A 45,361-nucleotide genomic window follows, 5' to 3' on the forward strand; every position below is an offset into this window, starting at 1 on the left:
GGTCATTAGACCAGCTCACTTCGGCTTCAGCGGGTCCGGGTGAATGGTCGGGGTCGCCGACAGCAACGCCTGGGTGTAGGGATGCAGAGGGCGGTTGTAGATTTCCTCTTTCGGGCCCATTTCCGCAGGCCGTCCCAGATACATCACCAATACCGTATCGGCCACATGGCGAACCACCGACAGGTTGTGGGAGATGAACACGTAGGCCGTGTTGAACTCCTGCTGCAGGTCCATGAACAGGTTCAGCACCTGAGCCTGAATCGACACATCCAGTGCCGAGGTCGGTTCATCGGCCACCAGCACCTTGGGTTGTAGCATCATGGCGCGGGCCAGGGCGATACGCTGCCGCTGACCACCGGAGAACATGTGCGGATAGCGATGGTAGTGTTCCGGACGCAGGCCTACCTGGCTCATCATCGCCTGAACCTTTTCCCGGCGCTCGGCACGGCTGAGGTCGGTGTTGATCAGCAGCGGCTCGCCCAACTGGTCACCGATTTTCTGCCGTGGGTTGAGCGAGGCATACGGGCTCTGGAACACCATCTGCACGTCCTTGCGCAACTGCTTGCGCTCGGCCTTGCTGGCTCCGGCAACTTCCTGGCCGGCGATTTTCAGCGAGCCGGAAGAGGGCTCTTCGATCAGGGTCAGAGCGCGGGCCAGGGTGGATTTGCCACAGCCTGATTCACCGACCACAGCCAGGGTCTTGCCTGCTTCCAGCTCGAAGGACACGCCATTGAGGGCGCGAACCAGAGCATGGCCCTTGAACAGGCCGCGCGAGACTTCGTAGTGACGGGTAAGGTCGCGGGCGGTAAGTACGACGCTCATCACGCCACCTCCTGATTCAAGGGATAGAAGCAGCGGGCCTGGCTGTGGGCCTTAGGGTCCAGGGCCGGGCGCTGGATGCGGCAGTTTGCCTGCGCATACGGGCAGCGTGGCGACAGCAGGCAGCCCAGTGGCCGGTCATAACGGCCTGGGACCATGCCGGGCAAGGTCGCCAGACGCTCTGCGCCCATGCTGTGTTCCGGGATTGCCGCCAGCAATGCTTCGCTGTAAGGGTGGGCCGGAACCTCGAACAGGCCGGGCACCTGGCCAACCTCTACTGCCTGACCGGCATACATCACACAGACGCGCTGTGCGGTTTCGGCGACCACGGCCAGATCGTGGGTAATCAGCACCAGGGCCATGTCCTGATCCTTTTGCAGGCTCAGCAGCAGCTCCATGATCTGCGCCTGGATGGTCACATCCAGTGCGGTGGTCGGCTCGTCGGCAATCAGCAACTTGGGTTCGCCGGCAATCGCCATGGCAATCGCCACCCGCTGGCTCATGCCACCGGACAACTGATGCGGATAGGCATTGAGGCGTGACGCCGCGCCGGGGATTTCCACTTTTTCGAGCAGTTCCAGCGCCCGCTGGCGTGCGGCCTTGCCGGACAGTTTCAAGTGCTGGCGCAGTACTTCTTCAATCTGAAAGCCCACGGTGTAGCTGGGATTGAGGGCGGTCATAGGATCCTGGAAGACCATCGCCAGGTCCTTGCCGATGATGCGTCGGCGCTGGCGGGCGTTGAGTTTGAGCAGGTCATTGCCGTCGAAATTCAGCGCGTCGGCGGTGATGATGCCCGGAGCGTCGATCAGCCCCATCAGCGCCATCATGGTCACGGACTTGCCGGACCCCGACTCGCCAACGATGGCCAGGACTTCGCCTTTCTCGACATTCAGCGACAGGCCGTCCACGACGGGGACGGCTTTGGCGTCGCCGAAGCGGACGTTGAGATTCTGGATTTGCAGAAGTGACATACGAATCTCCTCAGGCGGCATTCTTGAGTTTCGGGTCCAGCGCATCGCGCAGGCCGTCGCCCATCAGGTTGATTGCCAGCACGCTGAGCAAAATGGTCAGACCGGGCAGGCTCACGACCCACCAGGCGCGTTCGATGTAGTCGCGGGCCGAAGCGAGCATGGTGCCCCACTCAGGCGTCGGCGGTTGTACGCCAAGTCCCAGGAAGCCCAGTGCTGCGGCATCGAGGATGGCCGAGGAGAAGCTCAGGGTCGCCTGTACGATCAGTGGTGCCATGCAGTTGGGCAGTACGGTGATGAACATCAGGCGCGGCAGGGTCGCGCCGGCCAGACGGGCAGCGGTCACGTAGTCGCGGTTCAGTTCGCCCATTACCGCAGCACGGGTCAGGCGCACGTAGGACGGCAGCGAGACGATGGCGATGGCGATCACGGTGTTGATCAGGCCAGGGCCGAGGATCGCGACAATCGCCACTGCCAGCAGCAGCGAGGGCAGGGCGAGCATGATGTCCATCAGGCGCATGACCGAAGGGCCGAGGAAGCGCGGGAAGAACCCGGCCAGCAGGCCCAGCAGAATGCCGGGGATCAGCGACATCACCACGGACGACAGGCCGATCAGCAGCGACAGCCGCGAGCCCTGGATCAACCGGGACAGCAGGTCGCGGCCCAGTTCGTCGGTGCCGAGCAGGAATTGCCATTGACCGCCTTCAAGCCAGACCGGAGGCGTCAGCAGGAAGTCGCGATATTGCTCGCTTGGATCATGGGGCGCGACCCAGGGGGCGAACAGTGCGCAGAACACGATCAGGGTCATGAACATCAGGCCGGCAACGGCGCCTTTGTTCCTGGAGAACGCTTGCCAGAATTCTTTGTAGGGCGATGGGTAAAGCAGGCTTTGATCGACTGCTACCTCAGGAGTAGTTGTGCTCATTGGTCAGGATCTCAGCGCTGGTGACGGATGCGTGGGTTGGCAAAGCCGTAGAGGATGTCCACCACGAAGTTGACCAGGATCACCAGACAGGCGATCAACAGGATGCCGTTCTGCACCACCGGATAATCCCGTGCGCCGATGGCTTCGATCAGCCACTTGCCGATGCCCGGCCAGGAGAAGATCGTTTCGGTCAGGACGGCACCGGCCAGCAATGTGCCGATCTGCAGGCCGAACACGGTCAGTACCGGAATCAGCGCATTGCGCAGGCCGTGGATGAACACCACGCGAGCGGGCGACAGGCCTTTGGCCCGTGCGGTGCGCACGTAGTCTTCACGCAAGACTTCAAGCATCGAGGAGCGGGTCATCCGGGCGATCACCGCCAGCGGAATGGTACCCAGCACGATGGCCGGCAGAATCAGGTGATGCAGGGCATCGAGGAAGGCGCCTTCCTCATCGCTGAGCAGGGTGTCGATCAGCATGAAGCCGGTCACCGGCTGGATGTCGTAGAGCAGGTCGATGCGTCCGGATACCGGGGTCCAACCCAGCGATACCGAGAAGAACATGATGAGGATCAGGCCCCACCAGAAGATCGGCATCGAGTAGCCGGCCAGGGAAATTCCCATCACGCCATGATCGAACAGCGAGCCGCGCTTGAGTGCGGCAATCACCCCGGCCAGAAGCCCGAGGATACCGGCGAAGATCAGCGCTGCGATCGACAGTTCAAGCGTGGCGGGAAACAGCGAGGTGAACTCGGTCCAGACGCTTTCGCGGGTGCGCAGCGACTCGCCGAGATCGCCCTGGGCGAGCTTGCTGACGTAATCGATGTATTGCGCGTAAAGCGGCTTGTTCAGACCAAGGCGCTCCATGGCCTGGGCGTGCATTTCCGGGTCGACCCGGCGCTCGCCCATCATGACTTCGACCGGGTCACCGGGGATCAGGCGAATCAGGGCAAACGTCAGCAGGGTGATGCCGAAGAAGGTAGGGATCAATAACCCCACCCGGCGGGCAATAAAACTAAACATCTCGTGGTGTACCTCATCAGCCGGTCAGGCATGCCGCCTTTGCCTTGTGGGCGCCGGCGGCTGTTTTTCTCTACTTCACCTGTGCAGTGGTGAAGTTGTTATTGGTCAGCGGGCTGATATGAAAGCCTTCGACATTCTTGCGCATTGCAACGAACAGTTTTGGATAGGCCAGGCTTATCCATGGTTGCTCCTGGTTGAATACTTGCTGGGCCTGCTTATAGAGCGCGGCACGTTCGGCGGGTTCGGTTTTTTCCCTGGCCTGGGTGATCGCGTCTTCAAAGACCTTGTTGCACCAGCGAGCATAGTTTTCGCCATTTTTCGCGGCTTCGCAGCCGAGGTTCGGGGTCAGGAAGTTATCCGGATCGCCGTTGTCGCCTGCCCAGCCCGCAAAAACCATGTCATGTTCGCCGTTCTTGGCGCGTTTCAGCATTTCGCCCCATTCCATGACGCGCATGTCCAGCTTGATTCCCACCTTGGCCAGATCCGCCTGCAGCATCTGGGCACCGACCAACGGGTTGGGGTTGGTCACGGCGCCACCATTGCGAGCGAACAGGGTAAACACCTGTCCCTCTGGAACACCGGCCTCTTTGAGTAAGGTACGGGCCTTGGCCGGATCGTACGGCGGGCTCTGGCTATCGTTGTCGTAGCCGATCATGGTCGGGGGGTAGGGACCGACGCCCTCGGTGGCCTTGCCTTCGCCAAACAGCGCCCGGATATAGGACTGCTTGTCGAACGCCAGGTTGATCGCCTGCCGCACCCGCACATCGCTCAGGTATTTGTGCGAGGTATTGATGGCGACATAGCTGGTCATCATGGCTTCCATCTCGTCGATTCTGAGATTCGGGTCAGCCTTGATGTTGGCAATATCGTCAGGTTTTGGATAAAGCGCAACCTGACATTCATTTGCCTTGAGTTTTTGCAGGCGCGTGTTGTTGTCCAGAGTGATCGCAAAGATCAACGCTTCACTGGGGACTTTCAGCTTCCAGTAGTCCGGGTTGGCTTTATAGCGGACCTGAGCATCCTTGGCATAGCGTGTCAGGATGAACGGGCCGGTGCCAATCGGCTTGCTGTTGAGTTCGGCGGTCTTGTCACTCTTGAGCAACTGATCGGCGTATTCGGCCGAGTAGATCGAGGTGAACGGCATCGCCAGGTTGCGCAGGAAAGGTGACTCCGCTCGCGACAGGGTGAACTTTACGGTGTAGTCGTCGAGCTTTTCGATGTTCTTGAGCAGGTCCTTGAAACCCATGCTCTCGAAATACGGATAGCCGACCAGCGAACGTGCATGCCACGGATGCCTTGCATCCATCTGTCGCTGGAAGCTCCACAGCACATCGTCGGCGTTCATTTCGCGGGTGGGCTTGAAATAGTCGGTGGTCTGGAACTTGACCCCGTGTCTCAGCTTGAAGGTGTAAGTCAGGCCGTCCGGGCTGATCTCCCAGCTTTCGGCCAGGCCTGGAATGGTATCGGTGGTACCGGGCTTGAACGCCACGAGTCGTTCAAGAATGGTTTCCGCCGAGGCGTCTGCGGTGACCGCCGTGGTGTATTGCACGATGTCGAAGCCTTCCGGGCTGGCTTCGGTACAGACCACCAGCGGTTTGGCGCAGACACCCGCGGCGACGCTGAACACCCCGATGGCAATCGAGGCGCGTAGTGTGAGCTGTTTCAATAAAAACTCCTTTTATCCGTGCGAAGGCAACAGCCCCGGCTTGCGTAATGACGACACGCAAGTCGGGGCGGGATGACCGTTTACAGAATCTTGAATGGGATTGTGGTCACAAGACGGAATTCGTTGATGTCACCATCGGTCTGCGCCCCGGTGGAGCGATGGGTGGTGTAAGTGGCGCGTACGGTTGTGGCCTTGAGCGGTCCTGACTGCACGGCGTAGGTGGTGCCGATGCCGTACTCGTAGTGGCTTTCGCCACGCAGCTCTGTGACATCAGAGTAGCCGGTGCCCCGGTAATGAGTACCGTCGATACCCCAGCCGCGTGCCTGATAGGCATTGAATTTCAGGCCTGGCACGCCGTAGTCGGCCATGTTGATGACATAGCTGAGCTGCACGGATTTTTCGTTAGGGCCGTTGAAGTCCGAGAGCAGGGAGTTGGCCAGGAAGATGGCGTTGGTTTCCTTGGCATAGTCGAAGTATTCGTTGCCCATGACTTCCTGGTACGCGATACCGAAACTGTGCGCTTCGTGAGTCGCGGTGAACGACAGGCTGTAGGTGTCGTTATCGATAGCGCCGAGCTTGCTCTGGCCCGAATCCTTGGTCTTGTAGTAGTTCAGGTTGCTACTTAACGCCACCGCCTTGCTGTCGCCAATCTCGTGGGTGAAGCCGAAGTAGTACTGCTTCCAGAAGTCTTCCAGATCCGAGGCGTACAGGCTGGCGGTCACGTTGTTGAAAGGCTTGTAGTCGGCACCCACCATGCTCATGCGGTCTGAGGTGGCATTGATGTTGGCATAGGTGGAGCGGAACTTCGTCAGGCTCTGTTCGCTACGGGGTGAAATCCGGTCAAAGGTCGCGGCCTGGATAGACAGGTTGTTCAGTTCGTCGCTCTGCAGGGCAAAACCCTGGAAGCTGGAAGGCAAGGCACGGTTGCCGAGGAAGGCGACGACCGGCGTATTGATCGACTGGCGACCAGCGGTCAGGGTTGTGTTGGAGATGCGCGCCTTGACGTTGCCCAGCCCGAGCTTGCTCCATTGGCCGACCGCATCGCCGTCGTTTTCGGCCTGTGTACGGTTGCCGCCGCCGGCGATGTGCTTGCGATCCCTATCCAGAGCGATGGCGTTGTACAGCGCCACTTCGGTACTGAAACCGACAGTGCCCTGAGTGAACCCCGAGCTGTAGTTGACGATGGTGCCTTGCATCCAGTTGATACGGCGCGGGGTTGAGGTTGGCACACCGTTCTTCTGATAGCTGAAGCGTCTGCTTCCACGTTGTAGCTCATTGGAGTACCAGTTACGGGTCGTGCCCGTCAGGTGCTGGTCTTCAAGGAAGCCTTTGGCATCGTCCTGGGCATTGCTGGTGCTCAGTTGGGTAGGGATGAATGTATGGCTGCTTTCCTCTGCCTGGGCTATCGCGCCGAAGGAGGTCAGAGATAAGGCAAGCAATGCCGTGCTGGTCGTTTTCAAATGTACTGCTCCTTTGTATTGCTTTTATAAACACCAGGTTTTTCTGTCTGGCTTTTGGTGATGTCAGGTTTTTGGCCTGACTTTGTTTTTATTTGCCCGGCACCCGGCCGCATCACTGGCTGCTGGCAGCTAGCGATGTAACCGGATGCTTTGCGGATCAATCCTTGAGGCTGACGCCCGAGAAACTGTTGCGGCCGAACGGGCTGACCTGGAAGCCCTGGACTTCAGCGCGCAATGGCTGGCTGACCGTGGAGTGCGCAACAGGCGTGATGGGCACCTGCTCCTTGAGATAACGCTGCGCCTGTTTGTACAGGTCGATGCGCTGGGTTCGGTCGGTGGTGGCAATGGCGGACTTGATCAGCGCGTCGTATTTCTCGTCGCACCACATCGAGTAGTTGTTGCCGCCAATCGCTGCGCAGCTGTAAAGCGTGCCAAGCCAGTTGTCCGGGTCACCGTTGTCGCCGGTCCAGCCAATCAGCGAGATATCGTGTTCGCCGTTCTTGGTGCGCTTGAGGTATTCGCCCCACTCGTAGCTGACGATTTTGACCTTGATCCCGACCTTGGCCCAGTCCGACTGCAGCATTTCAGCCATCAGCTTGGCATTGGGGTTATAGGGCCGCTGAACCGGCATGGCCCACAGGGTCAGTTCGGTGCCTTCCTTGACGCCAGCGGCGCGTAGCAGCTCCTTCGCTTTTTCCGGATTGAAAGGCGCGTCCTTGATGCTGTCGTCATAGGACCATTGGGTCGGCGGCATGGAGTTGACGGCCAGTTGTCCGGAGCCCTGATAAACGGCGTTGATGATCGCCTGCTTGTTGACCGCCATGTCCAGCGCCTGGCGCACCTGCAGATTGCCCAGCGGCTCATGCCGCACGTTGTAGGAGATGTAACCCAGGTTGAAGCCAGGACGTTCCACAACCTGCAACTGCTTGTCGGCTTTCAGGGCTTCAAGATCGGCGGGGCGCGGGTTGAGGGTGACCTGGCACTCGTTCTTGCGCAGCTTCTGCATGCGCACCGAAGCGTCGGTGTTGATGGCGAAAATCAGTTGATCGATCTTGACGCGACTCGGGTCCCAGTATTCCTTGTTGGCCTTGTAGCGAATCTGCGAATCCTTCTGGTAGCGCTGGAACACGAACGGGCCGGTGCCGATGGGCTGCTGGTTGATATCCCGTGGATCGCCCTTGGCCATGAGTTGTTCGGCGTATTCGGCGGACAGGATCGCAGCGAAGCTCATCGCGATGTTCTGGATAAACGCGGCGTCGACGGTATTGAGCGTGAACACGACGGTCATTGGTCCGGACTTTTCGACCGACTTGATCTTCTTGTTCAGGCCCATGCCGTTGAAATAGGGAAACTCGGTCGGGTAGGCCACACGAAACGGGTGGTCGGTCTTGAGCATGCGGTTGAAGGTGAACAGCACATCGTCGGCATTGAAGTCGCGGCTGGGCTTGAATTCCTTGTTGCTATGAAACTTGACGCCTTCGCGCAGGTGGAAGGTGTAGACCAGGCCATCGGGCGAGATATCCCAACTGGTCGCCAGGGCGGGAACGGCAGTGGTTTCGCCCGGCTTGAATTCGGTCAGGCGGTTGTAGATCGGCTCTGCGGCATCGTTGTCCGTGGCAGCGGTGTATTGCGCGGTATCGAAGCCGGCCGGACTGGCTTCGGAACAGAACACCAGACTGCTGGCAGCCTGTGTTGCGGTCGCCGTATTGAGTAACCCAAGTCCAACTAATGAGGTTATCGCAATTGTTTTACGCATAAGGATTCCTGTCCTCCAATGGACGAGTTACCGCACTCATAGGTAATGGCACGTCTGAAAACAATATCTGAAGTAAGTGAAACTGCCACGACGGTATGTCGGCGCGAGCGTGTGGTAAATAGGTTCGCAGGCTCTAGTTGTCGTAGGAAAAAAACTTTAACCAAGTAGGTAATTGCTTTTGGCGGCAATTACGCAACTTGGCGATCCTGTTTTGCCACTCAGATATTCAACAACCTGCGCTATGAAAATAGCGCAGGCTAATTGCCATTACTTCACGCCGACACCATAAAAGGAGTTCAAGCCAAACGGGCTGATCTTGAAGTCCACGACGGTATTGCGCATCGGCTGATAGACGGTCGAGTGCGCGATAGGCGTCATGGGGACGGCATCCTTGAGAAGGTGTTGCGCCTGTTTGTACAACTCGGTGCGCTTGGCCTGGTCAGGAGTGGCCTTGGCCTGCTTGATGACTGCGTCGTAAGGCTTGTCGCACCACTTGGAGAAGTTGTTGCCATTGATGGCATCGCAACCGAACAGGGTACCCAGCCAGTTGTCCGGGTCACCGTTGTCACCGCTCCAGCCAATCAGCATGGCGCCGTTTTCGCCGGATTTGGAACGCTTGATGTACTCGCCCCATTCATAGCTGACGATCTTGGCGTTGATACCGATCTTCTTCCAGTCGGACTGCAGCATCTCGGCCATCAACTTGGCGTTGGGGTTGTAAGGCCGTTGCACCGGCATTGCCCACAGCGTGATTTCGGTACCTTCCTTGATGCCGGCTTCCTTGAGCAGGGCCTTGGCCTTCTCCGGGTCGTACTTCGTATCCTTGATGGTGTCGTCATAAGACCACTGGGTCGGCGGCATGGCATTGACGGCCAACTGGCCGGCGCCCTGGTAAACCGAGTCGATGATCTGCTGCTTGTTGACGGCCATGTCCAGAGCCTGACGGACTTTCAATTGCGCCATCGGGTTGGGGACATCGCTGCCTTTGATCTTGTCCATCACGTTGTAGGCGATGTAACCCAGGTTGAAGCCTGCCTGGTGCGGCATGTTCAGGTTCTTGTCGGCCTTGAGCGGTTCAAGGTCGGCAGGGCGCGGGTAAGCGGTGATCTGGCATTCATTCTTCTTGAGCTTCTGCATGCGCACCGACGGGTCGGTGGTGATGGCGAAGATCAGGTTGTCGACCTTGACGTCTTCAGGCTTCCAGTAATCCTTGTTGCCGGTGAAACGGATATTGGAATCCTTCTGGTAGCTCTTGAACACGAACGGGCCAGTGCCGACCGGCTTCTGGTTGATGTCCGCCGCCTTGCCTTCCTTGAGCAACTGGTTGGCGTATTCGGCAGACTGGATCGAAGCAAAGGACATGGCGAGGTTCTGGATGAACGCGGCATCGACCGTGTTGAGGACGAACTTCACGGTGTAGTCGTCGACTTTTTCAACCTTGGCGATGTTGGCGTCCATTCCCATGTCGGTGAAGTACGGGAATTCGGTCGGAGCCGCTTTGCGGAACGGCTGGTCCTTGTCGATCATGCGGGTGAAGGTGAACACCACGTCATCGGCATTGAATTCGCGGCTTGGCTTGAAGTACGGCGTAGTGTGGAACTTGACGCCCTTGCGCAGATGGAAGGTGTAGGTCAACACGTCGTCGGAAACATCCCAACTGGTCGCCAGACCGGGCTCGACAGCGGTACCCCCACGCTCGAACTGGGCCAACCGGTTGAACATGGTTTCGGCCGAAGCGTCGAAATCCGTGCCAGTGGTGTATTGCGCCGGGTCGAAGCCCGCCGGGCTGCCTTCTGAGCAGAACACAAGGTTGGATGCCGCCTGGGCAAAGGGTGCGCTGGCGAGCAGGCTTGCGCCGACGATGAACGGAATGACTGCGTGTTTGAGCATGGAGGCCTCAGTTATTGTCATTGGGAGGGAACGACCTCGTGAGCCGATCCATCCGATACTTATGCAGGGGTCGTACCCGAAGCAAGGTGCTGCCGACAAAGAGGCGCTAAAAAGTGGAACGAGCGTACAAGAATGTCGCGTAGGTGTAATTTCTCCGCAGTTGATCGTTTGCGCGAAGAGAATCGACGATTTTTCGCACCATAAATGCGCAACCGGGCGTGTTGAATGCACCCGGTTGGCGTGGGAGTTGTTACCTGAAGGGATTTACTTGCCGAGGCTGACGCCATAGAACGGGGTCAGGCCGAACGGGCTGATCCTGAAGTCCTGGACTTCCTTGCGCATCGGCTGGAACACCTTGGAATTGGCGATCGGCGTGATGGGCACCTGAGTCTTGAGCACCTGCTGCGCCTGTTGATAGAGCTTGATGCGCTCGTCGCGGTTGGTGGTCAGCTTGGCCTGTTGCACCAGCTTGTCGTAGGCCGGATCGCACCACTTGGCGAAGTTGCTGCCCTTGACCGCCGCGCAGCTGTACAGCACGCCCAGCCAGTTGTCCGGATCACCGTTGTCGCCGGTCCAGCCGTAGATCATCACATCGTGTTCGCCTGCCCGGCTGCGCTTCATGTACTCGCCCCATTCATAGGTGACGATGTTGGCCTTGATGCCGATCTTGTCCCAGTCGGACTGGATCATCTGTGCCGACATTCGCGCATTGGGGTTGGAAGCGCGCTGCACCGTCATGGCCCACAGGTTGATTTGCGTGCCCGGTGCGATGCCGGCTTCCTTGAGCAACTGCCGGGCCTTGGCCGGGTCGTACGGTGCATCCTTGATGTTCGGGTCATAGCCCCACTGGGCGGGCGGCAATGCGTTCTGGGCCAGTTGCCCGGCGCTCTGGTAGACCGCCTTGATGATGGCCGGCTTGTCGATGGCCATGTCCAGCGCCTGACGAACCTTGAGCTGGTCCAGCGGTGGATGGGTAACGTTATAGGCCAGGAAGCCCAGGTTGAAACCCGGCTGGCTCATGACCTTGATGTTCGGATCCTTCTGGAACTCCTCGATGTCCTGCGGGCGAGGGTAGCCGCTGACCTGGCATTCGCCGGCCTTGAGCTTTTGCAGGCGTACGGCCGCATCGCTGTTGATCGAGAAGATCAGGTTGTCGATCTTCACGTCTTCGGGCTTCCAGTATTCCTTGTTGCCCGTATAGCGGATCTGCGAATCCTTCTGATAGCGCTTGAAGACGAAAGGACCGGTGCCGACAGGCTTCTGGTTCAGTTGGTCTGCCTTGCCTTCCTTGAGCAACTGCGCGGCATATTCGGCGGACTGGATCGACGCGAAGCTCATCGCCAGGTTCTGCACGAACGCGGCATCGATATTGTTCAGGTTGAACCTGACCGTGTGGGCATCGACTTTCTCGACATTCTTTATCGTGGTGTTCATGCCCATGTCGGTGAAGTAGGGCGATTCGGAAGGGTAGGCCTTGCGAAATGGCTGCCCGGGATCGAGCAGGCGATTGAAGGTAAACAGCACGTCGTCGGCATCGAAGGGGCGGCTGGGCTTGAAGTAATCGGTGGTGTGGAACTTGACCCCTTCACGCAGATGAAAGGTGTAGCTCAGTCCATCGTCAGAAACTTCCCAGCGAGTCGCCAGCCCTGGCTCCACTTCTGTGCCACCGCGCTTGAACTGAGTCAGGCGGTTGAAGACCGTTTCGGCTGATGCATCGAAATCGGTACCACTGGTGTACTGGCTCGGATCGAAACCGGCCGGGCTGGCTTCGGAGCAATACACCAGCGTGCTGGCGGCCTGGGCCAACGGGGCGCAGGCCAGCAGCGCGGTGGTCAGAAGCAGTGGTTTGAAGATCGTATGTCCCATGAAACCCCTCGCAAAGTGCGGCAATAACCGTTCTGAATATCAACAGGCGAATAGACAACGGATAGTGCCGCATTTGTCCGGACTCGAACAATGCTCTTACTTGCCGGTGATTTTATTCCACAGGTCTGACAGCGAAGTGCTTTCAAAGAAGGTCTGCAGGAAACTGGAGCTTTCCTTGTTGAACAGCTGCAAGCCTGCTTCTGCGCTGTTTCGCAGGCGTTCATGGGTGTGGTCCAGTTCGCTTTTGAGCGTTGCATGCTTCACCAGCCCCGGGTTCCTGTTGGCCCAGTCGCGCACCAGTTCGTCCTGCCAGTCGCAGTCCATGGGATGACTGAAGAACTTTGCCGCCACCTGTGCCGGGTGCCCGGCTCCCTCCTTGTGGTGCCATTGACTCAATATTGCCTGCCCGACCTGCATCACGGCCTTTTCTGCCAGCAGGGCTGCGAGGGCGTGCAACGGGTGTTCGGCGTGGTCCTTGGCAAGCTGCGAGTGCGATGGATCGGTAGAGCCGCTGCTGTTCGGATCATCACCCAGGGCGGTCTGTACGTCGTCGATACTGTTGCCGATCCAGGTGGTCAGGCCTTGCATGGCGGTGCCGACTGCATTGCCGAGGATTTTGCCCGGCGTGCCGATGAACGCATAGAACCTTTCGACCTGTTCGGAGAACGGCAGGCTGGCCCATTGGTCGCGGGTGCTCAGAAAGGTTTCATAGGCCTGCAGCAGTTGCTCGTTGGGATGTTCGCCCAGCAGGATCAGGATGATCTGGTCGCGCTCGTAGCGGGCCCCGGCCTTTATCGCTTCAAACGGTTGGTCATCGGTCGAGAACAGGATCTTGCCGAGCGGCGCCGCAAGGCTGGCAATGATGTCGCTGCCGCCAAACATGCCGGTTACCAACGGTAGTCGATGCTTGCAATCTGCTGCGGATGTCCATGGCAGCACGGCGCTGTGACCAAGCTTGATCAGGCTCAGTTCGACAAAGTTGGAGTGGGCGAAGAAGTCTTCAAGGATGTGCAGCCCCGCGCCAAATGCGCGCAGCCCATCGGTGGATTCCGGGCCTGCCTGGGTCGCGGTGTCGAGTTCGCGGCTCATGATTTCCACAGAGTGCTGGATATAGCGCTTCATGGACGTCTGTGCATCGACCTGCAAGGCCGGATCGCCGGGCTTCACCCAGTCCTCGAAGTCCGGGTCGCGCTCCCTGGGGTTGGCAGGTTTCGGGTTGATGGCCTTTGGGTTGTCGATATGCTCGCCTGGGCGATAAACACCGAGCCTTTGCGGGGTTACGGTAAAGCGCGAACGGTCGATCTTCATAAGGTCTGTGAATTCCCGCACCGCCAGTACATCCACGATGCTGGTCAGGGCTTCGCGCGACAGCAGGTCCGGAAAACTCTTGGGCATGCTGGCGGCGCGGACGATCTTCGGATCGAGCAGTTGCGAGTAATCGCGCAGCCAGTTGCCGAAATAGATGGCTCGTATTTCATCCTTCCGGAAACCAGCGGTTTCAAGGACCGCCTCGATCGAGCCGTGAGTCGCCTTGTCCTTGTTGCCCTGGCCTGCTTCAAAGCGGGCCGCCATGGGGAGAGGTTCCAGAACCTCGATGGGAGTATTCATCCGTGATTTCTTCATCGATTTGAATGGTGGGGTTTGTTGAGATTGCAGGAGATTTTACGGGGTGTGCGGGGAGGGGAAATCAGGCGGGGCGTTGAGCGTTGTAGGGCGAGGGAACATGGGTTGTCGGGATGACGCTTTCGCGGATGAAGCCGTTCCTGCCATGCAGGAGCGGCTTCATTCGTTAACGGGACTCAGGGAGTCTGTACCTCGATCACACCATCGGCCGAAACACTGACCTGGCTGGTGCCGGCCTCGACATCCGGTGTCGGGGCCGCATCGGCGCGTTCGGCTTTCATCATCATGACCGGTGCGCGCAGGTAAGGCTGTGGATAACCCGATGTGTTGAGGTTCAGGTTGACCAGTTTATAGCCGGTGCCGCCCAGTGCCTCGGTGACCAGTTGGGCGCGGGCCTTGAATGCTGCCACGGCATCCTTGAGCAAGGCGTCTTCGCTGGCCTTGCGGGTTGGTGTGGAAATGGAGAAGTCCATGCCGCCCATTTTCAGGTCGTTGAGCAATTCGCCGGTCAGCTTGGAGAGCGCGGCGAAGTCGGCACTTTCCAGGCGCAGTTCGGCGCGCTCACGCCAGCCGGTGATCGCCTGGCCTTTTTCGTCGTAGATCGGATAACTGTTGCGGCTGCCCTGGCGAATCGTCACTTCCTTGACCTGGCGAGCCTGGCCCAGTGCCTTGTTCAGGGTTTCGGTGATCTGCGCAGCCAGTTTGGCCGGATCGCTGTTCTGGGCCTCGCTGTAGAGCGTGACGAGCATCAGGTCGCGCTGGACTTCCTGATTGACCTCGGCACGCAGTGAAATCTGGTTGTAACGCGCCTCATCGGCCATTGCCTGGACGCAGGCGAGGGCCGTGATTCCCAGGGTGATGATCAGGGCGACGGGACGAAGGCTGAACATGGGCAACTCCTTGTTATAAAAGCGCTATCCGAAACAGTCTGGATCGCTGCTGGATTGACACAAAGCCATAGGACTATAGCCAACGGTTCCGGTTCCAGGCAGACACAATATGTGACGCGTTGACGCACTTTTCCAGTTTTGCCTCCTGCTTGGTTATACTCGCTGCGATCCGCCTGGAGCGCTCATCAGGAGAGCTCATGCTCGCCCCCGTTCAAATGCTTTCAGCTACCCGCCAGAATCTGTGGCGCCTGACCTTCATTCGCACCCTGGTGCTGGCTGCGCAGGCAGGCTCGGTCGGGATTGCCTGGCTGTTCGATGTCATCCCGCTGCCCTGGTTGCCGCTGTCGATTACCCTTGGCTGCTCGGTGGCCCTGTGTGTGTTGACGGCCGTTCGGTTGCGTACTTCGTGGCCGGTCACCGAACTGGAATATGCGCTGCAACTGGCGCTGGACCTGATTATCCACAGTGCACTGCTGTATTTCTCCGGTGGTTCGACCAACCCGTTCGTCTCCTATTATCTGGTGCCGCTGACCATCGCGGCCGTGACCTTGCCGTGGCGCTATTCGCTGATTCTGTCGGGCATTGCCCTGACGCTCTATACCTTGCTGCTGTACCGCTCCTATCCGCTGGAAACCTACCCGATCTCCCGGGAAAACATGCAGATCTATGGCATGTGGCTCAGCTTTGTGCTGGCGGCTTCGGTGATTACGTTCTTTGCGGCGAAGATGGCTGAAGAGTTGCGGCGTCAGGAACAGTTGCGCGCGGTGCGCCGTGAAGAGGGCCTGCGAGACGAGCAGTTGTTGGCGGTCGCGACCCAGGCGGCTGGCGCGGCACACGAACTGGGCACGCCTTTGGCAACCATGAGCGTGCTGATCAAGGAGATGCGCCAGGATCACCATGATCCGGCCTTGCAGGACGACCTGTCGGTCCTGCAGGAACAGGTCAAGCAATGCAAGCAGACCCTCCAGCAACTGGTGCGGGCCGCCGAGGCCAACCGACGCATGGCGGTTGAATATCAGACGGTGATCCAGTGGATGGACGAATCGCTCAACCGCTGGCACCTGATGCGCCCGGAGGTCAGCTATCGCTTTTTCCAGATGGGCAAGGACAATGTGCCGATCCTGGCGCCACCGCCGGACTTGACCCAGGCGCTGCTCAACCTCCTGAACAATGCCGCCGACGCCTGCCCCGACGGGCTGGAGGTCAACCTGAACTGGGACAGTGCGCAAATCTGTATCAATATTCGTGACCACGGTCCGGGTGTGCCGCTGGCCATTGCCGAGCAGATCGGTAAACCCTTCTTTACCACCAAGGGCAAAGGCTTCGGCCTTGGCCTGTTTCTGAGCAAGGCCAGCGTTACCCGCGCCGGGGGCTCGGTAAAACTCTATCGTCATGAAGAGGGCGGCACGCTCACCGAGCTGCGTTTGCCTCGTGACACTCAAGGAGATCAAGCATGAGTGATGACATCCAGGTCGAAGGCGAAGAGCTTCCGCATTTGTTGCTGGTCGACGACGACGCAACCTTTACCCGCGTCATGGCACGCGCCATGAGCCGCCGCGGGTTTCGGGTCAGCACCGCAGGTTCGGCCGAAGAAGGGCTGGTGATTGCCCAGAACGATATTCCCGAATATGCCGCGCTCGACCTGAAAATGGACGGCGATTCCGGTCTGGTGCTGCTGCCCAAGCTGCTGGAACTGGACCCCGACATGCGCGTGGTGATCCTCACCGGTTATTCGAGCATCGCCACTGCCGTCGAGGCGATCAAGCGTGGCGCCTGCAACTACCTGTGCAAGCCGGCGGATGCCGACGATGTGCTGGCGGCGCTGCTGTCCGAGCATGCCAACCTCGACACTCTGGTTCCGGAAAACCCCATGTCGGTGGATCGCCTGCAGTGGGAGCACATCCAGCGCGTATTGACCGAGCATGAAGGCAATATTTCGGCAACTGCGCGGGCGCTGGGCATGCACCGTCGTACCTTGCAGCGCAAATTGCAGAAGCGTCCGGTACGCCGTTGATGAAGTTTAATTCATGAGGTCAGAGGGCGTTTTTGCTTCATTGTGAACAGGCATTGTTCTTCTTGCAGATAGAAGTCGAGCCTGATCATGAATCGCAACGCTGAAGTCAACGACGCCCCGAACGGCAATTTCCTGCCCAGAGTCTGGAAGCTGATCACGCCGTATTGGCGTAGCGAAGAAAAGGCCATTGCCTGGTTGCTGCTGGCTGCGGTGATTGCCTTGTCGCTGCTGAGTGTGGAAATTTCGGTACAGATCAACAGCTGGTACCGGGATTTCTATAACGCTCTGGAAAAGAAGGACCTGGCGTCTTTCTCTCACCTGATCCTGTATTTCTGCGCGATTGTCGCCGTGGCGATTCTGGTGGCGGTATATCGCCTGTACCTGACGCAACTGCTGACCATTCGCTGGCGTCGCTGGCTGACCGAGCAGCATTTCGCCAAATGGCTCAGCCACAAGAATTACTACCGGCTGGAACAGGCGGGCCATACCGATAACCCTGACCAGCGGCTGTCCGAAGACCTCGATCAGTTCGCGAGCCGAACCCTGTCGCTGGGCATCGGGCTGTTGAGTACCGTGGTCAGTCTGGTGTCGTTCTCGGTCATCCTGTGGGGCGTTTCCGGCAGCATCGAGGTGTTTGGCGTCACTATTCCCGGCTACATGTTCTGGGCCGCGCTGGTGTATGCCGTGCTCGGTAGCTGGCTGACCCACAGGATCGGACGGCGCCTGATTGTGTTGAGCAATCAACAGGAACGTTTCGAGGCCGACCTGCGCTTTGCCCTGGTGCGGGTGCGCGAGAACGCCGAAAGCATCGCGCTCTGCGATGGCGAGCCCAACGAGCAGCAACGCCTGGGCGCTCGCTTCGCGATGATCTGGAGTAACTTCCGCTCGATCATGAAGGTCCAGAAACGCCTGACCTTTTTTACCGCTGGCTATTCGCAGATTGCGCTGATTTTCCCTTTCATCGTTGCCGCGCCGCGTTATTTCGCCGGCAAGATCGAGCTGGGCGATCTTATGCAGATCAACTCTGCCTTTGGCAGTGTGCAGGAGAACTTCAGTTGGTTCATCGACGCCTATGCTTCGCTGGCCTCATGGCGTGCGACCTGTGATCGCTTGCTCAGCTTCCGGCAGGGCATGGATGACAATGAGCAGCAGGGCAGCGCAATCACCCTCGGGCATGGCGGCGAAACCTTGCAGTTGCAGGCGCTGGGATTGGGCCTTACCGGTGGCCGAGTGTTGCTGCGCAATGCCAGCCTGTCGATTGCTGCGGGCGAGCGGGTCATGCTCAGCGGCCGTTCCGGAAGCGGTAAAAGCACTTTGCTGCGTGCCTTGGGCGGGTTGTGGCGTGAGGGGCAAGGGCACATCAGTTTGCCGGACGAGCGCAGCATGTTCCTGCCACAAAGGCCTTACCTGCCGATTGGCACCTTGCGTGAAGCCTTGAGTTATCCACAGCCTGCGCAGAATTACCCGACCCAGCGCTTCGCCGAGGTGCTGCAAACCTGCCGGCTGGAGCATCTGCTGCCGAGGCTGGATGAGCACGACCACTGGCAACGCCTGTTGTCGCCCGGCGAGCAACAGCGCGTCGCCTTTGCTCGGGCCCTGCTGTTTGCGCCCCGCTGGCTGTATCTGGATGAAGCCACCTCGGCCATGGATGAAGAAGACGAGGCAGCGCTGTATCGGGCGCTTCTCGATGAGCTGCCCGACATGACGATTTTAAGCATCGGCCACCGCAGCAGCCTCAAGCGTTTCCATGCCCGAGACCTGCGAATTGAAGCGGCTGAGTTGCATGAACGGACGACTTCGCAACATCTTGTCTGAAAGCTGTTGGCTTCCTGGCGTTAGTTTTCAGGGTGTGATCGTATAACTGCTGAGCTATGATTGGCCTTTGTTTAACAGTGCCGAGATCGATGTTGGATATGGAAAAGCAAAGCGCTGCGCCTCGCGCACGCAGAAAGCACCGCAGCCTTGCGCAGGAACTGGTCACTGAACTGTCCGAGCGTATCAGCAGCGGACAGCTCAAGCGCGGCGACAAATTACCCACCGAATCCGCCATCATGGAAGAGCAGGGTGTGAGTCGGACTGTGGTTCGCGAAGCCATTTCCCGCTTGCAGGCCTCCGGTCTGGTCGAGACTCGGCATGGTATCGGCACGTTTGTGCTGGATATCCCCAGCCCCAGCGGTTTTCGCATCGACCCGGCGACCATCGTCACCTTGCGCGACGTACTGGCGGTTCTGGAATTGCGCATCAGCCTGGAGGTCGAGTCTGCCGGACTGGCCGCCCAGCGTCGCAGCGATGAGCAACTGGCGGCCATGCGCGCTGCGCTCGATGCACTGAACGAAAGTGCAGCGCATGCCACCGATGCCGTGGCGTCGGACTTCCAGTTCCACCTGCAGATCGCGCTGTCCACCGGCAACCGCTACTTCACCGATATCATGACCCACCTGGGTACCAGCATCATTCCGCGCACGCGCCTGAATTCGGCACGTCTGGCCCATGACGATCAGCAGCACTACATGAGCCGCCTGAGCCGCGAGCACGAAGAAATCTACGAAGCCATCGCCCGCCAGGACGCCGAAGCCGCCCGCGCCGCCATGCGCCTGCACCTCACCAACAGCCGCGAACGCCTGCGCCATGCGCATGAAGAGGCCGAGTCGCAGAGGGCGTAGTAAGGTCAAGCTGCAAGCTTCAAGTCAAAAGCTTGTAGCTTGTAGCTGAAGTGATCGTATAACTCCCGCTTTCCTGAAAAACTCCCCAGCCCCCGCATTTAAAGGCCTTCAGGCCCTTTCATCGCTTTCCTCTCGAAAAACCTGCAAATCCCTGTTGAGACATTTTATTTTCAGTTGTACGATGACTTACGACATCGGATCTGCCCCGATGATCCATTCACATTTTTGTCCCACAGGGTGTTCGAATAATGAATCCACAAGAACTGAAGTCCATCCTCTCTTCCGGTCTGCTGTCTTTCCCGGTTACCGATTTCAATGCCCAGGGCGACTTCAACCGCGCCGGGTACATCAAGCGCCTTGAGTGGCTGGCTCCTTACGGCGCAAGCGCGCTGTTCGCCGCAGGCGGCACTGGCGAGTTCTTCTCCCTGGCTGCCAGCGAATACTCCGAAATCATCAAGACTGCCGTCGACACCTGCGAAACCAGCGTGCCAATTCTGGCCGGTGTTGGTGGCCCGACCCGTCAGGCCATCGAATACGCTCAAGAAGCCGAGCGTCTGGGTGCCAAAGGTCTGTTGCTGCTGCCGCACTACCTGACCGAAGCCAGCCAGGACGGTGTTGCCGCTCACGTTGAAGCAGTCTGCAAGTCGGTCAAGATCGGCGTCGTGGTCTACAACCGCAACGTTTGCCGCCTGACCGCGCCACTGCTGGAAAAACTGGCCGAGCGCTGCCCTAACCTGATCGGCTACAAAGATGGCCTGGGTGATATCGAACTGATGGTTTCGATCCGCCGTCGCCTGGGCGACCGCTTCTCGTACCTGGGTGGTCTGCCGACCGCTGAAGTCTATGCCGCTGCCTACAAGGCACTGGGCGTACCGGTTTACTCCTCGGCAGTCTTCAACTTCGTACCGAAGCTGGCGATGGACTTCTATCACGCTATATCCCGTGACGATCACACCGCTGTCGGCAAGATGATCGACGATTTCTTCCTGCCATACCTGGATATCCGTAACCGTAAAGCCGGTTATGCCGTAAGTATCGTCAAGGCCGGTGCAAAAATTGCCGGTTACGACGCAGGTCCGGTTCGCGCTCCACTGACCGACCTGACAGCCGAAGAAGTTGAAATGCTGGCTGCGCTGATGGACAAGCAAGGCAAGCAGTAACACCGCTACAGGCAAAGCCGCTGAGAGATCAGCGGTTTTGTCGTTGGACCATGCAGGTAAAAGTTGTCGTCGCCGCTGACACTTTTAAGGGGCCTGCTGAGCTAGACCAAAAAAAATGTATTACCCGCGTAAAAAAATAATGAGTGGGAGTTCAAAAAACATGCAAAAGTCCAAGCCGACTCACGTCCGCTATTTGATCCTGTTGATGCTGTTCCTTGTCACCACGATCAACTATGCAGACCGAGCCACCATCGCGATTGCCGGTTCCAGCATCCAGAAAGACCTCGGCATCAGTGCCGTAACCCTTGGCTACATCTTCTCGGCATTCGGCTGGGCCTACGTGGCCGGTCAGATCCCCGGCGGCTGGCTGCTCGACCGTTTCGGGTCGAAGAAAGTCTATGCCATGAGCATTTTCACCTGGTCCCTGTTCACCCTGCTGCAAGGCTATGTGGGTGAGTTCGGTATCTCCACCGCCATCGTCGCGCTGTTCATGCTGCGCTTCCTGGTGGGTCTGGCCGAAGCGCCATCCTTCCCGGGTAACGCCCGTATCGTGGCTTCCTGGTTCCCGACTGCCGAACGCGGCACTGCCTCGGCGATCTTCAACTCCGCGCAATACTTCGCCACGGTACTGTTCGCTCCGCTGATGGGCTGGATCGTCTACACCTTCGGCTGGGAACATGTGTTCATTGTCATGGGGGCCGGCGGCATCGTGTTCTCGCTACTGTGGATGAAAGTCATCTACAGCCCGCGCAACCATCCGCTGATCAACGAAGCAGAGATTGAATACATCGCCAGCAACGGCGGCATGGTCGACCTGGATACCCAGGACAAGACCAAAGACAAGAAAGGCGGACCGCGCTGGGATTACATTCGCCAGTTGCTGACCAACCGCATGATGCTCGGTATCTACCTGAGCCAGTACTGCATCAACGGCATCACCTATTTCTTCCTGACCTGGTTCCCGGTGTATCTGGTCCAGGAACGCGGCATGACCATCCTCAAGGCCGGCTTCATTGCGTCCTTGCCTGCCATCTGCGGCTTCATCGGTGGTGTACTCGGCGGCGTGATTTCCGACTACCTGCTGCGCAAGGGCCACTCGCTGACCTTCTCCCGCAAGGCGCCGATCATCTGCGGCCTGCTGCTGTCGACGTCCATCGTCACCTGTAACTATGTTGACGTGGAATGGGTTGTCGTAGGCTTCATGGCTCTGGCGTTCTTCGGCAAGGGTGTTGGTGCGCTGGGCTGGGCTGTAATGTCCGACGTTTCGCCCAAGCAGATTGCCGGCCTGAGCGGTGGTTTGTTCAATACATTCGGTAATATCGCGTCGATTACTACCCCGATCGTGATTGGTTACATCATCAGTTCTACTGGTTCGTTCAAGTGGGCACTGGTGTTCGTCGGCGCGAACGCGCTGGTGGCGGTAATCAGCTATATCTTCATCGTGGGTGAGATCAAGCGCGTGGAATTGAAAGAGCCGCCAACCAAGGGGCCTTTGCTGGACGATCAAGCCAGCGACCTTTCCCAAGCCAAACCTTGAGGTAACCGTGATGAACCTGATTCAACATGCCGATTCCCCACGGTATATCCGGCTGCATCCGCTGGATAACGTGGTGGTCGTGGTCAACGACCAGGGCGTACCAGCCGGAACCGAGTTCGACAACGGGCTGGTGACTGTCGATAACGTACCGCAGAGCCACAAGGTCAGTACTGTGGATCTGGCCGAAGGCGAGGCCGTGATTCGTTACGGCCACACCATCGGTTATGCATTGCAGCCTATTCCACGTGGCAGTTGGGTCAGGGAAGACCAGTTGCGCATGCCTTCTGCGCCTGCGCTGGACAGTCTGCCGATGTCCGATGCCGTGCCGGAAAAAGAGGCCCCGCTGGAAGGCTATACCTTCGAGGGTTATCGCAACGCCGACGGCACCGTGGGCACTCGCAACATCCTGGGCATCACCACCACCGTCCAGTGCGTGACCGGTGTCCTCGATTTTGCGGTCAAGCGTATCCGTGAAGAACTGTTGCCGCGTTACCCCAACGTCGACGACGTGGTGGCCCTGACCCACAGCTACGGCTGTGGCGTGGCCATCACCGCCACCGACGCCTACATTCCGATCCGTACCGTGCGTAACCTGGCGCGCAACCCGAACCTGGGTGGCGAAGCGCTGGTCATCAGCCTGGGCTGCGAGAAATTGCAGGCCGGGCAGGTGATGCATGAAGACGACAGTTCGGTGGATCTGAGCGAGCCATGGCTGTACCGGCTCCAGGATTCCAGCCATGGTTTCAATGAAATGGTCGAGCAGATCATGGAACTGGCTGAAGTCCGCTTGAAGAAACTGGACCTGCGTCGTCGTGAAACCGTACCGGCTTCGGAACTGATTCTCGGCATGCAATGCGGCGGCAGCGATGCGTTTTCCGGCATCACCGCCAACCCGGCGCTGGGTTATGCCTCGGACCTGCTACTGCGTGCTGGCGCGACGGTGATGTTTTCCGAAGTGACCGAAGTACGCGACGCCATCTACCTGCTGACTTCCCGCGCACAGGACGAAACTGTCGCCAAGGAGCTGGTGCGCGAGATGGACTGGTACGACCGTTACCTGGCCAAGGGCGAAGCGGATCGCAGCGCCAACACCACGCCGGGCAACAAGAAAGGCGGGTTGTCGAACATTGTCGAGAAGTCCCTGGGATCGATCGTCAAGTCCGGCAACAGCGCGATCAACGGCGTGCTTGGCCCTGGCGAGCGGTTCAAGGGCAAAGGGCTGATTTTCTGTGCCACGCCGGCCAGTGACTTCGTGTGTGGCACCCTGCAGCTGGCTGCCGGGATGAACCTGCACGTATTCACCACCGGACGCGGTACACCGTATGGTCTGGCGATGGCCCCGGTGGTCAAGGTTTCGACCCGGACCGAACTGGCCCAGCGCTGGCCCGACCTGATCGATATCGACGCCGGACGCATTGCCACCGGTCGCGCGAGCATCGAGGACCTGGGTTGGGAGCTGTTCCATTTCTATCTGGATGTGGCCAGCGGCAAGAAAAAGACCTGGACCGAGCACTACCGCCTGCACAACGACATTACGCTGTTCAATCCGGCCCCGATTACCTGATATCGGGCCTTTTCTCGCGAATGAATTCGCTCCTGCCGACCGCGCAGGAGCGAACTCATTGGCGAACCTTCTGCTCCCTCTCGCCTGAATGGTTTCATCAATCGGGACCGCCGGTGCCCTGAACCCATCGAGTTTTCCTACTTCTCTGAACTTTCGTGCCCGTGAAGACCTCTTCTATTCAAGGGCGCCTGTTCGGCGACCTATCTGCAAACAGGTGGGAGGTTTCAAATGCCTTGGATATCCGAAAGTGGTTTGTGGCTCTTTACGGCTCTGGTTGCGCTGATTGTGCTGGCCGACATATGGGCTGTCCTGCGGGTGCGTAAAAGCGACACGAACTCCAGCAACAAGTTGCTGTGGATCGTGGTGATCGTCGCTGTGCCGGTGATTGGTGTGTTGCTGTGGGTACTGACAGGGCCAAGACATGTCTCCCGCCCTGCCAACCCGGCCCAAGAGGCCAGTAAGTATTGATACCGGCCTCTGGAGTGCTTCTCTCAGGAGTACTTCGCCGAATGGTGAGGGTAATTGTCCAAACGGGCGCCAATGACCATTTCGCTGATCCAGTTGGTCAGCATTGAGCTGTAAATGCTCTGGCTGATATCACTGCTCAGCGCATGGTCGGCGCCATCGACCAGCCGGTAGGTCAACGAATGCGCCAGCTCGAAGGCGCTGCGATAGCTCATCAGGGTCGCATGCGGCACGTAATCGTCCTGCTCTGATTCGATCAGCAGCACGTCGCCCTTGAAGTCCTTGCAGGCTGCCAGGGCGCGATTGTCCGCGGCAGTCACGACCGAGCGCCGATAATGCGCGAGTTTGTCGCGATCCAGCTCCTGCTTGGGCATTTCCCAGTCCGCATCCCAATACAGCGCAGGTACTCGCAGCGCGAGCCATTTGACCGGGCGCAGTGAGCTGAGAATGGTCGCCAGATAACCGCCGTAACTGCTGCCGATGACGGCAATCGCATCGCGGTCTACTGCCGGGTGGCTGACCAGCCGGTCGTAGGCCGCCAGCAAGTCATTGAGGCTTTGTTCTCGGGAAACCTTGGCGCGCATCTCGTGGGTGCGTTCATGACCGCGCAGGTCGAATGTCAGGCACACGCAACCCAGGCCGGTGATGTTCTTGGCACGAGCCAGGTCGCGCTGTTGACTGCCGCCCCAGCCATGCACGAACAGAATGCCGGGGATCCTGGCGCCGGGGGTCAGGATCGTCCCGGAAATGGATTGGTTTTCAACGTCGATTTCAATGCTTTCACTGCGCACACTCATAAGGTTCAACCTGCATGAATTTAGTGATGAGGCCCACTTGAGAGTCATCGCCCTCATAAAGGACCTGGGCGTTGGAAGGGAGGCTGTTCTGGCCATAGATTTCGTGGGTGGAAACCTGAATACGCTGGAGCGCCGGATCTTCGGCGAAGGCCAGCAGGGCTTCGATTTCTGCCGGGCTGGCACCGCCAATCCGCCAGGACTGTTCCAGCACACCTGAACACGCCTGGCCGCGTGCGTTGCGGCCCTGAGCGATGTCGTAATTGCGGCGTGAGGCGATGAAGCCCGGAAAGCAGGCACTGGCGGCACGGTCGTAGGCAATCGCCTGCTGCACGGCGCGCCGGATCGGGGCGTCCAGATCCTGTTTGAGCAGGACGTCATAGTCGCCGCGTACGATCCACAAACGCGATCCGCCATAGACGGTTTCGCCCTGATTGTCGGTGGTCAGGCTTTGCGTGCCATGGTAACTGGCGATCATGCCCGCGACCTGCACTTGCCCCACGCTGTAGGTGATCACGTCCTGCAGGTTTTCCTCCACGACCAGACCCCAGCGCTGCACTTCAGATTCGTTCTGCTGGTCGATGGCGCTGGCCAGCTCCTGTTCTGTGCGGGCGACAATCTGTCCGCGACCGGCGGTGGCGAGCACCGGCTTTACCCGCACCGGACCGTTTGCCAACAGTTGTCTGCCAGCCTTCAGCGCATCGTCCAGATTGAACACGGTAAAGCCCGGAAGCACAGCCTCGACGGCCTGACGATGAAAGTCATCGGACCAGCCTGATGGCCTGGCTGAAGAAGCTTCAGGCAATGGGTGGGAAATGGCTTTGGTGGCCATGAATGGCTCGCTGACCAGACCGCCGAACAGGTCGTCAATCGAGTCGATCGCCAGATGCTCGGGCATGTCGCTGCCGATCAGGGTATCGGACGGCACAAAGTAAAGGCCGGGACCTTTGTGCAGCGTCTGGTCATGGAGCCCGGCAAATTCGGCGCCCAGCAGCCGGGCCAGTTTCTGCGCCAGCACCTGATGAACGACCACTTCATGAGGGGCGAGCTTTTTGTGGGTGGGTAATAGAACAACGTCGGCTTTCGTGGTGCCTGTTCTTGACCCGCGCATGAGACAACTCCCTTTATGAGGCGTTAACAGGTTTATCAGGCCTCTTAAGGCTTATGAAGCGCTGTCGCTTCCAGGAGTTCCTTCGGTGTGATGAGTGACACGACTGGCTAAATCGTATTTTTCTGCAATTCTTTTGCAATAGTGAGGTGCTTATATCCTCGCCATCGCAAACTCGTATGGAGAAAACTCATGGCGATAATTGCAAAGTGGGCGTTGCAGGCTGTTGCTCTGTTTCTATTCGCCTGGATGGCGAGCGTTGCGGCGCACTGGAACAGTACGATGATTAACGGCTCCGGGAGTGACCGGCTGGCCCAACTGAACGAGAGCGCTTTGCTGAGCACGGCTGTCAGCAGCAAGCATGCTGTGGCGCAGGACACGGCATTTGTCAGTCAGGGCGAGTAGGGCAGGCGGAGGGGCGTAGTCGGGACTGGCGCTTTTCGACAGGCAAAAAAATGGCCCACAACGCGGCGGGCCAAATGGGATTCATCAAAGGAGTGATGTGAATGTACACAGGCAAAGGTGAAGAGGATGTGAAATGAATGTTGGCGAAACGAGAATTGGTTTCGGCGGCTGAAGGCCCGGAAAATGACCGGTCCGGTTCAGCAAAAGCGGCGGGAGGCGAGGCAGGAAAAGCCCCCCGGCGTTGATTGCTCCGCGCCGAAGGGATCTTGAAAGGCGGGTGTCAGGTGGGCGCTGCGGCTCGCTCTGGTACCGCTCGTCTGGCAAGTTGTGGCAGAGAATGAGGTGCATCGATGCGCGACTTCATTCGTTCGGCGAACTCTTTGGCTTCTTGCCAGCTCCGGCAGGTCACCGGGTATTCGTCCAGTTTCACGACCCAGTTGGCCCCGTAAGTACCTTCTTCAATTCGGATAAGCATTTCACGCATCTCCATTTGGTAAGGTGAGCAGTTGCCGAGTCACCGGCACGGAAAGTTGACGCCCGGAATCCTGCGCCGAAAATCCCGATTGGGCTACAACAAATTACAGATCCCGATGAGCGTGTTTCATCTGCCTTGACCAGGATCAACGGCATCTGTCGAGTACTGTCGGTTTGTTGCTAACATCCTGCGCCACGGACGCTGTATCCCGATGCCGGGTGGCGGATAAAAAACAGAGGGACATGTCTGATAATGGCCAGCCACGATCTGCCGCACGCGCAGAATATCCACCGCCAGCAACTCAGCGTTACACGCCAGGACAGGGAACGTCTCAATAGCCACAAGGGCCAGGTCATCTGGTTTACCGGTCTGTCCGGCTCCGGCAAGTCAACACTCGCCAATGCGCTGGAACAGACGCTGCATGCTCAGGGCAAGCGCACCTACGTGCTCGATGGCGACAATGTTCGCCAGGGCTTGAACAGGGACCTGGGCTTCAGCGACATGGACCGGGTGGAAAACATCCGCCGGGTGGCGGAAGTGGCGCGGCTGATGATGGAGGCCGGAATCATCGTGATCACGGCGTTTATCTCGCCCTTCCGCCGGGAGCGGGAAATGGCCCGGCAGGTGATCGGAGCGGAAGATTTCACCGAGGTTTATATCAGCACGCCCATTCAGATCTGCGAAGAGCGTGATCCCAAGGGACTGTACAAAAAGGCTCGCAGTGGCCTGATCCCGCACATGACAGGTATCGACAGCGCTTATGAGGCCCCCGAAAAGGCCGCAGTCATTGTCGATACCTCTGTGCTCACGGTAGAGCAGGGTCTTGCTCTGGTGATGGCGTCGATCAGAACGCCAGCTTGAAACCGATCATCGCCAGCATGATCGCCAGGAACGGCCGCAGCAGTTCATCGGAGACACGCCCGGCCATGTGGCTGCCCAGATAAATGCCGGGCAACGAGCCCATCAGCAGCCAGGCCAGCAACTCCCAGTTCATGTTGCCCATGCTGGCGTGTCCGAGGCCGGCGACCAGTGTCAGCGGCACCGCATGAGCGATTTCGGTGCCCACCAGGCGGCGGGTCGGCAGCAGCGGATACAGGATAAACAGCGCAACCGTGCCCAGAGCGCCCGCGCCGATGGAAGTCAGCGCCACCATGGTGCCCAGAATCAGACCGGTTATTACCGTCAGGGCATTCAGGCTGGAACCCTTGAACAACGACAGCCCGTCGCTGCGGTTATGAGCGAAAGCCAGCAGCTTTTTCTTGAACAGGATGGCCAGTGCGGTCAGGAGCAGGACAATCCCGAGAGCCTGCTTGATGATGGCGTTCAGCGCATCGGGCGCGGAATCCAGCGTGCTCAGAAACCACAGGGTCAGCAGCACCGCAGGTACGCTACCCAGCGTCAGCCAGCCGGTGATCTTCCAGTCGATGTTGTCGTTCTTTTTATGGACCACCACGCCGCCGGCCTTGGTGATCGCGGCATACAGCAGGTCAGTACCCACAGCGGTCGCCGGATTGATGCCAAACCAGAGCAGGATCGGCGTCATCAATGAACCGCCACCAACGCCAGTCATACCCACGATAAAGCCGACCACCAACCCTGCAATTACGAATCCCAGACCACCGCCATCCATATCTGACCCTTTAATTTAAGTCCCGTGTGTCGGGTAAAAAATTGGCGGGCAGCATAACGATTTATGTCAGGCACGGTTATGAATATGTGGTCTAAGGTTATAACCGTTCTTACAGAGGCCGTGCTTCGGCAGCCTCGTGGAGGATGGCGGGCAGGGCCTGATTGGGTTTCAGCCAGTCCAGCAAGGCATCGGCTTCCATGGGCCGGGCAATCAGATAACCTTGCCCTTCATCGCAACCCCATTGGCGCACCAGCTTGCGGATGGCGTCGGTTTCAATGCCTTCGGCGACCACGCAATAGCCCAGCTTCTTGGCCAGGCCGATCAGGGATTTGACCAGACGCTGGTCGGCCTCTTCGACGGTCAGGTTGCGCACCAGCGACTGATCCAGCTTGACGGTGGTGGCCGGCAACTGGCGCAGATAGTTCCAGTTGCTGTAGCCGGTGCCGAAGTCATCGATGGCGATATGCATGCCCAGTTCGCGCAGGCGCTCCAATTGGCTGCGGACTTCTGTCGGGTTCTGCATCAGGGCACTTTCGGTAAATTCCAGCTCGAAGTGCTCAGGGGAGATGTCATGCTTTTTCAGCAGCCAGATTACCCGGTCAGTGAACACCGGCCCGGTCAGGTCGTCGGGCGTCACATTGATTGCGACCCGGATATCAAAACCCTGGCGCTGCCAGCTCGCGGCCTGCTCGACGGCAGTCTGCAACACCCAGAGGCTCAACGGACGCATGAGCGCGGTCTTTTCCGCCAGCGGAATGAACTCGGCTGGACCGATCGGCCCCAGCGTCGGATGGTCCCAGCGCAGCAGCGCCTCGACCGATGTGCAGGTACTCGATGCCAGATCGATGCGTGGCTGATAAACCAGGCGCAGTTGATCGTGGGCATGCACGGCGTTGGTCAACGAGCCGAGCAGCTGGAATGCTCGCTGCTGAGTCGCGTCCATGTGCGGCTCGTACAGCGCCCAGCCGGCGCGGCGGGCGCGGGCATTGTCGGCGGCGCTGACGACCAGGCGCATCCAGTCCTGATCCGTTGGCCCGGAACTCTGGAGCAGCACAATGCCAAGGCCGACCTGCATCTGTACCGGAATGCCGTGGCATACCACCGGCGACTCGAAGTCCTTGAGGATGGCGCGATACACCGCCTCGTCCGCTCCGTTGTCAGCAGGAAACAAAAAGCCGAAGCGGGTCGGGCTGACTTTATATAGAGGGCTGCTGGGCGGCAGCATGGCCTGCAGACGGTTTTTCATTTCAACGACCAGATCCTGGGCGAAGTTGTAGCCCAGCGCCTTGACGATGTCGTTGAGGAATTCGGGGGTGATCATGTCGACCGCTATCAGGCGCGTCTCTTTACCGCTTCCCAGCGTCAGGCGAATGTCTTCTTCAAGGCGCAAACGGTTGTAGAGCCCGGTGGGCTGGTCGACGAAGCAGCTCAGGCGCAGATCGACGATGCGCTTCATGACCAGCGCGGCCAGACGCCTGAGCATCAAGGCCTCCCGCGGGTTCATCGGTGGCCTGGGTTTGGTGTCGATGACACACAGCGTGCCCAGCGCAATGCCATCCTCGGTGATCAGTGGCGCGCCTGCGTAGTAACGAATGCCCGGTTCTCCGGTGACCAGCGAGTTGTCCTTGAAACGCTCATCGAGCGTGGCGTCGATCACCTCCAGGGATTCGTCCGAGAGAATCGCATAGGCACAGAACGAGACGTCGCGCGGTGTTTCCTGGGCCTGAAGGCCAACCCGGGCGCGAAACCACTGGCGTCGTTCGTCCACGATGGAAATCAGCACTATGGGAGCCTCGAAGAACTCGGCGGCCATCGTCACGATTTCTTCAAAGACGGCATCCACCGTATTTTCAAGCACGCACAGTTCGGTAATACGTAACAAACGTTGCGTTTCGTTCAGCGGAATAGGGGCGCCGGTGCTCATAGAACTCTCGAATCTACAGGTGATGACCATTGGCCATTATGCGAATCACTGTATCAGACACCGTCATAGGTTGGTTTGATCGCACCGTAACAAGGTTTGCCACAAAAAAAGTTTTACACGGCCAGAAGCCGTGCAGGCCTTGATGTGCGTGGTCTGCGTCAGGCGGGGAGGGGATGGACAGGCTTAACCATTCGTCGCTAAAGCATTTGTACGCCCGCACCAGCGGGTACGGGCGTTGTTATTCAGTGGCTGCTCAGCTTCTGCAGCAGTTGATAGCCCTCGAACCAGTCCTGCAATCCATTGGCCGAACTCAGATGGCCCTTGGCTCCCATATCAATCCACTCGGCTCCGCGGCTGACGGCCCAGTCTCGGGTGTATTCGGTACTGGCGTAGGGATCGTTCGAGCTGCTGACCACCATGCATTCAAATTCAAACGCTGGCACGGGTGTGTAGCGAAAGCCCGAGGCTGCCGAAACCGGAAATGACAGCGAGGCCGGGTCTGGCACCGCGACCAGCAAGGCGCCACGAATATGCCGGGCCTGCTCGCTGCGTGCCGCCCAGTGCGCGACCGCCAGACAGCCGAGGCTGTGGGCGACGATCACCGTGTCAGGTCCCAGCTCATGGATATGTTGTTCGATAGTCTGGACCCAGTCATCACAGTCGACCTGATCCCAGTTCCTGGCCGCCAGCCGCTTCCAGTCAGGGTGCCTGGCCTGCCATCGCGTCTGCCAGTGATGGGCGTCTGAATTATTGATGCCTGGAACGATCAGCACCGAGTTGTGCATTGTGTAGCTCCCTTTTATTTACGCTTCCATTGATGACAACTTTAACTCGCCGGGACTTCCTCCAGAACCAGCACGACCCCCGGGTAATGGCAGGTGTCATTACAGAATGACTCCAGGTCGGTGCCGGGAAAGATCCAGGCATAGGCTGTATTGCTCGATGTATCGCGGCTGAAGTCATTCTGACTGTGCAACCATTGATTTAGTTGCTCGTGCACCTCATCGATCGTCAGGCCCTGAATCTGCTTTTTCGTCAGGAACGGCACAATAAAGGTAGCTGCGAAATGGCGGCCCGCCTCTCCCTTGAGGGTTATTGCATCGGTTTTTGCGGCATTCAATGCTGCGGTTACTGCATCAGGCCCACCTATGAGTTGCCAGGCATGCTTGGCCTCAAAAGCGAAGTCTTCATCCGGATTGCTGATGTAGAGATCACAGCGGCCACGTCCGCCAAGCACTTCGTCCATGCAGGAGGTGTGGGGGCGATACTTTTGCGTGGGATATTCCTCCAGCGCGACCCAGCCAGGTATCGACCACGCCGCTCCAGCCAGGGTGCTGACATTGGCCCGCTCGTTATGCCACCAGCAATTGTCGTACTTCAACAGTTTTACATAGCGTTCGACCGCAACCAGCCAGGCGCTCAGTAGCTGTCCGATGGCCGGGTCGCCGTGTTTCTGAAAAGTCCTTTCCATGGATTTCTTTCTCGGTGGGAGCGGATTTATCCGCGAAAGTTTTTTCGCGAATGAATTCATTCCTGCAGCCATGGAGCGAATTCAAAAACGAAGGGGTCAGCAGGTCACTTCTGATTGCGCTTCCAGAAGTTGTTCATGGGCATACAGCGTACTGCCCAACAGTGTGCAGAACACTTTCAGGGTATCGATCGTTTCCGGATTACCAAGCTTTGCCGGTAATGGGTCGAGCCCGCACAGCGTGCCGAAGAACACACCGTTCGGGAAAATGATCGGCATGGAAAAATAACTCTGGAAACCGTACAACTTCGGCACCGGATGGTCGGCATACAGCGGATCGGTTGCTACCTCTTCAATCACCACGATATGGCGACTGGCACGGATTTCATTACAGATGGTGGTTTCAATCTCAAGCTCGTGGCCGGGCTCGACACCGAACTGGATATCGTCGCAGACCGCGCAGGCGGTCCAGTTGGTTTCTGACACCTTGGCGATGGCAGCAAATCGTAAACCGGTCAGCCGGCCCACCAGCTTCAAAAGACTGGAAGTCGCTTCTATTTCACTGATCACGGCCATTTCTGCAGCCGTCACGTTACTGTTCAAGGTGATCTACTCCGGGGTGTCGCGGTGTTCGGGCTTGCTGATCGTGGCGTGCCCTTTCTGAACCTGATCCTGACATATTTATTCAAAGGCTTCATGGCTTATTAATGTCGTGCGACAGGCTGCTACAGCACAACGGCCAATGCCGGCGCGTCATCACGACGCGCCGGCATTGTTGCGATCAGGCAAGTATCAGGAAACAGTCCGCTGCGGTGCCTTGTGCACCATGGTGTAGGCATAGTCGACGCCCATTCCGTAAGCCCCGCTGTGTTCCAGCACCAGCGCCATGACTGCGTCGTAGGTTTCCTTGTGTGCCCAGTCACGCTGGTATTCGAGCAGCACTTGCTGCCAGGTCACCGGAATCGCGCCAGCCTGAACCATGCGCTGTACCGACATGTCATGCGCTTCCTTGGTAGTGCCGCCCGAAGCGTCGGTGACGATGTACACCTCGTAGCCTTCAGCCATGGCTTCCAGCGCCGGGAACGTCAGGCAGACCTCGGTCCACAATGCGGCGATGATCAGCTTCTTGCGCCCGGTGGCCTTGACCGCTTCCACCAGTTTCCTGTCTTCCCAGGAATTCATTGAGGTGCGCTCGATAGGCTGCTGATCCGGAAACACGCCCAACAGTTCTGGCCAGATGTAGCCGCTGAAGCTTTCGGTTTCCACCGAAGTCAGGATGGTCGGCACGTTGAACAGCCTGGCGGCCTTGGCCAGGCCAACGGTGTTGTTCTTCAGCGTCTGGCGATCGATCGACTGCACGCCGAATGCCATTTGTGGCTGGTGGTCGATCAGGATCAGAGCGGAGTTGGTCGGGTTCAGCAGTTCAAGTCTGGACATGATGATTTCCTTTCAAGTTAATAACTGAGTGTGCGTCGTAAGGGTTAGCCGCCTGGCCCGTCGGGCGTTTGCTTGCTGGCTTGGGAGTAAATTTACGGGCTGGCGATTATTGAGACAATTCCATAAAATCGAGACTCATTGTTTCCAGAAAAGGGACGTTCATGGATCGTATCGACTGCATGCGTACATTTGTCGCCACGGTGAATGCCAATGGCTTTGCCGCAGCGGCTCGCGTGCTGGATGTGCCTCGCTCGAAAGTCAGCAAACAGATCCAGGCGCTTGAAGAAGCACTTGGCGTGCAATTACTGTTGCGCACCACCCGCAGCCTGCACCTGACCGAAGCCGGGGCCGAGTACTACGATGCCTGTCGCGAAGTGCTGGCATCGCTGGATGAAGCCGAGCAGCGGGCGCGCAGTGGGCTGGGTGAAGTGCATGGCGTGCTGCGGGTCAACGCACCGATGTCATTCGGGCTGTGCCGACTGGGACCGTTGATTCCCAAATTCCATGAGCAGCATCCCAAGGTTGAGCTGCAACTGGTGTTCAGCGACCAGCAGGTCGATCCGGTCAAGGGCGGCTTTGACGTGACCATTCGCATCGCCAGCCTGGCCGACTCCTCGATGGTCGCTCGCCATCTCGCGCCTGCGCCGCGCATGCTGGTGGCGTCACCCGCTTACCTGGCCCGCGCAGGCATCCCGCAAGTACCCCGCGACCTGGCCTCGCATCAATGCCTGAACTACGGCTATCTGCAAAGCGGCGTCAGCCTGCAACTGAGCAATGGCCGCGAAACCCAGAAAGTCCACGTCACCGGCCCGCTGCACGCCAACAACGGCGACCTGCTGGCGCAAGCGGCAGAAGCGGGCATGGGCATCGCCCTGTTGCCGACCTTCATCGTGGAAAAAGCCGTGGAGCAAGGACGATTGATCCCCGTGATGTGCGACTGGCAGGCGCCACCGATTTCCATCAACGCGGTGTACCCGTCCGCCCGGCGTGTGCCACTCAAGACCCGGGCGTTTCTGGATTTTCTGGTGCATGAGTTGAGTGATTGAGTCGTTGGAAGGGCGTCAGGCCTGGCTGCCCGAGAGCGAGTGGCGGGCAGCCAGGCCGGATCAGGCGCAGGGGCGGGCCACCAACAGGCTGACACTGCCCATGCGAGAAGCGTCGTCCTTGGCTGTATCCGCAGGCAGCGTCCGCCAGTCGACGGTTAAACAGATTGCAGTCACTTGCTGATTTCTTTCGATGCCTACCGGCCTGCTGAAATCAAAGCGATACATGGCGCGTGTTGTGTCCATCGCCTTGACGCTCTGAGATCCCCCCAAGGTTTTTCTTGCCATATCGGGTATCAGATTGTTCGGTACCGTGAAATGCGTCGGGCTTTGAGAGCTGAACATGCCCTCGTCGCGAGTGCGCTTCCAGAGTTGCTGCCATTGAGCATTGCCTGCCGAAGCTTCAAGCGTTGCTCCATAGGCCTGTAATGTCTCTGGCGGAACCTCCCCGGTGGCCAATGCATGGGCAGAACTGCTGAAGAGTCCGAGCAAGACAAAAGATACTGCAACCGCTGGATACTGCATGGCTGACTCCTTGTTGGTCGTGGCCCTGTCGCTGGGCAGGAGAGAGGCTAGCAGGCGGGTAGAGGGTTTTCATTGAATACGTGAGTAGTGGTGGCGGCCATACACAGATCAGTCGACCGGATACCGCCACCACCTATCGCTGAACAGCAGTGAACCGAACGCTGCAGGCAATGTCTCATGGCCACTTTGGAGTTTCGTCCTCATGGAAAAAGTCAGCCCTGCAACTTTCTTGCATTCATTTACTGCGGCCGTATTTTTTCTGCTTCTGGCCCTGCCGAGCGGGCATTCGATGGCCGGCGAGCAGCAGATTGATCATGGCTACACCTCTGGCAAACCCTACCACGGGAAGATGGCCATGGGCGGTTGCTACGCCGCACGAGCTTCTTCCCTGCTCGGAGAGCAACTGACCCCGAAAAACCGGCGGGAGATCGAGCGACTGACACGTGCGTCCGGCTCTCGTATCACCTCAAGCGACAGGCCCAGAGACCTGAGCTACAGCCCGCTTCGGCTGAATATCGAGGTCAATGGGCAGAACCGCATCGAAGACATCTACTGCCAGTAAAAACCGCTCCTATTCTGCGCGACGCACCTGCTCCTCGATGGCCTTGCCGAGGGTGATCGTCGAGCCCGTTCCGCCAAGGTCTGGTGTGAACGGCGCCTTCTCGGGACCTTGCGCCAGCACGGCTTCAATCGCCGACAGCACGGCGGCCCCGGCTTCGGCATGGCCCAGATGTTCCAGCATCATGGCGCCGCACCAGATCTGCCCGATCGGGTTGGCGATGCCTTTGCCGGCAATGTCCGGCGCCGAGCCATGCACCGGCTCGAAAAGGCTGGGAAAGGTCCGCTCCGGATTGATATTGGCCGACGGCGCAATGCCGATGGTGCCGGTACAGGCCGGGCCCAGGTCGGACAGAATGTCGCCGAACAGGTTGCTGGCCACCACCACATCGAAGCGATCCGGATGCAGGACGAAGTTCGCGGTAAGAATGTCGATGTGATACTTGTCGACCTTCACATCCGGGTACTTCTTGCCCATTTCCACGACCCGGCCATCCCAGTACGGCATGGTGATGGCGATGCCATTGGATTTGGTCGCTGACGTCAGATGCTTCTTGGGTCGACTCTGCGCCAGGTCGTAGGCGTACTTGAGAATCCGGTCGACGCCGACGCGGGTCATCACCGTCTCCTGAATCACCACCTCACGTTCGGTATCGGGAAACATGATGCCGCCGACGCTGGAATATTCACCCTCGGTGTTTTCCCGCACCACATAGAAATCGATATCGCCCGGCTTGCGGTCGGCGAGCGGTGCCTTTACGCCAGGCATCAGACGGCAGGGACGCAGGTTCACGTACTGATCGAAATGGCGGCGAAACTTCAGCAGGGAATCCCACAGCGAGATGTGGTCAGGCACCACGTCCGGCCAGCCCACTGCGCCAAAGTAGATCGCGTCGTATTGCTTGAGGGTTTCCTGCCAGTCATCGGGCATCATCTTGCCGTGCTCAAGGTAATAGTCTGCGCTGGCGAAATCGAACCAGTCCCATTGCAGGCCGATCCCGAATTTCTGCGCGACGGCGTCCATCACGCGCACGCCTTCAGGCATCACTTCCTTGCCAATACCGTCTCCGGGGATGACAGCGATCTTGTAGTTGTTAGTGGTCATGGCTGCGGCTCTCGTGCTTGTCAGATGATGTGTCCCAGTGTATTCATTCGCTACTCAAGCACAATTTGGCCTGCGGGAAATCCATTCTTGAATTCAAGTAAAGAATTGCTCACCAACACCGATGACCTCAGCTTTTTCAATCGGGTCGCCACCCACGGCAGCCTCACCGCCGTGGCGCGGGAACTGGGCCTGTCGCTGCCAGCGGTCAGCAAGCGCCTGACCCAACTGGAACAGCGTCTGGGTGTGCAATTGATCCGCCGCACCACGCGCCGGCTGGACCTGACACCTGAAGGCGTGCTTTACCTGGAAGGCGCCCGGCCGATACTGCGCCAACTGGAAGAGCTGGAAAGCGCGCTGGACAACCGCCAGCCGGTGCTGCGCGGCAAGCTGGGCATCAACGCCTCATTCGGTTTTGGCCGCCGCCACATCGCGCCATTGCTGTCGGTATTCGCCGCGCAACATCCGCATCTGGAATTGTCATTGCAGTTGACCAGCCAGCCGGTCAACCTGCTGGATGCCGGGATCGACATCGACATCCGCGTCGGCGAACCACCCGATTCGCGGCTGATCGCCCATCACCTGCTGGATAACCCGCGCATCCTCTGCGCCTCGCCCGCTTACCTCGAACGCGCTGGCACGCCACGCGACGTACCCGACCTCGCGCAGCACAACTGCATCGTCCTCAAACAGTACGAAAGCGACTACGCCATCTGGCGCTTTACCCGCGACGGCCAGGAATACAGCCAGAAAGTCTCCGGCACGCTGTCGAGCAACGACGGCGAAGTCGCCATGCGCCTGGCCCTGGACGGCCACGGCCTGATCCTGCGCTCGCGCTGGGATGCACAGGAACACCTGGCCCGCGGCGAGCTGGTGGCACTACTGCCCGAATATGCCGCGCCGCGAGCGGATATTCATGCCCTGTATCAACACCGACAGCACGTGCCGCAGCGGATATTGGCGTTTGCCCGGTTTATGGCACAAGCGCTGGCGGAACGCTTCGCGTAGGCGCGCGCACGACACGTGCAGGACCGGATTCATCCGGGAAGACATTCTTTCTGACGACACAAATGCTGTGAGTGTACGGGCCTCTTCCCGGATAAGCGGAGCGCAGCCCGATGCTCCCACAGTCCTCTGGCGGACTGGCAACACTGAATGCAGACAGAGGCTTTCCATTTATGGATTTGCGTTTTGTTTGATGAGCGCATGCTTGCCCTCTACAGCCATTTAGGGGGCGCTCACCAACCATCGCCTACCACATTGATGTGAGAATCATTATCAATTATTATCGCCGCTTCTTTCGGGAGGCGCGTCGTGAGTGAGGATCGTATAGGGCTTCTCTATGCAGAGCACAATAGTTGGCTCACGGGCTGGCTTTACCGTCGATTGGGCTGCAATAGCCAGGCGGCTGATCTTGCTCAGGATACCTTCCTCCGCATCCTTTCTTCCCAACGCCGAACCGGCGAAAGTCCGGTTCTGGACCGACCACGTGCGTACCTCGCGACGGTTGGCCAGCGGCTTGTCTGCGACTACTTTCGCCGACAGTCGCTGGAGCGGGCCTACCTCGACATGCTCGCCACCATCCCTGAAGCCTTTTCCCTGTCACCGGAAGAGCAGTGGCAGATGCGTGAAACGCTGCTCCAGCTGGACGCCTTGCTCGACCGCCTGAAGCCCGTCGTACGTTCGGTGTTTCTGCTGGCCCAGATCGATGGCCTGACCTATGTGCAGATCGCCCGGCAACTGGGCATTGGCGAGCGCACGGTCAAGCGCCACATGGCCACGGCCTTTGAAGCCTGCATCCTGTCCGACGTAGCGTTTTAATGTCCGCACAAGCACCCATCAGCCGTGAAGTCGCGCGTCAGGCCGCCCATTGGCTGGTGCTGATGCATGACCAGCCCGTGAGTGCTGCGCAACAGCAAGCCTGCGCACGCTGGCGCAATAGCGACCCCGAGCATGAGCGTGCCTGGCAGCGCGTGCAGCATGTGCAACAGCAGCTTGGTGGCCTGCCGCCGAGCATGGTCATGGGCACCCTCAATCGCGAACGGCGCCAGGCCATGAAGACAATGCTGGCGTTGGCAGTCATGGCACCGACGGCCTATCTTGGCTACCGCTTTGGCGCCGGGCAGGGCTGGATGGCCGATTACCGTACTGCCGTCGGCGAGCGGCGCCAGATGACTCTTGCTGACGGCAGTGTGGTCGACCTGAACACCGACAGCGCCATCGACGTGCGTTTCGATGCCGGGCAGCGGCTGATCCGCTTGTTGCGTGGGGAGATATTGATCCGCACCGGCGTCGATTCCGCCCGGCGTCCTCTGCGAGTGGCCAGCGAACAAGGCCTGATGGAGCCGTTGGGGACGCGCTTCAGCGTTCGCCAACTCGATGGCACCACGCAGTTGGCCGTGCTCCAGGGGCGGGTGCGAACCACTCCGGCGCAGGCAGCGCCACAAGTGGTCGAGGCAGGAGAGCAAGTCTATTTCAGCGCTGAGGCCTTCGGCCCGTTACGCCCGGCCAGCGAGCTGGCTACGCGCTGGACTCAAGGGCAACTGGTGGCAGAGAACCTGTCGCTCCGCGATTTTCTTCAGGAACTGGGCCGCTATCGTCCAGGCCGGCTGCACTGCGATGAAAGCGCCTCGACCTTGCGTATCAGCGGTGGTTTCCAGCTCGACAACAGCGACGCCATTCTCGCCGCGCTGCCGACCACTCTTCCGGTAATAGTGAGCTATCGAACCCGCTATTGGGTGACGGTGAGCAAGGCGTGATTCTTTTTTGGCCCGTTTTTTCACGGCGCTCGTCTTTGGTAGTGAATCTGTAATCACCAAAGGACATTTCGCTCCATGACCCATTCCGGTATCGCGCGCCATACGCTCGCAATGTCATTGCTGACCTTTGCCCTGGCCGCCCAGCCGCTGCATGCCCAGGCCGACGGAGCGGCCCATCATTACAGCGTTCAGGCGGCGAGCCTGGCCCAGGCGCTGACCGGCTTCAGCGCGCAGGCGAACATTACCGTGCAATTCGCCCCGGCCCTGACGCAAGGGTTGAACTCATCGGGACTGGACGGTGATTACAGCGTGGAACAAGGCCTTGCTGTACTGCTGGCGGGTTCCGGGCTTGAGGCGATCCAGTTGGGTGAGCGCATTTATGGGCTGGTCAAAATCAGCCCGGCATCCGGCGACACGCTGACCCTGCAGAATGTCGATATCAATGCCAGCCGCACCAGTGCCGAAGGCTCGGAAGCCGCCGGCTATGTGAGCGAAAACATCAGCAATGTCGGGGCTCTGGGCGGCATGAAACTGCAGGACACGCCTTTCTCCATGAGCGTGACCTCCCAGGCGCTGCTCAAGAACATCCAGGCCACCTCCACCGACGATGTGTTCAAGCGCAACCCTTTCGCCCAGCTTTACTCGCCGAAAAGCGCCGGGTATGCCAGTGCTGTGACCATTCGGGGGTTCGGCAGCTCCGCCAGCCTGAACATCGCCAACGACGGCCTGCGTTTCAGCACGCAGGCCGATGCCGGCAACTTCATCGAAGACACTGAGCAACTGGAAGTGATCACCGGCCTCACCGGTTTCCTGTATGGCCCGGCGTCTCCCGGAGGGCTGGCCAACTACGTGCTCAAGCGGCCGACCTATCAACGCTACAACAGCGTCACACTCGGCAATGCGGGTGGCCAGAACTACTACTTGCACGGTGACTTCGGCGGCCCGATCGATAGCGAAGGCCGGTTCGCCTACCGTCTCAACGTCCTGACCCAGGATGGCGAAACCGCAATCGATCTGCAGAAGCGTCGTCGGCAGATGGTCAGTCTGGCGCTGGACTGGAACGTCAGCGACGACCTGCTGGTGCAATTCGAGGCCTCGCACAAGGAAAGCCAGACTCGCGGCTTGACCAGTTACTGGTTCTTCGCCAATCAGGCCTATCGCCCAAGCGCCTCTTCACTGGACACCGACAAGCTGTACAGCCAGAAATGGGCCTTCGCTGACAACGAGACCGACAAGGCGGGAGTGCGGGCCAAATGGCGTTTGAACGACACTTTCAGTCTTCGTGCGGCCTTTGCTGCCCAGCAGTTCACTCAGGAATACACCTACACTGGCCCGCAACTCGATGCGCCAGGCCGCTATACACAACCGCTCTATGCGTTTGCACCGCTTGAAACCCAGGAATACTCGGGCTATCTGTTCCTCGACTCGCAGTTCGAGACCGGTCCGCTGGATCACAAGATGACCCTGGGCTTTCAGGGCAACAGCGCGCGTAGCCTGATGTACGAGGACCACATCCCGAGTCAGCAATACACTTCGGTGACCGGCAGCGCCGTGTCGCTTGATGAGCGGCCGCAGGTGAGCAAGCCCGGTTATTCCGTTGGCCACGGCGCTCAACACATCTCCAGCACCACCGACACCCGCAACCTGTTGATTGGCGACATCATCACCTTCAACGAACAGTGGTCGACCATCCTCGGCGCAACCCACACCAATATCAGCGCCTACAACAACGACTTCGTCTATGCGGCCACACCGCTCAAGACCAGGTATGACAAAAGCAAAACCTCACCCAGCCTGTCGCTGATCTACAAGCCCGTGCCCTGGTTGACCACCTACGCCACCTACATTGAAGGTTTGCAAAGTGGCGGCGTAGCGCCTTCACGAGCAACCAACGCTGGCACCGCTCTGGCCCCGCAAATCAGCGAGCAATACGAAATCGGCGCCAAGGCCACCCTCGGTGAAACCCTGGTGACGCTCGCCCTGTTCAACATCGACAAACCGAATGCCTACACCAACTCGGCTCGTCTCTACGTTCAGGACGGCCGCCAGGAGAACAACGGCCTGGAGTTCAGCATCACCGGCAAGGTCACCCCGCAACTGACACTGGTCAGCGGTTTCACCTTGCTCGACCCCGAAGTTAAGAAGGGCGCGACAGCGGCCAACAACGGCAACACCCCCATCAACGTCGCCAAGCAGATCGCCAAGGTCTATGCCGAATATGACATGACCTCCGTGCCAGGGTTTGCGCTGACGGGCGGCGCCTTCTACACCGGCGAGCAGTATGCTGATGAGGCCAACAACTACAAGCTTCCGTCCTTCACCACTTTCGACGCCGGCGCCCGCTACCGCCTGCCGATGGGCGACAACAAACTGACCCTGCGCATGAACGTGAGCAATCTGACGGACAAGAAGTACTGGCTCAATAGCAGTTATCTGGGTGATCCGCGGACGGTGGCGTTTTCGGCGCAACTGGAGTTTTGATAACGCTGTATGAAGTGTTTGCAGGGAGTCTGAACGGACTTCCTGCAACGGTTACTTCCGCTAACGAAATCCCACATCCTCCCGCGCAATCCGACACCCTTTTCCCTTTCCTCTGCATGAAGTTTCCGAGAAAATCCCGAGGCCTTGCGCAGGGTAACTTCGGGCTCTAGGCTGCATTCGTCGCTGAGTCTCAGCGATCGGGTTTAGCAGCCTGTTTGTCCATCCCGGCGCAAGCTCCGTCTATGGCGGCTTTGTGCGGGGCACTTTCGAGTGCGCCGGTTTTGGGATGGTCACCGGTCTGCTAACCCGTATCAAAGCTGCCACCCTTGTCCGTTTAGCAGCGAGCATCGGAGGCTTTATGGAGATTGTCCCGATGAACAAAGTAGTCCCCGACCCACCGCAACAAACCCTCGAAGAATCCCTGCTTCACGTCAGCGACCTGCTACGTTGCGCAGCGGCCACAGCCTACGAAACCGGCGATTGCCTCAACGGCCCGAAACGCGACCTGGCATTCTCGGTAGTGCATTTGATTGGCATGGCAAAGACCGAACTGGAAAGGTCTTTGGCGCGGGTGGAGCCGCGTTGAAATATTGATTGTGGGAGGGGCCTTGGCCGCGACTGAAGATTGCGACGAGGTCCCTGACACGACGCAGCTGATCAGCAAGCCGGATCGAGCGATCCGGGAGGGGCATTCACAGCATCTGTGGCGTTAGAGATGATGCCTTCCTACAGTCGACCGAGGATCACCAGCTACCGTAGGGAATGCCATATTTCTCGATGTAGCGCCTGTAGGCTTCCGGCTGTTGATAGTAATTGCCGCCCGACTTGCCAAGATGTGGACCCAGCGGCTCCACATCCGCTTGAGCACGGGCGACTTTGATGGCGTTGTTGCAACTGTCTCTTACCCACACCTGAACGATCCCGCCCGGCGCAAGACCCACGATTACCGAGGCTGTAAAACGAGCAGCCTTTTCCGGCGTCTGCGCACAGCGCTGGTGGGTTGAGGTGTGCATGATTTCACGAGCGCCTTGCGGGATATCAATCCATGCCCGGTAGGTCTTTGGTTCCACCGCTGAGGTATTGATCCAAGCATCTTTATGTTGTTGGTGCTTTTAGTGAGAGATAGCAGCGGCTCGTGACGCAAATACAAAACCTGCACAAAGCAGGTTTTGTAATCAGTGGTTCAACGTACCGAAAGATCATCCAGCGAGCGATCAACCTCGGCCTTGGCCATCTCCACCAGATGGACGACAGACAAGGCCAGATGCCGATGTGAACCACTCAAGCGGTCGCCGCTTTCATAGGCTGTGGCAGCGGCGCAGCTCAATAGCTCGGAGGCACGCACAAGAGCATCTTCAAGGTAGCGAGGGGAGAGGTGACAGGGTGGATCCGGTGTGATCTTGAGCATCATGTAACTCCAGTCAAAAGTGGAGCCGCCATGCTCGCGACTAAACGATGGGTGGCGGCCATGCGCAGGTTAGTCGACCGGAGACTGGTACCCGGCGCACCCGAAGGTGCCCTACGCACGACCACCATAAATGCAGGCCGTAAAAAAGCGCCTCGCAAAAGGTGGCGCAGTGCGCCAGTCATCCCGGGCGACTAAACCCGTTCGCTGAATATGCAGCGACGTTGGCAGAGTAGTGACCGGATTTCATAGGCGCAAGCGGTTGGGATTTTCTCGGAAATTTCGCTCAATGGAAAGGGAGGCGTCTTGCTATTGGGAGCTTTGGAGGCTGATCTATCATCATCGTCAATTATCAGGGACGAAGTGAAAATCAGTTTTCAGGTCTGTGGCATGCAGCCAGTTCTACCGGTTGGACATGTTCTTTTTGCCCCGACTCCAAGGATTTTTGCGTGAGCACGGAGAGTCATCTCCAAACGGCTGCTTGCCTCTGGTCGAGTACCAATCTGTTGCGCTGAGACTTCAAGCCGTCCCTGTAAGACCGCAAGCAGATGATTGAGGTATTTGTCGGCATGAATGAGTTAAATGCGCCTCGCGGTGCAACGGAGGAGCGTTTCGACGAAGTACTCGCGCTGATCCTCAGTGCCAGACAGCAGGCCATGCAGGCGGTGAATAGCCGACTGATCGAGCTTTACTGGCAGGTCGGTGCCTACATCAGCCGTAAGCTGGAACAAGCAGAGTGGGGCGATGCTGTTGTCAGCCAACTGGCTGATCATTTGGCAAGAACCCAACCAGGTTTGCGCGGTTTTACCCGTTCAAATCTGTTCCGCATGCGTCAGTTCTACGACATCTACCGTGCCGAGGAAAAAGTCGTGGCACTGCCGCGACAATTGTCCTGGACCCATAACCTGATCATTCTCGGCCAGAGCAAATCCCCGGAGGAACGCGAGTTTTATCTGCGCATGGCGGTCCAGGAAAAGTGGTCCAGCCGCGAACTAGAACGCCAGTGTAAGGCTGCTTTGTTTGAGCGTAGCATCACCCAGCCAGCAAAAGTCTCGGCAGTGCTGAAGCAATCTCACCCTGCCGCTCTGGAAGTGTTTCGCGATGCCTATATGGTCGAGTTTCTCGACCTGCGCGGCGGCCATGCCGAGTCCGATCTGCACAAAGGGTTATTGGTTCGGCTCAAGGATTTTCTGATAGAGCTGGGGCGCGATTTTTGTTTCGTCGGCTCCGAGTACCCGCTTCAAGTCGGTGGGCGCGACTTCGCCCTGGATCTGCTGTTTTTCCATCGCGGCCTCAACTGCCTTGTGGCCATCGAGCTCAAGGTCGGTCGCTTCGAGCCGGAATATCTGGGCAAGCTTGATTTCTATCTGGAAGCACTGGACCGTAATGAACGCAAACCCCATGAAAACCCCGCCATCGGTGTGCTGCTGTGTGCCAGCAAGGACGACGAAGTGGTCGAATACACCCTCAACCGCAGCCTGTCGCCAGCGTTGATTGCCGAATACCAGACTCGCTTGCCGGATAAGCAGTTGTTACAGGCCAAGTTGCATGAGTTTTATGCGATGAATACCGCTGAGGGAGAAGAGCTGTGAGCGGTTCGCGTCACATGGGTGATACAAGAGCCGTATGCTGTAGTTCCGCTGATATCGAAGGGGGCCGCCAGGGAGGTACCAAGCATCCTTTTATCGAGGTGGAGTTAAAACCCTGGTATCTCCAGGTCATGTTTCGGTTTTGGCCGGAGCTTTGCGGCGACGCAAGCAACAATTTGCTTTGGTGTAGAGAATTTCTTTCTGCAGTCTTTGATCAGCTCTCTAAGCTTCTCGTCAGGAGCGTTCGGAAATTCCTCTTTGAGAGACTTGAAACAGATGGTCTCGGTCAAATCTGGCATGGATGTTCTCGGTCGTGGGGGCATTAGGGGGAGTCGATACAGATTCGTTATACTGAGCTGGTCTAATGACC

General features: G+C 58.6%; 40 protein-coding genes and 2 pseudogenes. 18 read left to right on the top strand and 24 right to left on the bottom strand.

All coding sequences use genetic code 11. The features are described from left to right. Window positions 1-18: 18 nt before the first annotated feature. The 11 genes and pseudogenes from ALQ04_RS09225 to ALQ04_RS09275 form a co-directional block, all read right to left on the bottom strand. Window positions 19-822, bottom strand: a pseudogene (locus ALQ04_RS09225) (dipeptide ABC transporter ATP-binding protein); the annotation flags it as partial. Continuing rightward, window positions 822-1,790, bottom strand: coding sequence for an ABC transporter ATP-binding protein (locus ALQ04_RS09230; RefSeq protein ID WP_122315453.1), 969 nt, complete (start codon window positions 1,788-1,790; stop codon window positions 822-824). The pseudogene ALQ04_RS09225 and the gene ALQ04_RS09230, both read right to left, overlap by 1 nt. A 10-nt stretch (window positions 1,791-1,800) precedes the next feature. Further along, window positions 1,801-2,712 carry an ABC transporter permease subunit gene (locus ALQ04_RS09235; RefSeq protein WP_122315454.1) on the bottom strand — a complete coding sequence of 304 codons (912 nt, stop codon included), beginning with the start codon at window positions 2,710-2,712 and terminating at the stop codon, window positions 1,801-1,803. Window positions 2,713-2,723: 11 nt separating this feature from the next. Continuing rightward, a complete protein-coding gene (locus ALQ04_RS09240) occupies window positions 2,724-3,734 on the bottom strand; it encodes an ABC transporter permease subunit (protein WP_122315455.1) in 1,011 nt (336 codons plus the stop codon). Window positions 3,735-3,804: 70 nt separating this feature from the next. Continuing rightward, complete coding sequence (locus tag ALQ04_RS09245) at window positions 3,805-5,400, bottom strand: ABC transporter substrate-binding protein (protein ID WP_122315456.1); 1,596 nt, start codon at window positions 5,398-5,400, stop codon at window positions 3,805-3,807. An 80-nt stretch (window positions 5,401-5,480) separates the two neighbouring features. Beyond that, a complete protein-coding gene (locus tag ALQ04_RS09250) occupies window positions 5,481-6,860 on the bottom strand; it encodes an OprD family porin (protein WP_122315457.1) in 1,380 nt (459 codons plus the stop codon). 157 nt (window positions 6,861-7,017) lie between these two features. Beyond that, complete coding sequence (locus ALQ04_RS09255; RefSeq protein WP_122315458.1) at window positions 7,018-8,616, bottom strand: ABC transporter substrate-binding protein; 1,599 nt, start codon at window positions 8,614-8,616, stop codon at window positions 7,018-7,020. 267 nt (window positions 8,617-8,883) lie between these two features. Then, window positions 8,884-10,506, bottom strand: a complete 1,623-nt coding sequence (locus ALQ04_RS09260; protein WP_122315459.1) for an ABC transporter substrate-binding protein — start codon at window positions 10,504-10,506, stop codon at window positions 8,884-8,886. Window positions 10,507-10,770: 264 nt separating this feature from the next. Continuing rightward, window positions 10,771-12,372: an ABC transporter substrate-binding protein gene (locus tag ALQ04_RS09265; protein ID WP_122315460.1), complete on the bottom strand. Its 1,602-nt coding sequence runs from the start codon at window positions 12,370-12,372 to the stop codon at window positions 10,771-10,773. Between the two features lie 96 nt (window positions 12,373-12,468). Beyond that, the gene (locus ALQ04_RS09270; RefSeq protein WP_259644979.1) at window positions 12,469-13,980 is read right to left on the bottom strand and encodes a Het-C domain-containing protein; all 1,512 of its coding nucleotides are present in this window, start codon (window positions 13,978-13,980) and stop codon (window positions 12,469-12,471) included. A 191-nt stretch (window positions 13,981-14,171) separates the two neighbouring features. Further along, on the bottom strand, window positions 14,172-14,885 hold the full coding sequence (locus tag ALQ04_RS09275) for an SIMPL domain-containing protein (protein WP_122315462.1): 714 nt from the start codon (window positions 14,883-14,885) through the stop codon (window positions 14,172-14,174). A 197-nt stretch (window positions 14,886-15,082) separates the two neighbouring features. Between ALQ04_RS09275 and ALQ04_RS09280 the strand changes: the two genes are divergently transcribed. The 8 genes from ALQ04_RS09280 (at window position 15,083) to ALQ04_RS09315 (ending at window position 24,291) form a co-directional block, all read left to right on the top strand. Further along, window positions 15,083-16,342, top strand: coding sequence for an ATP-binding protein (locus ALQ04_RS09280; protein WP_122315463.1), 1,260 nt, complete (start codon window positions 15,083-15,085; stop codon window positions 16,340-16,342). Further along, on the top strand, window positions 16,339-16,899 hold the full coding sequence (locus ALQ04_RS09285) for a response regulator transcription factor (protein ID WP_122315464.1): 561 nt from the start codon (window positions 16,339-16,341) through the stop codon (window positions 16,897-16,899). Before ALQ04_RS09280 ends, ALQ04_RS09285 begins: the two co-directional genes overlap by 4 nt. An 87-nt stretch (window positions 16,900-16,986) precedes the next feature. After that, window positions 16,987-18,714 carry an ABC transporter ATP-binding protein/permease gene (locus ALQ04_RS09290; RefSeq protein ID WP_122315465.1) on the top strand — a complete coding sequence of 576 codons (1,728 nt, stop codon included), beginning with the start codon at window positions 16,987-16,989 and terminating at the stop codon, window positions 18,712-18,714. Between the two features lie 98 nt (window positions 18,715-18,812). Further along, window positions 18,813-19,562 carry a FadR/GntR family transcriptional regulator gene (locus ALQ04_RS09295; RefSeq protein ID WP_122315492.1) on the top strand — a complete coding sequence of 250 codons (750 nt, stop codon included), beginning with the start codon at window positions 18,813-18,815 and terminating at the stop codon, window positions 19,560-19,562. Between the two features lie 248 nt (window positions 19,563-19,810). Beyond that, window positions 19,811-20,722, top strand: coding sequence for a 5-dehydro-4-deoxyglucarate dehydratase (kdgD, locus tag ALQ04_RS09300; RefSeq protein WP_122315466.1), 912 nt, complete (start codon window positions 19,811-19,813; stop codon window positions 20,720-20,722). A gap of 160 nt (window positions 20,723-20,882) precedes the next feature. After that, entirely contained in the window at window positions 20,883-22,259 is a 1,377-nt protein-coding gene (locus tag ALQ04_RS09305) for an MFS transporter (protein WP_122315467.1), read from the top strand. 10 nt (window positions 22,260-22,269) lie between these two features. Next, on the top strand, window positions 22,270-23,823 hold the full coding sequence (gene garD, locus ALQ04_RS09310) for a galactarate dehydratase (protein ID WP_122315468.1): 1,554 nt from the start codon (window positions 22,270-22,272) through the stop codon (window positions 23,821-23,823). A gap of 228 nt (window positions 23,824-24,051) precedes the next feature. After that, window positions 24,052-24,291 carry a PLDc N-terminal domain-containing protein gene (locus ALQ04_RS09315; protein ID WP_122315469.1) on the top strand — a complete coding sequence of 80 codons (240 nt, stop codon included), beginning with the start codon at window positions 24,052-24,054 and terminating at the stop codon, window positions 24,289-24,291. A gap of 23 nt (window positions 24,292-24,314) precedes the next feature. Here ALQ04_RS09315 and ALQ04_RS09320 read toward each other — a convergent pair whose 3' ends face one another. Next, window positions 24,315-25,085: a S9 family peptidase gene (locus tag ALQ04_RS09320; RefSeq protein WP_122315470.1), complete on the bottom strand. Its 771-nt coding sequence runs from the start codon at window positions 25,083-25,085 to the stop codon at window positions 24,315-24,317. Next, window positions 25,069-26,193, bottom strand: a complete 1,125-nt coding sequence (locus ALQ04_RS09325; RefSeq protein WP_122315471.1) for a DUF3182 family protein — start codon at window positions 26,191-26,193, stop codon at window positions 25,069-25,071. The genes ALQ04_RS09320 and ALQ04_RS09325 overlap by 17 nt, the downstream gene beginning before the upstream one ends. Window positions 26,194-26,382: 189 nt before the next feature. On the opposite strand from ALQ04_RS09325, the gene ALQ04_RS09330 reads away from it, so the two are divergent. Further along, the gene (locus ALQ04_RS09330; protein WP_122315472.1) at window positions 26,383-26,595 is read left to right on the top strand and encodes a hypothetical protein; all 213 of its coding nucleotides are present in this window, start codon (window positions 26,383-26,385) and stop codon (window positions 26,593-26,595) included. Between the two features lie 280 nt (window positions 26,596-26,875). Here ALQ04_RS09330 and ALQ04_RS09335 read toward each other — a convergent pair whose 3' ends face one another. Further along, window positions 26,876-27,070 (bottom strand): hypothetical protein, encoded by a 195-nt coding sequence (locus ALQ04_RS09335; protein ID WP_122315473.1) that lies wholly within the window; start codon window positions 27,068-27,070, stop codon window positions 26,876-26,878. 252 nt (window positions 27,071-27,322) lie between these two features. On the opposite strand from ALQ04_RS09335, the gene cysC reads away from it, so the two are divergent. Beyond that, window positions 27,323-27,931: an adenylyl-sulfate kinase gene (cysC, locus tag ALQ04_RS09340; RefSeq protein ID WP_122315474.1), complete on the top strand. Its 609-nt coding sequence runs from the start codon at window positions 27,323-27,325 to the stop codon at window positions 27,929-27,931. Here the strand turns inward: cysC and ALQ04_RS09345 are convergent. The 6 genes from ALQ04_RS09345 to ALQ04_RS09370 all read right to left on the bottom strand — a co-directional run bounded on the left by ALQ04_RS09345 (window position 27,915) and on the right by ALQ04_RS09370 (window position 33,529). Then, window positions 27,915-28,700, bottom strand: coding sequence for a sulfite exporter TauE/SafE family protein (locus ALQ04_RS09345; RefSeq protein WP_122315475.1), 786 nt, complete (start codon window positions 28,698-28,700; stop codon window positions 27,915-27,917). The genes cysC and ALQ04_RS09345 overlap by 17 nt on opposite strands. A gap of 109 nt (window positions 28,701-28,809) precedes the next feature. Beyond that, window positions 28,810-30,624: an EAL domain-containing protein gene (locus tag ALQ04_RS09350; protein WP_122315476.1), complete on the bottom strand. Its 1,815-nt coding sequence runs from the start codon at window positions 30,622-30,624 to the stop codon at window positions 28,810-28,812. Between the two features lie 242 nt (window positions 30,625-30,866). Continuing rightward, window positions 30,867-31,409, bottom strand: coding sequence for an alpha/beta hydrolase (locus tag ALQ04_RS09355; protein ID WP_122315477.1), 543 nt, complete (start codon window positions 31,407-31,409; stop codon window positions 30,867-30,869). A gap of 41 nt (window positions 31,410-31,450) precedes the next feature. Further along, a complete protein-coding gene (locus tag ALQ04_RS09360) occupies window positions 31,451-32,167 on the bottom strand; it encodes a hypothetical protein (protein ID WP_183142143.1) in 717 nt (238 codons plus the stop codon). 24 nt (window positions 32,168-32,191) lie between these two features. Continuing rightward, complete coding sequence (locus ALQ04_RS09365) at window positions 32,192-32,695, bottom strand: GAF domain-containing protein (protein ID WP_122315479.1); 504 nt, start codon at window positions 32,693-32,695, stop codon at window positions 32,192-32,194. 189 nt (window positions 32,696-32,884) lie between these two features. Then, entirely contained in the window at window positions 32,885-33,529 is a 645-nt protein-coding gene (locus ALQ04_RS09370; protein WP_122315480.1) for a hydrolase, read from the bottom strand. 161 nt (window positions 33,530-33,690) lie between these two features. Here ALQ04_RS09370 and ALQ04_RS09375 point away from each other — a divergent pair, with 161 nt between their 5' ends. Further along, a complete protein-coding gene (locus ALQ04_RS09375) occupies window positions 33,691-34,575 on the top strand; it encodes a LysR family transcriptional regulator (RefSeq protein WP_122315481.1) in 885 nt (294 codons plus the stop codon). A 60-nt stretch (window positions 34,576-34,635) separates the two neighbouring features. Here the strand turns inward: ALQ04_RS09375 and ALQ04_RS09380 are convergent, their stop codons facing one another. Continuing rightward, window positions 34,636-35,097 (bottom strand): hypothetical protein, encoded by a 462-nt coding sequence (locus ALQ04_RS09380; protein ID WP_122315482.1) that lies wholly within the window; start codon window positions 35,095-35,097, stop codon window positions 34,636-34,638. Between the two features lie 202 nt (window positions 35,098-35,299). Here ALQ04_RS09380 and ALQ04_RS09385 point away from each other — a divergent pair, with 202 nt between their 5' ends. Next, window positions 35,300-35,659: an I78 family peptidase inhibitor gene (locus ALQ04_RS09385; protein WP_122315483.1), complete on the top strand. Its 360-nt coding sequence runs from the start codon at window positions 35,300-35,302 to the stop codon at window positions 35,657-35,659. A 9-nt stretch (window positions 35,660-35,668) separates the two neighbouring features. On the opposite strand, the gene ALQ04_RS09390 is transcribed toward ALQ04_RS09385, so the two are convergent. Then, window positions 35,669-36,760 carry a tartrate dehydrogenase gene (locus tag ALQ04_RS09390; RefSeq protein ID WP_122315484.1) on the bottom strand — a complete coding sequence of 364 codons (1,092 nt, stop codon included), beginning with the start codon at window positions 36,758-36,760 and terminating at the stop codon, window positions 35,669-35,671. An 87-nt stretch (window positions 36,761-36,847) separates the two neighbouring features. Between ALQ04_RS09390 and ALQ04_RS09395 the strand changes: the two genes are divergently transcribed. The 5 genes from ALQ04_RS09395 to ALQ04_RS09415 all read left to right on the top strand — a co-directional run bounded on the left by ALQ04_RS09395 (window position 36,848) and on the right by ALQ04_RS09415 (window position 42,583). After that, on the top strand, window positions 36,848-37,765 hold the full coding sequence (locus tag ALQ04_RS09395; protein ID WP_259644981.1) for a LysR substrate-binding domain-containing protein: 918 nt from the start codon (window positions 36,848-36,850) through the stop codon (window positions 37,763-37,765). A gap of 306 nt (window positions 37,766-38,071) precedes the next feature. After that, the gene (locus ALQ04_RS09400; protein ID WP_122315485.1) at window positions 38,072-38,578 is read left to right on the top strand and encodes a sigma-70 family RNA polymerase sigma factor; all 507 of its coding nucleotides are present in this window, start codon (window positions 38,072-38,074) and stop codon (window positions 38,576-38,578) included. Further along, a complete protein-coding gene (locus ALQ04_RS09405) occupies window positions 38,578-39,516 on the top strand; it encodes a FecR domain-containing protein (RefSeq protein ID WP_122315486.1) in 939 nt (312 codons plus the stop codon). The genes ALQ04_RS09400 and ALQ04_RS09405 overlap by 1 nt, the downstream gene beginning before the upstream one ends. Before the next feature lie 75 nt (window positions 39,517-39,591). After that, window positions 39,592-41,997 (top strand): TonB-dependent receptor, encoded by a 2,406-nt coding sequence (locus ALQ04_RS09410; protein ID WP_122315487.1) that lies wholly within the window; start codon window positions 39,592-39,594, stop codon window positions 41,995-41,997. A gap of 373 nt (window positions 41,998-42,370) precedes the next feature. Next, the gene (locus ALQ04_RS09415; protein WP_122315488.1) at window positions 42,371-42,583 is read left to right on the top strand and encodes a DUF6124 family protein; all 213 of its coding nucleotides are present in this window, start codon (window positions 42,371-42,373) and stop codon (window positions 42,581-42,583) included. 157 nt (window positions 42,584-42,740) lie between these two features. On the opposite strand, the pseudogene ALQ04_RS09420 reads toward ALQ04_RS09415, so the two are convergent. Then, a pseudogene (locus tag ALQ04_RS09420) lies at window positions 42,741-43,073 on the bottom strand (DUF2931 family protein); the annotation flags it as partial. A 107-nt stretch (window positions 43,074-43,180) separates the two neighbouring features. Then, the gene (locus tag ALQ04_RS09425; protein WP_122315490.1) at window positions 43,181-43,405 is read right to left on the bottom strand and encodes a DUF6124 family protein; all 225 of its coding nucleotides are present in this window, start codon (window positions 43,403-43,405) and stop codon (window positions 43,181-43,183) included. A gap of 566 nt (window positions 43,406-43,971) precedes the next feature. Here ALQ04_RS09425 and ALQ04_RS09430 point away from each other — a divergent pair. Then, the gene (locus tag ALQ04_RS09430) at window positions 43,972-44,994 is read left to right on the top strand and encodes a YhcG family protein (protein ID WP_122315494.1); all 1,023 of its coding nucleotides are present in this window, start codon (window positions 43,972-43,974) and stop codon (window positions 44,992-44,994) included. Window positions 44,995-45,361 lie beyond the last annotated feature (367 nt).

The sequence above is a fragment of the Pseudomonas cichorii genome (assembly GCF_003700275.1).
GTDB classification, from domain to species: domain Bacteria; phylum Pseudomonadota; class Gammaproteobacteria; order Pseudomonadales; family Pseudomonadaceae; genus Aquipseudomonas; species Aquipseudomonas cichorii_B.

What these genes read in the sequence shown, in the direction of transcription:
- ALQ04_RS09230 (WP_122315453.1), bottom strand. Translation starts at nt 1,790, where the DNA reads ATGTCACTTCTGCAAATCCAGAATCTCAACGTCCGCTTCGGCGACGCC.
- ALQ04_RS09235 (WP_122315454.1), bottom strand. Translation starts at nt 2,712, where the DNA reads ATGAGCACAACTACTCCTGAGGTAGCAGTCGATCAAAGCCTGCTTTAC.
- ALQ04_RS09240 (WP_122315455.1), bottom strand. Translation starts at nt 3,734, where the DNA reads ATGTTTAGTTTTATTGCCCGCCGGGTGGGGTTATTGATCCCTACCTTC.
- ALQ04_RS09255 (WP_122315458.1), bottom strand. Translation starts at nt 8,616, where the DNA reads ATGCGTAAAACAATTGCGATAACCTCATTAGTTGGACTTGGGTTACTC.
- ALQ04_RS09260 (WP_122315459.1), bottom strand. Translation starts at nt 10,506, where the DNA reads ATGCTCAAACACGCAGTCATTCCGTTCATCGTCGGCGCAAGCCTGCTC.
- ALQ04_RS09265 (WP_122315460.1), bottom strand. Translation starts at nt 12,372, where the DNA reads ATGGGACATACGATCTTCAAACCACTGCTTCTGACCACCGCGCTGCTG.
- ALQ04_RS09270 (WP_259644979.1), bottom strand. Translation starts at nt 13,980, where the DNA reads ATGAATACTCCCATCGAGGTTCTGGAACCTCTCCCCATGGCGGCCCGC.
- ALQ04_RS09275 (WP_122315462.1), bottom strand. Translation starts at nt 14,885, where the DNA reads ATGTTCAGCCTTCGTCCCGTCGCCCTGATCATCACCCTGGGAATCACG.
- ALQ04_RS09280 (WP_122315463.1), top strand. Translation starts at nt 15,083, where the DNA reads ATGCTCGCCCCCGTTCAAATGCTTTCAGCTACCCGCCAGAATCTGTGG.
- ALQ04_RS09285 (WP_122315464.1), top strand. Translation starts at nt 16,339, where the DNA reads ATGAGTGATGACATCCAGGTCGAAGGCGAAGAGCTTCCGCATTTGTTG.
- ALQ04_RS09290 (WP_122315465.1), top strand. Translation starts at nt 16,987, where the DNA reads ATGAATCGCAACGCTGAAGTCAACGACGCCCCGAACGGCAATTTCCTG.
- ALQ04_RS09295 (WP_122315492.1), top strand. Translation starts at nt 18,813, where the DNA reads ATGGAAAAGCAAAGCGCTGCGCCTCGCGCACGCAGAAAGCACCGCAGC.
- kdgD (WP_122315466.1), top strand. Translation starts at nt 19,811, where the DNA reads ATGAATCCACAAGAACTGAAGTCCATCCTCTCTTCCGGTCTGCTGTCT.
- ALQ04_RS09305 (WP_122315467.1), top strand. Translation starts at nt 20,883, where the DNA reads ATGCAAAAGTCCAAGCCGACTCACGTCCGCTATTTGATCCTGTTGATG.
- garD (WP_122315468.1), top strand. Translation starts at nt 22,270, where the DNA reads ATGAACCTGATTCAACATGCCGATTCCCCACGGTATATCCGGCTGCAT.
- ALQ04_RS09315 (WP_122315469.1), top strand. Translation starts at nt 24,052, where the DNA reads ATGCCTTGGATATCCGAAAGTGGTTTGTGGCTCTTTACGGCTCTGGTT.
- ALQ04_RS09320 (WP_122315470.1), bottom strand. Translation starts at nt 25,085, where the DNA reads ATGAGTGTGCGCAGTGAAAGCATTGAAATCGACGTTGAAAACCAATCC.
- ALQ04_RS09325 (WP_122315471.1), bottom strand. Translation starts at nt 26,193, where the DNA reads ATGCGCGGGTCAAGAACAGGCACCACGAAAGCCGACGTTGTTCTATTA.
- ALQ04_RS09330 (WP_122315472.1), top strand. Translation starts at nt 26,383, where the DNA reads ATGGCGATAATTGCAAAGTGGGCGTTGCAGGCTGTTGCTCTGTTTCTA.
- ALQ04_RS09335 (WP_122315473.1), bottom strand. Translation starts at nt 27,070, where the DNA reads ATGCTTATCCGAATTGAAGAAGGTACTTACGGGGCCAACTGGGTCGTG.
- cysC (WP_122315474.1), top strand. Translation starts at nt 27,323, where the DNA reads ATGGCCAGCCACGATCTGCCGCACGCGCAGAATATCCACCGCCAGCAA.
- ALQ04_RS09345 (WP_122315475.1), bottom strand. Translation starts at nt 28,700, where the DNA reads ATGGATGGCGGTGGTCTGGGATTCGTAATTGCAGGGTTGGTGGTCGGC.
- ALQ04_RS09350 (WP_122315476.1), bottom strand. Translation starts at nt 30,624, where the DNA reads ATGAGCACCGGCGCCCCTATTCCGCTGAACGAAACGCAACGTTTGTTA.
- ALQ04_RS09355 (WP_122315477.1), bottom strand. Translation starts at nt 31,409, where the DNA reads ATGCACAACTCGGTGCTGATCGTTCCAGGCATCAATAATTCAGACGCC.
- ALQ04_RS09360 (WP_183142143.1), bottom strand. Translation starts at nt 32,167, where the DNA reads ATGGCTGCAGGAATGAATTCATTCGCGAAAAAACTTTCGCGGATAAAT.
- ALQ04_RS09370 (WP_122315480.1), bottom strand. Translation starts at nt 33,529, where the DNA reads ATGTCCAGACTTGAACTGCTGAACCCGACCAACTCCGCTCTGATCCTG.
- ALQ04_RS09375 (WP_122315481.1), top strand. Translation starts at nt 33,691, where the DNA reads ATGGATCGTATCGACTGCATGCGTACATTTGTCGCCACGGTGAATGCC.
- ALQ04_RS09380 (WP_122315482.1), bottom strand. Translation starts at nt 35,097, where the DNA reads ATGCAGTATCCAGCGGTTGCAGTATCTTTTGTCTTGCTCGGACTCTTC.
- ALQ04_RS09385 (WP_122315483.1), top strand. Translation starts at nt 35,300, where the DNA reads ATGGAAAAAGTCAGCCCTGCAACTTTCTTGCATTCATTTACTGCGGCC.
- ALQ04_RS09390 (WP_122315484.1), bottom strand. Translation starts at nt 36,760, where the DNA reads ATGACCACTAACAACTACAAGATCGCTGTCATCCCCGGAGACGGTATT.
- ALQ04_RS09405 (WP_122315486.1), top strand. Translation starts at nt 38,578, where the DNA reads ATGTCCGCACAAGCACCCATCAGCCGTGAAGTCGCGCGTCAGGCCGCC.
- ALQ04_RS09410 (WP_122315487.1), top strand. Translation starts at nt 39,592, where the DNA reads ATGACCCATTCCGGTATCGCGCGCCATACGCTCGCAATGTCATTGCTG.
- ALQ04_RS09415 (WP_122315488.1), top strand. Translation starts at nt 42,371, where the DNA reads ATGAACAAAGTAGTCCCCGACCCACCGCAACAAACCCTCGAAGAATCC.
- ALQ04_RS09425 (WP_122315490.1), bottom strand. Translation starts at nt 43,405, where the DNA reads ATGCTCAAGATCACACCGGATCCACCCTGTCACCTCTCCCCTCGCTAC.
- ALQ04_RS09430 (WP_122315494.1), top strand. Translation starts at nt 43,972, where the DNA reads ATGAATGAGTTAAATGCGCCTCGCGGTGCAACGGAGGAGCGTTTCGAC.